The following is a 49,685-nucleotide window of genomic DNA, read 5'->3' as shown; positions in this document are numbered from 1 at the left end:
CTCGTCGCCGAACATCTCGACGGTGACGATCATCCCCGGCTCGACGATCCCGTTGTCCTTGGGGGTCTCGCCGACCTTGGCGTTCTCCAGGAGCTGGGTCAGCTGGCGGATGCGGGCCTCCATCTTGCCCTGCTCCTCCTTGGCGGCGTGGTAGCCGCCGTTCTCCTTGAGGTCGCCCTCCTCGCGGGCCGCCTCGATGCGCTTGGCGATCTCTGTGCGGCCCTCGCCGGACAGGTGCGCCAGCTCCGCCGACAGGCGGTCGTAGGCCTCCTGGGTCAGGAAACTCTGGGTCGCTGTCTCGGTCACGTCATGCTCCTTGGTAGTGCGTTGACGCCTAACGAAAGGGTCTGGACCCGTGAGGTCCAGACCCGGTTTGCTACGGCGTGAAGGTCTCAGGGTAACAAAGTCGGGAAGGCCGACGCACGTGGTGGCGGCCTGGCGGGACGGCGCGGCTGGGGACCGTGAACGGTTACCGCCCTCCCGAGGTGGGTGTTCGTCCACCATCCCACTCCTGGCCGGTTCCTGCTGGACTGTGGGTGACCGGATCGTCGGTGGGACCGGCTCCGTGATGCTGCCGGGGTGACCGATCCGGACATCTTCGGGCCGCCGCTCGGCGCCCCACCGGTGCCGCACGACCTCGAGGCACTGATGGCGGTGGTCGCGCAGCAACGAGGCCTCGTCACCCGAGCCCAGTCCCTGAGCGCAGGGCTGAGCGACCGGGCGATCGGCCACCGGTTGCGCACGCAGCGGTGGGTATCGGTCCGGCGCGGCGTCTACCTCACGGTTCCGCTCGGCCGGGAGCAGGCCGGGGCGGGCCGGGAGCAGGCCGGGGGCGGGCCGGGAGCAGGCCGCGGGCGGCGGGTCAGGTGCGGACGCAGTCCTGGACGACGCCGGTGACCGCTCGACTGGTGGTGCGAACGGCCTTCTGCAGGTGGACGACCTGTTCGCCCTCGGGCGGGACCGCGATGTCGGCGGTCCCGACGACGGTGAAGTGGCCGTCCATCGCACGTACCGAGCAGGTGACCGCCAGCCCCGGCGGGCGGGACACGTCGAAGCTGACCAGCACCGAGGTGTCGCTCTCGATCTTGTAGCCGATCGTCGTGGCGGTGATCCGCTGGCCCTCGTTGCGCAGCGTCCACCACCCGATCAGCACCGCGAACACCGCACCCACCACGGCGCCGGTCACCGTCCAGGCACGACGGTGCCGTGTGTCGACAGGGGCCGCGGGCGGCGGTTCGGGCGGTGACATGATGGCTCACCGTAGAACGACGCCGGACGGTAGGACGCGGAGGTACGTGACGGTGGAGCCCCGAGGTCTGCGGCTGCTGTCGGTCCACGCCCACCCCGACGACGAGTCGAGCAAGGGTGCGGCGTCACTGGCGAAGTACGTCCATGAGGGCGAGCAGGTGATGGTCGTGTCGTGCACGGGTGGCGAGCGCGGCGACATCCTCAACCCCCGGCTGAAGGACGACCCGCACATCCTGCGCGACATGGCCCAGGTCCGCCGCGACGAGATGCGGGCCGCGCAGGAGATCCTCGGCATCGAGCACACGTGGCTCGGCTTCGTCGACTCCGGACTGCCCGAGGGCGACCCGCTCCCGCCGCTCCCGGAGGGCTGCTTCGCGGCCGAACCGATCGCGGTGACCACCGAGGCCCTGGTCCGGGTGATCCGCGAGTTCCGGCCGCACGTCCTGGTCACCTACGACGAGACCGGCGGCTACCCCCATCCCGACCACGTCAACTGCCACGTCGTCTCGATGTCCGCGTTCGCCGCGGCCGCGGACCCCACCGCATACCCGCACGCCGGCGAGCCCTGGCAGCCGCTGAAGCTCTACTACCTCGCGACGACCACCCGGGAGCGCATCCAGCGGCTCTACGACCTCATGACCGAGGCGGGTATCGAGTCCGACTACGGCGACTGGCTCAAGGACTGGAAGCGGCCGGACCGCGATGTGACGACCAGGGTCGAGTGCGCCGAGTACTTCGACCTGCGCGACCGCGCCCTGCTGGCCCACGCCACGCAGGTGGACCCGGACGGCGGCTGGTTCCACGCGCCGCGGGACCTGGTACGCGAGGGGTGGCCGACCGAGGAGTACGAGCTGGTCGTCTCGTATGCGCCGGTGCAGCTCCCCGAGGACGACCTGTTCGCGGGACTGGGGTCGGTCCGGGAGGCCGACGCGCTGGCGGTCAAGTCCGGTGTGGAGCCGGTCCGCGACGTCCGACCGGACCCAGCGGGCGCGCTGGAGCGGCTGGCCAGCACCTCCGGCCACGTGGTCTCACCGGCCTGATGGACACCCCCTCGACGTCGATCGGTCCCGGGCTGGGCGCGTTCATCGCGTTCTTCGTCCTGGCGGTCGTGCTGTGGCTGCTCATGCGCAACATGAACGGGCGGATGCGCCGCATGGCCTACAAGGAGCAGCAGCGGGTGGCCGACCTCGAGGCCCGGGAGGCCGAGCGCGAGGCGGCCGAACGGCCTCAACGGCCTCAGGACGAGCCCGTGGTCGAGCCCGAGCCCGAGCCGGCTCAGGACGCGGACAGGGCCGATCCCGCGCCGTAGACCGCGAGCGAGACTGCGACGTAGTGCGCGACGAAGGCCAGCACCGTGAAGGCGTGGAAGATCTCGTGGAACCCGAACCAGCGCGGCGACGGGTTCGGCCGCTTGGTGCCGTAGACGACGGCGCCGAGCGTGTAGAGGACGCCGCCGACCGCGATGAGGGTGACCACGGCCGGGCCGCCGAAGTGCAGCAGCGGACCGAAGTAGAAGACGGCGACCCAGCCGAGTGCCACGTAGATCGGCGTGTAGAGCCACCGTGGGGCGCCCACCCAGAACACCCGGAACAGCACGCCGCCCAGCGCTCCGCTCCAGACGATCAGCAACAGCGTGCGGGCCTGGTCCGGGGGGAGCAGGGACAGCGCGAAGGGCGTGTAGCTGCCGGCGATGATGAGGAAGATGTTGGAGTGGTCCAGGCGCTTGAGGATCCCGGACATCCGGGCCGACCAGTGGCCCCGGTGGTAGACCGCCGAGGTGCCGAACAGCAGCGCCGCAGTGACGGTGAAGACGATGGCGCCGACCTTGGGAGCGCCGTCGGGGGCCAGCACGCTCAGCACGATGCCAGCCGCGAGCGCGAGGGGGAAGATGCCGGCGTGCAGCCAGCCCCGGAGGCGGGGTTTGACCGCGGCCACGAGGTCCCGGGCGGCGTCGCCGACCGCGTCCGCCGTCGACTCCGGCGTGGAGTCCCCAGGGGTCTCTGACGAGGCTGAGGAGGCGGGCGGCTGACGCATACCGAGGAGTCTAACTTACGGAACCGTAGGTTACGCACCCGTAGGTTGTGAGGGCGGCCACACCGGCGCCACCCGCGTGACCGCCACATCGCGAGGGCCGGGGGTACCGTGGGCTGCGTGCCATTGACCGACGTGCTCTACGGAGCCTATGAGCGTCGGCTGGCCAAGCAGATCCGGCCGGAGGACGTGCCCCGGCACATCGGGGTCATGCTCGACGGCAACCGTCGCTGGGCCCGCGAGAACGGGTTCGAGACCGTCGACGGTCACCAGGCCGGCGCCGACAAGATCAAGCACCTCCTGCGGTGGTGCGAGGAGGCCGGGGTCGAGGTCGTCACCCTGTGGCTGCTCTCGACCGACAACCTCGGGCGCAGCAAGAAGGAGATCGTTCCGCTCCTGAAGATCATCGAGACGGCGGTCGCCGACCTCGCCATCGAGGGCCGCTGGCGGCTGCACCCCATCGGGGCGCTCGACCTGCTCCCGGCGGAGACCGCGCAGTCGCTCAAGGCGTCCGCGGAGGCGACCCGGGGGATCGACGGGCTGCACGTCAACGTGGCCGTGGGGTACGGCGGCCGACGCGAGATCGCCGACGCCGTGCGGTCGCTGATCCTCGAGCACGCCGCCCACGGCACCCCGGTGGACCAGATCGCCGACTCCATCTCGGTCGAGGAGATCGAGCAGCACCTCTACACCAAGGGCCAGCCCGACCCGGACCTCGTGATCCGCACCTCGGGCGAGCAGCGTCTCGGCGGGTTCCTGCTGTGGCAGAGCGCCAAGTCGGAGTTCTACTTCTGCGAGGCGTACTGGCCGGACTTCCGGCACGTCGACTTCCTCCGCGCGCTCCGCTCGTACGCGGACCGGGAGCGTCGCTTCGGCCACTGAGGCCTCGACCGGAGTTCGCCGCATACGCCCGGTGTTTCCGGCAGGTGAACTTGTCGGACACCCCGGGCGACACGCGCCCCGAAGTCGGTCGCTACCCCGGGTCGGGACGTACCGTCAGTCCTGACGCCGGGCGTCATCCGGGCCCGGTCGACCGATCGCGAGCAGGTCGCGCTCACCACGGCGCGCCGTGAGGAGCCGCACGTGACCTCCAGCCACAAAACCTTCGTCCTCGACACCTCGGTCCTCCTCTCGGACCCCAAGGCGATGCTCCGGTTCAAGGAGCACGAGGTCGTGCTCCCGGTGGTCGTGGTCACCGAGCTGGAGGGCAAGCGGCACCATCCGGAGCTCGGCTACTTCGCCCGCCAGGCCCTGCGGCTGCTCGACGACCTGCGGATCCAGGAGGGCCGGCTCGACCGCCCGGTGCCGGTCGGCCAGGACGGGGGGACCCTCCGGGTCGAGCTGAACCACACCGACCCGCAGATCCTGCCGGCCGGGTTCCGCCTGGGGGACAACGACACCCGCATCCTGTCGGTCGCCAAGAACCTGTCCGCCGAGGGCTTCGACGTCACCGTCGTCAGCAAGGACCTGCCGATGCGGGTCAAGGCGTCCGCGGTCGGCCTGGACGCCGAGGAGTACCGCGCCGAGCTCGCCGTCGACTCGGGCTGGACCGGGATGACCGAGCTCGACGTCACCGTCGAGGAGATGGACCGGCTCTACGAGGTCGGCCGCGTCGAGCACCCGGCGGCCGCCGAGCTGCCGTGCCACACCGGACTCGTCCTGCTGTCACCGCGCGGCAGCGGCCTCGGCCGGGTCGGCGCCGACAAGCAGATCCGGCTGGTCCGCGGCGACCGTGACGCGTTCGGCCTGCACGGTCGGTCCGCCGAGCAGCGGATCGCCCTCGACCTGCTCCTCGACCCCGACGTCGGGATCGTCAGCCTCGGCGGCCGGGCCGGTACCGGAAAGTCCGCGCTGGCCCTGTGTGCCGGGCTGGAGGCGGTCATGGAGCGACGCCAGCACCGCAAGGTCGTCGTCTTCCGGCCGCTGTATGCGGTCGGCGGCCAGGAGCTCGGGTACCTCCCAGGCACTGAGGCCGAGAAGATGGGCCCCTGGGGTCAAGCGGTGTTCGACACGCTCGGCGCGCTGGTCTCGACCGAGGTCGTGGAGGAGGTCCTCGACCGCGGGATGCTCGAGGTGCTCCCGCTTACGCACATCCGCGGCCGGTCGCTGCACGACGCGTTCGTCGTCGTCGACGAGGCCCAGTCGCTGGAGCGCAACGTCCTGCTCACCGTCCTGTCCCGCATCGGCCAGAACTCCAAGGTGGTCCTCACCCACGACGTCGCCCAGCGCGACAACCTGCGGGTGGGCCGGCACGACGGCGTGGCGGCGGTCATCGAGGCCATGAAGGGCCACCCCCTGTTCGCCCACATCACCCTGACCCGCAGCGAGCGCAGCCCGATCGCCGCGCTGGTCACCGACCTGCTGGAGGGCCTCGACCCGTAGCGGGACGACGCGTCGGGTGCGGGTGGGAACGGTCGGAATCCCGGCCGTTCCCACCCGCACCCGCACCCGCGCACGGCCGCCGCCCGATTTGGCGGCACCCGTCCGGTCTGGCACGGTGGAACCGAAAGGTCTCAGTTCGGTAACGCCAGGACGGCAGAAGAGGTCAGTGCATGTCGCGGTACGCGGGTCGTCACCGTGACGTCGACCCCTCGGCCGGCGCGGTGCCCGAGGTGCCGACCGCGCCCACGACGCTCGAGCTGGGCCACGCCTCGCCGACGGTCGGCTCGCCGGCAGCGCGGTCCCGGCGCTCAGGGGTGGCCCGGGCCACCGGAGCGGTCGTCGCCCTGTCGCTGCTGCCTATCGGTGCCGTCGACGTGGTGACCACCAGGGCCGCCGACGGCGCCATCGCGCTCGTCGGCGCACCGCCCACGACTCTCCCGCCGCAGGCCGCGCTCGAGGCGGTGTCCTACCGGGCCGACACCGGTGACCTCTCCACCCACCGGGCAGAGGTTCGCGACGCCCGCGCCGAGGCCGACGTCGCCGCCAAGGCTGCCGCCGATGCCGCCGCCGCCAAGGCCGCTGCCGACGCCGCCGAGGCCGAGCGACAGGCCGCCGCCGACCAGGCGGCCCGAGACGCCCAGCGGCAGTCGGTCGCCGCCACCGCGAAGCAGGACCCCAAGGCCGCCGCGCGCGCCATGCTGGCCGAGTTCGGCTTCGCCGACAGCCAGTTCTCCTGCCTCAGCTCGCTGTGGACCCGGGAGAGCAACTGGGCCTACACGGCGACGAACCCGTCCGGCGCATACGGGATCCCGCAGTCCCTGCCCGCCTCGAAGATGGCGAGCGCCGGAGGGGACTACCGCACCAACCCGGTGACCCAGATCAGGTGGGGTCTCGGCTACATCAAGCAGACCTACGGCACGCCCTGCGGCGCGTGGGCGCACTCGCAGTCGACCGGCTGGTACTGAGCGCCTGACGTCCCAGCGGCTCAGAGCTTGCGAAGCCGGACCTTCTCCACGCTGTGGTCCCGGCCCTTGACGAGGACGAGCGTGGCGCGGTACCGCGTCGGGAGGATGTTCTCGACGAGGTTCGGGCCGTTGATCTCCCGCCAGATCCGGGCGGCCGTGGCCTCGGCCTGCTCGTCGGTGAGCACCGCATACCGGTGGAAGTACGAGTCCGGGTCGGCGAACGCGGTCTCCCGCAGGCGGAGGAACCGCTCGACGTACCAGTGCTCCACGTCCTCGGTCTCGGCGTCGACGTAGACCGTGAAGTCGAAGTAGTCGTTGACCGCGACCCCGACGCTGCCGTCGAAGCGGGCGCTCGGAGGTTGTAGAACGTTGAGTCCCTCGACGATGAGCACGTCGGGGCTCCGGACGACGATGCGCTCGTCGCTCACGATGTCGTAGGTGAGGTGCGAGTAGACCGGTGCCGAGACCTCGGGAACACCCGACTTGATCTCGGCGACGAACCGCATCAGGGCCCGGCGGTCGTACGACTCAGGGAACCCCTTGCGCGCCATGATGTTCCGGCGTTCGAGCTCGGCGTTCGGGAAGAGGAACCCGTCCGTGGTGACCAGCTGGACGCGTGGGGTGTCCGGCCAGTGGGAGAGCAGCTCGCGCAGGATGCGAGAGGTCGTCGACTTGCCCACTGCGACCGACCCCGCGACACCGATGACGAAGGGAGTCCGCGGCGGCTGCTCACCGAGGAACTCGCTGGTGACGTCGTGCAGGCTGCTGATCGCCCCGACGTAGTAGTTGAGCAGTCGGGAGATGGGCAGGTAGACGTCCTCGATCTCCTTCATGTCCAGCGGGTCACCGAGGCCTCGTAGTCGGGCGACGTCGTCCGCGGTGAGGCTCATCGGGTGGTTCTCGCGCAGCCGCGACCACGTCTCGCGGTCCAGCTCGATGTAGGGCGAGAGGACGCCGCCGCGTTCGAGCACCTGGTGCCCGACCTGCTGACCGAGCCAGTCGGCGCTGGTGTCCTGCGTCACGGCGCTCATTGTGGCGTACCCGGGTCTCAGGACGGAGCCCGTCGCCCCCGTTAGGCTCGCCACCATGTGCGGCATCGTGGGCTACGTCGGCCCGAACGTCGACGGCCAGGCTCTCGACGTGGTCATGGAGGGCCTCGCCCGGCTCGAGTACCGCGGGTACGACTCTGCCGGCGTCGCCCTGGTCGACGGCGACCACGTCGCCACGCAGAAGCGGGCCGGCAAGCTCGGGAACCTGCGTGAGGCGCTCGTCACCCACCCGTTGCCCCCGTCGAGCACCGGCATCGGGCATACCCGCTGGGCCACCCACGGCGGACCGACCGACAACAACGCGCACCCGCACCGTGGGGGCTCCGACGGCAAGCTGGCCCTGATCCACAACGGGATCATCGAGAACTTCCACGGCCTCAAGGCCAAGCTCGTCGACGACGGCGTGCAGTTCACGTCGGAGACCGACACCGAGGTGGCGGCCCACCTGGTGGCGAGGGCGTTCGACGAGACCCAGGACCTCACCGAGGCGATGCGCCTGGCCGTCCAGGACCTCGACGGCGCCTTCACGTTGCTCGCGATCCACGCGGACACCCCGGGCGTCGTGGTCGGGGCGCGCCGCAACAGCCCGCTGGTCGTCGGGCTCGGCGACGGCGAGAACTTCCTCGGCTCCGACGTCGCGGCGTTCATCGGCCACACCCGCGACGCCCTGGAGCTCGGCCAGGACCAGATCGCGACGATCACCCCCGACTCGGTGAGCGTGATCGGGTTCGACGGCGCGCCCGTCGAGGGCAAGCCCTTCTACGTCGACTGGGACGCCGCTGCCGCCGAGAAGGGCGGCTACCCGAACTTCATGACCAAGGAGATCCAGGAGCAGCCGCACGCGGTCGCGGACACCCTCCTCGGGCGGACGGACCAGTCCGGCCGCCTGGTCCTCGACGAGCTGCGGATCTCCGAGACCGCCCTGCGCAACGTCGACAAGATTGTCGTCGTCGCGTGCGGGACCGCTTCCTATGCGGGGATGATCGCGAAGTACGCCATCGAGCACTGGACCCGGATCCCGTGCGAGGTCGAGCTGGCGCACGAGTTCCGCTACCGCGACCCGGTGATCGACGGCCGGACGCTGGTCGTCTCGATCAGCCAGTCCGGCGAGACGATGGACACGCTGATGGCGGTCAAGCACGCCCGCGAGCTCGGCGCCCTCACCATCTCGATCTGCAACACCCACGGCGCGACCATCCCGCGTGAGTCCGACGCGGTGCTCTACACCCACGCCGGGCCGGAGATCGCCGTCGCGTCGACCAAGGCGTTCCTCGCCCAGATCACGGCGACCTACCTCCTCGGGCTCTACCTGGCTCAGCTGCGCGGCGGCGAGGTCGGGGCGGCGGCGGCGGCCGGGGTCATGGCCGAGCTGCAGGGGGTCCCGGCGAAGATCCAGACGGTGCTCGACTCGATGGACCGGGTCCGCGAGGTCGCCCGGTTCATGGCCGACACCCGGGCGGTGCTGTTCCTCGGCCGGCACGTGGGATACCCCGTGGCTCTGGAGGGCGCGCTCAAGCTCAAGGAGCTTGCCTACATCCACGCGGAGGGGTTCGCGGCGGGCGAGCTCAAGCACGGGCCGATCGCCCTCATCGAGCCCGGGCAGCCGGTCTTCGTCGTCGTCCCGTCGCCGTCCACGGCGAACGGGCTGCACGGCAAGGTCGTCTCCAACATCCAGGAGATCCGGGCCCGCGGCGCGCGGACCATCGTCGTCGCCGAGGAGGGCGACGAGGACGTGGTCCCGTTCGCCGACGAGATCATCCGCGTGCCGGCGGTCTCGACCCTGCTCGCGCCGCTGCTCACGGTCGTGCCGCTCCAGGTGTTCGCCTGCGAGCTGGCGTCGGCGAAGGGCCTGGACGTCGACCAGCCACGCAACCTCGCGAAGTCGGTCACGGTGGAATGAGCGGCGCCGAGTGATCATCGGCGTCGGCATCGACGTGGTGGACATCGAGCGGTTCGGGCTGACGCTCGAGCGGACGCCGGCCCTGCGAGAGCGGCTGTTCACCGAGACCGAGCGCGGGCTCGGGCTCGCGTCGCTGGCCGCCCGGTTCGCCGCCAAGGAGGCGCTGGCCAAGTCGCTCGGCGCGCCCGTGGGGCTGCGCTGGCTCGACGCCACCGTGGTCCAGGACTCCTCCGGGCGACCGTCGCTGCGGGTGTCCGGCACCGTCGAGGCGCGGGCCGACGACCTCGGCGTCTCGTCGTTCCACCTGTCCCTGTCGCACGACGCCGGGATCGCGTCGGCGGTCGTCGTGGCGGAAGGCTAGGGACGTGATCGAGGCCTACGCCGTTGCCGACGTCCGCGCTGCCGAGGAGGCCGCCATGGCCGGGCTGCCCGAGGGCGAGCTGATGGCGCGCGCCGCGCAGGGCTTGGCCGCCGTGGTCGCCGCCCGCCTCGAGGAACGGCAGGGGATGCGGGTCGTCGGCCTGGTGGGGTCCGGCAACAACGGCGGCGACGCCCTGTATGCGTTGGCCGACCTCGCCGAGCGCGGTTTTGCGGTCGCAGCGGTGCACACGGCGACGGCCCACGCGGGTGGGCTCGCGGCGGCGCTGGAGGCCGGCGTGGCGCTGCTCCCTGCCGACCCGGAGGCGGACGGTGCCGAGCGACGCGGGTTGCTCGCCGAGGCCGACGTCGTGGTCGACGGGCTGCTGGGGATCGGCGGCCGCCCGGGGCTCTCCGAGGAGGCCGCCGGATGGGTCGACGAGATCCCCGAGGACGCCTGGGTCATTGCCGTTGACCTTCCGAGTGGGGCCGACCCCGCGGGCGAGGTGGTCCTTGGCGACGCCGTGTTCGCTGACGAGACGGTCACCTTCGGCGTCGCCAAACCGGTCCACCTCCTGCCCGCGACGGAGCCGGCCGTGGGTCGGCTGACCGTGATCGACATCGGCCTCGACCTGGCCCGCCCCGACGCTTCCCCGCTTCCGGACAGCCGTAGTTCTCGGTTTCGAGGCGCCGGCGCGGCCGAAACCGAGAACACCGCGCGTCCGGAAGGGGGAGAAGCCGCATACCGGCCGGTCGTGGAGCGGCTGACCTTCGACGACGTTCGGCGGCTCTGGCCGGTGCCCGGCGCCAGCTCGGACAAGTACTCACGGGGCGTGGTCGGCGTCGTCGCGGGCACGCCGACCTACCCGGGCGCGGCCGTGCTGAGCGTGCTCGGCGCCCTCGGGGCCGGGCCGGGGATGGTGCGCTACCTCGGGCCGCCGGAGGTCCAGGCGCTCGTCCACGCCGCGGCGCCGGAGGCGGTCACCGCTGAGGGTCGGGTGCAGGCGTGGGTATGCGGGTCGGGCTTCGACCCGACCAGCCGGGCCAAGGGGGTGGCCGAGCAGAAGCACCACGTGCAGGAGGCGCTGGCCTCCGACCTGCCCGTCGTGGTGGACGCGGGCGCGCTGGAGCTGCTCGACCACCGCTCGGCGCCCACCCTCCTCACCCCTCACGCCGGGGAGCTGGCCCGGCTGCTGTCCCGGCTCCGCGGCGAGGAGGTCACCCGCGCAGAGGTCACGAGTGCCCCGCTGGCCCACGCTCGCGAGGCCGCCGAGCGGACCGGCTGCACCGTGCTGCTCAAGGGGTCGCACACCCTTGTGGTCAGCGCCGACCCGTCGCGCCCGGTGCGCAGTCAGGCCGACGCGCCCGCGTGGGTGGGCACGGCCGGCGCGGGCGACGTGCTCGGCGGCCTCCTCGGCACCCTCCTCGCGGCGGGCCTCGACCCCCTCGACGCCGGCGCCCTCGGCGCGCTCGTCCACGGGGTCGCGGCGGACCGGACCAACCCGGGCGGGCCGGTGCGGATCAGCGAGGTGGCCCGGCGCATACCGGAGACCGTCGCGGCGCTGCTGCGCCGGTCGGGTGGAGGGTGGGGCGAGCGCTAGTGCGCTCGGATCTACCTCCACCGGAAACAGGGGTCCCGCCTGACACACTGACCCCGTGAACCTGCCCGTGGGTGCGCCCGGCGCCGCGGTCGTCGACCTCGACGCCATCACGGCCAACGTTCGCGCGCTCCACGAGCGGTCGGCGACGGCGGAGCTGATGGCCGTGGTCAAGGCCGACGGCTACGGGCACGGGCTCCTCCCGGCGGCTCGGGCCGCTCAGGCCGGTGGCGCCACCTGGCTGGGTACCGCCCAGCAGCCCGAGGCGGTCGCGCTGCGCGACGCGGGGGTCGCGGGTCGGATCTTCACCTGGCTGCACGTCCCGGGCAACGACTTCGGCGCCGCCCTGACCCGCGACATCGACGTCGGGGCGTCCGCCCCGTGGGCGCTCGACGACATCGTCACCGCCGCCCGAGCCACCGGCCGGACCGCCCGGGTCCACCTCAAGGCCGACACCGGCCTCGGACGCAACGGCGCCTACGGGCAGGACTTCCTCGACCTCGTCGCCGCGGCCCGCCTCCACGAGGCCGAGGGCGCCGTCCGGGTCGTCGGGGTGTGGTCGCACTTCGCCTACGCCGACGAACCCGACCACCCGACCGTCCGCCGGCAGCGCGAGGTCTTCGAGGAGGCGGTCCGGGCCGTCGAGGCGGCCGGCTGCGAGCTCGAGGTCCGGCACCTGGCGAACTCCGCCGCCACCCTCACCAACGCGTCCGTCCACTACGACCTGGTCCGCCCCGGCATCGCCGTCTACGGACTGACCCCGGTCCCGCAGCTCGGCGGCCCCGAGGCCTACGGGCTGACCCCGGCCATGACCGTCGTCGCGCGGCTGTCCCTGGTGAAGCGCGTCCCGGCCGGCCAGGGGGTGTCGTACGGCCACGCCTACCTCACCCCGCGGGAGACGGTGCTCGGGTTGGTACCCCTCGGGTATGCCGACGGCATCCCCCGCAACGCCACGAACGTCGGCCCGGTGTCGGTGCAGGGCGTCCCGAACGTTGTCGCCGGCCGGGTGTGCATGGACCAGTTCGTGGTCGACCTGGGCCCCGACTCGACGGCGCGGGAGGGCGACGAGGTGGTGCTGTTCGGGGCCGACCCCGAGGGACCGTCCGCGCAGGGGTGGGCAGACGCGACAGGGACCATCAGCTATGAGATCGTGACGCGGATCGGGCCACGGGTGCCCAGGGTGTACGTCGGAGGGCACGCGTGAGCTCGAGCTCGAGCAGGAACGGCCTCATCGGCCTGGGCATCGGCCTCGGTGTCGCCGGCGCCGCTGCGGCCGCGGGCTTTGTGGCCGACCGCACGCACCGGCGCCGCCAGGACGCCCTCGAGACCGGCGCAAGTCTGGTGGAGGTGCCCAGCCGCGAGCTGGTCGTCGAAGCGACCGACGGGGTCGCCCTGCACGTCGAGATCGACGAGCCGAAGTCCGGGGACGGGATCGACGAGCTCGGTCTGCCGCGACCGACCGTCGTCATGTCGCACGGCTACTGCCTGACGTCGGAGTGCTGGGTCTTCCAGCGGCGCTACCTGCGCTGGGCGGGGTACCGCGTCGTCGTCTGGGACCAGCGCGGTCACGGCCGGTCGGGACGCGGCGGGCCGTCGTCCTACACCATCGCCCAGCTCGGCGAGGACCTGAACTCCGTCATCGAAGCCGCCGCACCGGACGGGCCGTTGGCGTTGGTCGGCCACTCGATGGGCGGCATGACGACGATGGCCCTCGGCGCCACGGACCCGGACCTCGTCCGCGAGCGGGTGGTCGCCTTCGGTGCCATCTCGACGTCGGCCGGCGGTATGCCGCTCGCGTCGGGCGGGCTGGCGGCGTCCGCCGGTCGGCTGCTGCTGGAGCGGCTCGGCCCCCAGGTCGCCGGCGTGTTCGAGCACCGTCCCGATCTGCTCAAGGGCCTCCTCTCGGCGAACTCGGACCTCGCCGAGTTCCTCGTGGAGCGGTACTCCTTCGCGTCGCCGGTACCCCGCAGCGTGGTCCTGCTGGCGTCGAAGATGCTCCTCGGCACCAACCTCACGGTGATGTCGTCCTTCACACCGGCATTCGACGACTACGACCAGACCGGCGGACTGGTCGCCTTCGACGGCTGCGAGACGCTCGTCTTCAACGGCGAGCACGACATCCTCACGCCGCCGGAGCACAGTGCCGCGATCGTCCGCGCCCTCCCCGGCGCCCAGCACGTCATCGTCCGCGACGCCGGGCACGTCATCATGCTCGAGCACCCGGACCTGCTCAACCAGCAGCTCCACGCGCTGATGGACCGCGCCGCCAAGCGCGAGGACGAGCACATGCCGGCCGACCTCGTCCCGCGGGTCCGCCAGGTCGTCACCGACGTCGACAAGAAGCGCCGGATCGAGCGCGGACTGGTGCGGATGGACACCGCCGCCGACAGCATGAGCGGCAACCAGAACCAGCCTGCTGCGAGGAGCCGGCCCACGCAGGAGCGACGCCGCGAGGCGTCGTGAGGCGTGACGGCCTGCCGTCGCGGGTGACCCTGGCCTCCTCTGAGGACACCCACGCGTTCGGTATGCGGCTCGGTCGGCTGCTGCGGGCTGGTGACCTCGTCGTCCTCACCGGCGGCCTCGGAGCGGGGAAGACGACGCTGACGCAGGGGATCGGTGCCGGGCTGGGGGTGCGCGGTCCGGTCACCTCGCCGACGTTCGTCATCGCTCGCGTCCACCCGTCGACCGTGGGCGGCCCGGCGCTGGTGCACGTCGACGCATACCGGCTCGGCGGGGCTCTCGAGCTCGACGACCTCGACCTCGACACCGACGTGGCCGACAGCGTCACCGTCGTGGAGTGGGGGCACGGCGTCGCCGAGCGGTTGGCCGACGCCTACCTCGAGGTCGTGCTGACGGCCGGCGCCGACGAGACCCGGACGCTGAGCCTGACCGGGTTCGGTGACCGCTGGTTGGCCGACCTCTCCACTTCCGGACCGTCGTAGCTGCCGGTTTCGGCGGCGCCACGCGCCCGGAACCGGCAACAACGGGCGTCCGGAAGGTGGGTAGCCTGCGCGGGTGCTGCTGCTCGCCATCGACACGTCGACGACGGCGATCACCGTGGCGGTCCACGACAGGTCACGGACGCTCGCCGAGGCGACCACCCTCGACGCCCGAGGCCACGCGGAGCATCTCGCGCCGGGCATCACCCGGGTCCTCGACGAGGCCGGCGCGGCCCCGGCCGACCTGACCGACGTGGTCTGCGGCCTCGGACCGGGTCCGTTCACCGGTCTGCGGGTCGGCATCGTCACCGCCCGGACGCTCGCGCTGGCGACCGGCGCCCGACTCCACGGGGTCTGCAGCCTGGACGCCCTCGCCTACCAAACGGGTCTCCACTCTGAGCTGCTGGTCGCCACCGACGCGCGCCGCAAGGAGGTCTACTGGGCGAGGTACGCGCCGGGGGCCGGCGGCGTACCCATGCGGGTGGACGGCCCGCACGTCACGAAGCCCGCGGACCTGCCGGCCGACGTGGCCGGCCTACCGGCTGTCGGTCGCGGGCCCCTGCTCTACCCGGACGCCTTCGGGTCGCCGCTCGACGGACCGCTCGACGTCTCCGCGGCGGCCCTCGCGGACCTCGTCGCCCGGCGCCTCGCGGCCGGCGACCGGCTCGACGAGCACGAGCCTTTCTACCTGCGCCGCCCGGACGCCGCTCCGTCGGTCTCGACGAAGTCGGCCCTCGGATGAGCACCCTCCGCGAGGTGACCTGGCGTGACATCCCGCAGCTGGCGGTGCTCGAGACCGAGCTGTTCGCCGACGACGCGTGGACCGTCGAGACCTGGTGGGGCGAGCTCGCGGGCCGGCCGCGACGCGCATACCTGCTCCTCGAGGGGGACGAGGGAGTCCAGGGGTATGCGGGTCTGGACCACGGCGGGGACGTCGCCGACGTCATGACGGTGGCCGTCGTCCCGGCCCGGCGGGGGCGCGGGCTGGGTGACGTGCTGCTCGGTGAGCTGGTCCGGCTTGCGGCGGACGACGGGGCCGGGTCGGTGATGCTCGAGGTGCGCGCCGACAACGTGGCGGCGCGGCGGCTCTACGAACGGCACGGCTTCGAGGAGGTGTCGGTGCGCCGTCGGTACTACCGGCAGCCCGGAGGGCCCGACGTCGACGCCGTCGTCATGCGCCGCCGGCTGGCGGAGGCGCCATGACGCCCGACGAGCCCCTCGTCCTCGGCATCGAGACGTCCTGCGACGAGACCGGTGTCGGGATCGTGCGCGGTTCCACCCTGCTGGTGGACGCCGTGGCGAGCAGCGTGGACGAGCACGCCCGGTTCGGCGGGGTGGTGCCGGAGGTGGCCAGCCGCGCGCACCTCGAGGCGATGGTCCCGACCATCGAGCGCGCGTGCCGCGAGTCCGGGGTCCGGCTGGCCGACCTCGACGCGATCGCCGTCACGGCGGGACCCGGTCTCGCCGGGGCGCTGCTGGTCGGCGTGGCCGCGGCCAAGGCGCTGGCCGTCGGCCTCGGGACGCCCCTCTACGGCGTGAACCACCTCGCGTCGCACGTGGCCGTCGACGTCGTCGAGCACGGCCCGCTTCCCGAACCGTGTCTCGCACTTCTGGTCAGCGGCGGCCACTCCTCGCTGCTGCTCGTCCCCGACGTGACCGCCGACGTGCGGCCGCTGGGGGCGACCATCGACGACGCCGCGGGGGAGGCGTTCGACAAGGTGGCGCGGGTGCTGGGGCTGCCCTTCCCCGGCGGGCCCTACATCGACCGCGCGGCGCGCGAGGGCAACCAGGTGGCGATCGACTTCCCCCGTGGACTGACCGGGGGGAGAGATATGGAGCGCCATCGGTTCGACTTCTCGTTCTCCGGGCTCAAGACCGCGGTGTCGCGGTGGGTCCAGCTGCGCGAGCAGGCCGGCGAGCCGGTTCCGGTCGCGGACGTGGCGGCGAGCTTCCAGGAGGCGGTCGTCGACGTACTGACCCGGAAGGCGGTCGCCGCGTGCCGGTCCGAAGGGGTCGACGACCTCCTCATCGGCGGTGGCGTGGCGGCGAACTCACGGCTACGGGCCCTCGCGCAGGAGCGCTGCGACGATGCCGGGATCCGGCTGCGGGTCCCCCGGCCGGGCCTGTGCACCGACAACGGGGCCATGGTGGCCGCGCTCGGCGCGCAGATGGTCGCCCGCGGCATGACCGCGTCGGCGCTGGACCTGCCGGCGGACTCCTCGATGCCGGTGACCCTCGTCCGCGCCTAGCCCACCGAGACGGCCCAGATCCGGCACTGAACTCAGTTGTTTGTCGGTTGTGGCCGGCTCAGCCAGCGGAACCGGGGAACTTCTGAGTTCGGATGATAGGTACCTTGACGGGTACGTAACGAACGGGGTACACAAGGGCGTGGAGATCTGGGAGGCGCTCGCCGACCCGACCCGTCGCGAGATCGTGCGGCGGCTCGCGACCGCCGAGGCCACCGCCGGTTCGCTGGCCCTCGCCTTTCACATCGCCCGTCCGGGCGTGAGCCGGCACCTGCGCGTCCTGCGCGAGGCCCAGGTCGTCGACGTCCGCCAGGACGCCCAGCGCCGGATCTACTCGCTGCGTCCCGACGTGCTCGACGAGGTCGAGCAGTGGTGCGCCGACGTCCGCCGGTTCTGGTCCCACCGGCTCGACGCCCTGGACACCGAGATCGCCCGCGGCCAGCGGACCGCCCGACCGAAGGAGACGTCATGACCCCCGACCCCCTGCTGGGAACCATCACCCGAACCGGCGGCGACGCCGAGGTGGCCTTCGACCGCGTCTACGCTACCGACGCCGCCGACCTCTGGGAGACGCTGACCGACCCCGAGCGCCTCGCGCGCTGGTTCGCACGGGTCGACGGGGACCTGAGCGAGGGCGGCCGGTTCACCATCCACTTCGACGACGATGACGTCCCGGACTGCCGGGTCACCTCCTGCGACGCACCGCGCGGGTACCGCTGGGAGTGGTCGCACTCCACGCATACCTCGCTGGTCACCGTCGCCGTCGAGACGGCCGGCGAGGGCGCCCGGCTGCGCCTCACGCATACCCGGCTCTCGTCGAGCAGCGCGGCGGGCTACGCCGCCGGCTGGGACGTCTACCTGCGCCGGCTGGACGAGCTCGTCGCCGGACGCGAGGTCCAGGACACCTGGTCCGAGGACTGGGGCAGCGCCCACGAGGGGTATGCGGCCCAGCTCGGCTAGTAGGGTGGCCTAGCAGGCGGCCAGACCCCGCCTCACCTTGAGCTCGAGGACCCGCCTGGCGGCCGCGTCGACCTGGGCGGCGAACGCGGGGTCCGCCTTCGCCCGGTCACGCAGCGCGCCGACCATCGTCGGGACGGTGAGGGGTATGCCGGTGAGGACGATGTCGCCGCCCGCCTCGACGAACCGGGTGGCTCGGTCGGCAGTAGGGACGGTCGCGACGGCGAGCGCCCCGCCGAGGTCGTCGGAGATGACGACGCCGTCGTAGCCGAGCTTCTCGCGCAGGAGGCCGGTGACGACCGGCCGCGAGAACGCCGCCCGGTTGGCCGGGTCGAGCTTCGGGTAGAGCGCCGAGGACACCATGACCAGGTCGGCGCCGGCCCGGATGCCGGCCCGGAACGGCTCGAGGTAGGCGTCGTCGGCCGTGGTCGTCGCGTCGGTGGTGCCGTTCGGCGTGAGGTCGGTGTTGCCGGTCACCCGGCCGAGCCCGGGGAAATGCTTGAGCGTCGCGCTGACCCCGCCGTTCTGGTAGCCGCCCACGGCGGCGACCACGGCCCTCGTGACGGCGGCGGGGTCGCTGCCGTACTCGCGCTGGTATGCGCCGATCGGTGCGTTGCGCGGGGCGAACGACGCCGCGACCGTGTCAGCGACGGGGGCGAGGTCGACGTTCACGCCGACCGCCTTGAGCTCGCCCGCCACGGTGGTGGCGGTGAGTCCCGCGGTCCCCGCCCGCCCCTGGCTCAGGGCCGACGGCGTGGCGGTGAAGCCGGAACCGCGCAGGTGCCGGACCTGGCCGCCCTCCTGGTCGGCGGCGACGAGCAGGCCCACGCCGCCGGCGGCTGCGGAGCCGACCGGGCGCCAGTGAGCGGTCGCCGCACTGACCGCTGGGGCCCCGTCCCAGGTGCCCAGCAGGACGATCCCGCCGACGTGCTGGTCCCGCAGGACCGGGTCGAGGGCCGCGACGCTGGTCCCGTACTGCGCGCCGACCATCACCAGCTGGCCGACCCGCTGCTCGAGGCTCAGCGACGCCAGCAGCCGCTGTCCGCAGCCGGTCGAGGGGGTCGCCGTCGATGTCGGGCTGGCGGTCGGGCTGGCGGTCGGGCCGGCGGTCGGGCCGGCGGTCGAGGTGGTGCTGGACGAGGTGGTCGGCGGGGGTGTTGACGTCGTGGCGGTCGTGCCACCGCCGTCCGGTCCCTCCGCCGCGCACGCCGCCAGCGTCCCGAGCGCCAGCAGGGTCGCGGCGGCGACGACGGGACGGTGGGACACGGTGCGACGGTACCGCCGGCCAATAGGCTCCCCGCCATGCCTCGCCCGGTGGTCCTCGACGTCGACACAGGGGTCGACGACGCCTGCGCATTGCTCCTCGCTGCCCGTCACCCCGAGCTCGACCTGCTCGCCGTCTCCTGCGTCGGCGGCAACGCGCCGCTGGATCTCGTCGTCGCCAACACGCTCACCGTGCTGGAGGCGGCCGGTCGTGACGACGTCCCCGTGGCGGCCGGTAGTGCTCGGCCCCTGCTGGAGGCCGCCCGCGACGCGCGCCACGTCCACGGCGAGGACGGCCTCGGCGATCTCGACTGGCCGAGGTCGGCCCGCCGCCCGGATCCCCGGCCGGCCGTCGAGCTGCTGCGCGACGTCATCCGGGAGGCGCCCGAGCCGGTCACCCTGGTCACGCTCGCTCCGCTCACCAACATCGCCCTGCTGCTGCGCACCTACCCGGACGTCGCCGCAGGACTGCGCGACATCGTCGTCATGGGCGGGGCGGCGAATGTCGGCAACGCCACGGCGTCGGCCGAGTTCAACGTCTTCCACGACCCGGAGGCCGCGGCGATCGTCCTCGATGCGGCCGCCGACCTGTGCCTGGGCGTGACCCTCTACGGGCTGGACGTCTTCTACCAGCCCACGGTCACCGGCGCCCAGGCCAGCCGGCTCGCGGCCGCGGAGGACCGGGCTGCCCGGCTCGCGGGACTCCTCATCGGGTTCCAGTGCGAGCGGTTCGGCGACCCGGCCACCATCGGCGACGCCGGCGCGGTGTGCGCGGTCCTCGACCCCGAGGCCCTGCGGACCGAGCGCCTGCCGGTCCGCGTCGAGCTCGGCGGGTCGTGGTCGCGCGGTCGTACCGTCGTCGACCGGCGCCACTGGGCCGGCGATATGAGCCACGACCCGCACGGGCGCTCGCCGGTGGAGGTCGACGTCGCCCTCGACGTCGACGGACCCCGGTATGCGGCGCTGTGGCTCGACACGATGGGCGCGGCGTGAGGGACGAGCGGTTCGGCGTCGTAGCGGCCGTCGCAGCGCCCCGCACAGCGGCTGGTCGGTCGCGATCACGACCAGACACCCGCTACGGCGCCCGCTTCGGCGGCGCCCGGGACAGGTCCGGCCGCTGATGGGACGCGTGGTCGTCGTCGGGTCGCTCTACCTCCAGATCCGCGCCGATGTCGAGGACATCCCCCGGGCCGGCGACGTTGCGACCTCCCTGCGCACCCGCCGCGCGGTGGGCGGGCGCGGGGTCGCTCAGTCGCTGGCCGCGCAGCGCCATGGCGTGCCGGTCGTCCTGGTTGCCGCCGTCGGGGACGACGAGGCGGGCCGTTGGTGTGCGGGCAATCTCGCCCTGGAGGGGATCGAGGCCCGCCTCCAGGCCGTCGGCTACGAGCCGACCGGAAACCTCGTCGTCATGTCCGAGGGCGGCGACCAGCCGGACGCCACGCTGCTGATCCCCGGAGCCAACTCGGCCCTCGACGGCCATCAGGCCCTCGCCGACACCGACCCCGACGACGTGGTCCTCATCCAGCTCGACGTGCCACCGGCCGTCGTCGCCGACGTGCTCCGCGAGGCCGACCGCCGACAGCTCCGCGTCGTCGTCAACGCCTCCCCGTACGCCACGGTCGACCCCGGGGCGGCCGCGCTGGCCGACCCGTTCGTCGTGGGGGAGCGGGACGCGGCGATGCTGGCCGATGTCGGCGTGATGCCGCGGTCGCTGTGCGTGACGTTCGGGCGGGCCGGCGCCGTGTGGGACGGGCTGCGCATGGACAGCGGCGACCTGGGCTCGCCCGCGCTCGCGGCGGGCGGAACGGAGGCGTTCTGCGGGACGCTCGCCGCCGCCCTCGCGGCCGGGTGCGACCGCCCCGAGGCGCTCCGGGCCGCGGTGGCCGCGGCCGGCAACGTCGAGGACGACTGAGGCGTCGACCCGCGCGGTCGCGCGGTTCGCGGGCGAGATGCCGTTCCTGGTGTGGGGCCTCGGAACGTCGGTCGACCTGCAGCTCCTGGTGGGGCTGCCGGTAGTCATGGCCTCGGAACGCCGTCGAGATGCAGCCCCTGGTGGGGCCGCCGGTGGTCGGGGCCTCGGAACGCCGTCGAGATGCGGATGTTCGCGGATTGCGGCCCTGGGCCGACCGCGCCGACTCCACCCCGGACCTCTAGGCCGGGTCCACCATCACCGCAACGGTCTGGCCGGCCACCCGGGTGAGCACCACCGTCGCCTCCGACGAACCGTTCAGCCGCAGCTGTCGGCGTACCGCCTCCGGCTCCAGCGAGACCCCGCGCTTCTTGATCGTGAGCCGCCCGACCCCCCTCGAGCGCAGCCAGCCCCGGACCGCCTTGACATTCCACGGCATCGCCTCCGCCACCGTGTAGCGGTGCGCCCAGGGCACGTCCAACGGAGCGGCGGCCGAGACGTACCCGACGGCGTCGTCCAGCTCCGCGCCCCCCACGAGCCGCGCCAGCGCGCCAGTCAGGCCGGCGCGGATCACCGCCCGGTCGGGTTCGTAGAGGTAGCCACCCAGGGCGGCCAGAGACGCCACCGGCGGCTCGGCACCGGAGGCGTCCGCCTCAGTGAGCGTCACGGCGTCCGAACCCGGCCGCAGGACGGTCGCCGTACGCCCGACCGCCTCCACCAGCGGCCCCCACCAGACCGCGCACTCGACGACGTCACCGCGCCACGACACCCACTGGGCCTCGGCGCCCTCCGGCCGCGCAGCGTGCGGGAACGCCGGTGCCAGCTTCGCCCCGGTGGCCGGCACCTGCGCCGCATACCCCTGCACCTCGCGCCACGTCGGCGAGATCCGGTCGAGCGAGACCACCCGCCGGGCCCGACCGCGGGCGTCGGCCGGCCCGTCGAGGCGGCGGGCCGGGTCGAGCCAGACACCGGTATGCGTGGCCTCCTCGCCCGTCGGCAGCACCACGTCCTCCGCTCGGCCGTGCACCACCTGCGCGGCGGGCCAGTGCCGCAGGTTCACACCGGCAACCGTCGCCGTCACGGCGTCGGCGTCGACCGCCCGGACGGCGAGGTCGAGCCCAGCGAAGGCCATCGCGTCGGCGCCGATGCCGCAACCGAGGTCGTGGACCAGGCGTACCTCGGCCCGCAGGTAACGCGCCGCGTGGCGCGCAGCCACCGCGAACCGGGTCGCCTGCTCTAGACCGTCGACGGTGAAGAGCATGGCGTCGGCGAACGACCCGAACTTGTCCTGTGCCCGGGCTCGCAGCCGGGACTGGAGCAACGCAGCAGAGACCAGCTCCGGCGCATACCCGGCCTGGCGCAGGCGGGTCTGGAGGCCCAGCTCGGCGCCCGCGTCGTACGCCGGGAGCGACGCCAGGAGGTCCCACCCCTCGATGTCGACGAGGAGGGCGAGCGCCGCGAGGTCCACGCCGCATCCTCGCAGGCTGGCACTCGACTTGACCGAGTGCTAACCACCTACCTAGATTTGGGGGGTTGGCACTCTCACCCCGAGAGTGCTGATCCGCTCGGCGGGTCGACCCCCGCGACGGCGAGCCCCGAGCAGCCCAGACATTCATCTCGACAATCCCGAAGGGGAGGTCAACCATCGTGTCGGTTTCCATCAAGCCGCTCGAAGACCGCATCGTGGTCAAGTCGCTCGAAGCCGAGCAGACCACCGCGTCCGGCCTCGTCATCCCGGACACCGCGAAGGAGAAGCCCCAGGAGGGCGAGGTCCTCGCGGTCGGCCCGGGCCGCATCGACGACAAGGGCAACCGCGTCCCGCTCGACATCAGCGTCGGCGACCGCGTGATCTACAGCAAGTACGGCGGCACCGAGATCAAGCACAAGGGCGACGAGTTCCTCATCCTCAGCGCCCGCGACGTGCTCGCGGTCGTCGCCTGATGCCCAAGACGCTGGAGTTCGACGACGCCGCACGCAAGGCGCTGGAGCGTGGCGTCGACGCCCTCGCCAACGCAGTCAAGGTGACGCTCGGCCCCAAGGGTCGCAACGTCGTCATCGACAAGAAGTGGGGCGCGCCGACGATCACCAACGACGGCGTCACCATCGCCAAGGAGATCGAGCTCGAGGACTCCTACGAGAACCTCGGTGCTCAGCTCGCCAAGGAGGTCGCGACCAAGACCAACGACGTCGCGGGTGACGGGACGACGACCGCCACGGTCCTCGCCCAGGCGATGGTCAAGGAAGGCCTGCGCAACGTGGCCGCGGGTGCCGCTCCGGCGGCGCTGAAGCGGGGCATGGACAAGGCGGTCGAGGCGGTCAACGACCGGCTGCTCGAGAACGCCCGCGAGGTCGACGGCAACGACGAGGTCGCCTCCGTGGCCACCCTGTCCGCGCAGGACGAGAGCATCGGCGCCACCATCGCCGAGGCGTTCGACAAGGTCGGCAAGGACGGGGTCATCTCCGTCGAGGAGTCCTCGACCGCGGCGACCGAGCTCGAGTTCACCGAGGGTATGCAGTTCGACAAGGGCTACATCTCGGCGTACTTCGTCACCGACCCGGAGCGCATGGAGGCCGTCCTCGAGGACGCCTACGTGCTCATCCACCAGAGCAAGATCAGCTCGATCCAGGATCTGCTCCCGGTGCTGGAGAAGGTCGTCCAGACCGGCAAGCCGCTGCTGATCGTGGCCGAGGACGTCGACGGCGAGGCGCTCTCCACGCTCGTCGTCAACAAGATCCGCGGCACGTTCAACGTCGTCGCGGTCAAGGCGCCGGGCTTCGGTGACCGCCGCAAGGCGATGCTGCAGGACCTGGCGATCCTCACCGGCGGCCAGGTCGTCGCCGAGGAGGTCGGCCTCAAGCTCGACCAGGTCGGGCTCGACCTCATGGGCAGCGCTCGTCGGATCGTCGTGACCAAGGACAACACCACGGTCATCGACGGCGGCGGCGACAGCGACGAGGTCACCGGTCGGGTCGCGCAGATCAAGGCCGAGATCGACCGCACCGACTCCGACTGGGACCGCGAGAAGCTCCAGGAGCGCCTCGCGAAGCTGGCCGGCGGCGTCTGCGTCATCAAGGTCGGCGCGCACACCGAGGTGGAGCTCAAGGAGAAGAAGCACCGCATCGAGGACGCCATCTCGGCGACCCGCGCGGCCATCGAGGAGGGCATCGTCGCCGGTGGCGGCTCGGCTCTCATCCATGCCGCGTCGGCCATCGACGACCTCGGCCTGACCGGCGACGAGGGCACGGGTGCCTCGATCGTCCGCAAGGCGCTCCACGAGCCGTTGCGGTGGATCGCGGAGAACGCGGGCGCGCAGGGCTACGTCGTCACTGCCAAGGTGACCGAGCTCGGCGTGGGCCACGGGTTCAACGCGGCCACGGGAGAGTACGGCGACCTGGTCAAGGCCGGCGTCATCGACCCGGTCAAGGTGACCCGTTCGGCGCTGCGCAACGCCGCGTCGATCGCCTCGATGATCCTCACGACCGACACGCTGGTCGTGGAGAAGAAGGAGGACGAGGAGCCCACCTCGGCCGGTCACGGCCACGGGCACGGTCACTGACCTCGTCTGAAGGCGCGAACGACAGCGGGCCGCTCCCTTCTGGGGGCGGCCCGCTGTCGTCGGTCCCGGGGTATGCGGGTCAGGCGGCGGGCATCGGCGAGCCGGTCGCATACGCGGCCTCGCGCTCGTCCTCGGTCATGCCGCCCCAGACTCCGTACGGCTCGCGGACCTGCAGCGCATGAGCGCGGCACTGGACCAGCACCGGACACGTCTCGCATACCTGCTTGGCCGCAGAGTCCCGGTTGCGCCGGGCCGGGCCGCGCTCGCCCTCCGGATGGAAGAACACGTCGGGGCTCTCGCGTCGACACAGACCCTGCAGCTGCCAGTCCCACAGGTCGGCCACCGGCCCCGGCAGCCTGGAGATCTCCGCCATCTCGCCTCCTGGTCGTGAAGGGGTTCCGGCGTCCCGACTCGCCGCGAACCTTGGGTTGGGGCCCCGTCGGCAGGCTCGCGGCCCCTGAGGAACCCGCGACAAGGTCGTATCGGCAGTCCTCTACCCACTGGAGCGAGGATTAACGCGTCACGGAACGGTTACGTTTGCCCGAGTTGCCCCACCGACGGGAGGTGTGCCACAGCGCCCGCGCGGGTGTCGGTGACCGGGTATCGTTCGAGCGCTACGCGAAGAATCAGGAACTGGCTTGGGGGTGCGGTGAGCGCTGCTGCGTCATGGGCTGGGCGGGGAGCGTTCCCCCGTGGGCCCTCAGCCGATGTGCCTGATGACGACGCCCGCCGAGCCACGTTGTCCACGGGTCGGGACGGGCCCGTAACGACTGAGGCCCATGGCGCGATGGAACCGGTGGATGCGCAACCCACGTTGCGCGACCTCGCTGCCGTGGCCCGACGCGACGGTGGCGACGCGGCCGAGGCTCTCCTGGGACGCGTGCGGCAGCTGGCCCTGCGGTACGCACGGGCGAGGCTCGGACGTTTCGGAGCCGAGGACGTTGCCCAGGACGTTGCGCAGGAGGTGTGTATGGCGGTCCTCACCGGCCTACGCACCTACGACGACCGCGGCCTGCCGTTCGAGGCGTTCGTCTACTCGATCGCCGCACACAAGGTGGCCGACGCGCAGCGTCTGCTGATCCGCGGCCCCGAGGCCGTCGCCGACCTGCCCGATGGCGTCGAGGTGACCGCCGGGCCCGAGCAGCTGGCGCTGATCCGCGACGAGGCGAGCCGGGCGATGGCCCTCATCCGCACCCTGCCGTCGCAGCAGCAGGAGATCCTCACCCTGCGCGTCGCCGTGGGGATGTCCACGGAGGAGACGGCCGCGGCCCTGGGCATGACGGCGGGCGCGATCCGGGTCGCCCAGCACCGGGCCCTGACCACCTTGCGCAAACAGCTGACGGCCGGCCTGGATGGGGTGGCGTCATGAAGCCGACCCCGCTGAGCTCCGTGCTGGCCGACGACCTGTTCCTCGACCGGGTCGGCGCCCGCCTCGACACCGACGGCGAGCTGGGCTCGATGCTGCTCGCCGTCGCGCACCATGCCGACACCCCCATCCCCAGGCCGATCGTGGGCCGTCGGGTACGCCGCCATCGCGGCCTGACCGTGCTCGCCGCCCTCGGTGTCGCCGTCTCCGGTGCCACGGTCGCCGCGGCTGTCGAGCTGGGGCCGGTCCCGCCGGACCAGGCGTCCGGCCTCCCGCACTCGCGCTCACTCCTGCCGCAAGGGTTGCCGGCCCTCGTCATGCCCTTCCTCAACGGCACGCCGTTCCAGGGTCGCCTCCTCGTTCCCAACGGCAGCCTCCCGACCGTGCCCACATCGGGCAGCGCCAGGGCCGCCGGACTTCCCGGGGCGGTTCCGTCGATCGAGGTCGGCGTCCCGGTCGCGGCCGCGACGGCGATCCAGGAGGCCCAGCTCGACCGTCAGGATCAGCAGGAGGCCCGCCAGACCCAGGCCAAGGGCTCGACGGCCGGAGGCCAGGGCGCTCAGGGCGCTCAGGGCGCTGAGGGCACTCAGGGCACTCAGGCTGCCTCCGGCGGTGAGCCGGACGATCAGTCCGATCAGGGCGGGAAGACCGCCGCCGCTCCTGCGGCACCCAAGCCGCCGAAGCCGGAGCAGAACCCCCCGACGAACCAGGCCAACCAGGGCACGGTGCCGCAGGCCAACCCGGGCAACGGCGCGGCGAACGGGCACGCGAACGGGATCGTCAAGGGGAACGGCAACGCCAACGGCCGCGCCGCGACCGGCTCGACGGCTTCGACGGGATCCACCATGTCGACCGGCGGCACCGGGTCGACCGGCGGCACCATGTCGACGGGGTCGGTCCCGGGTGACCCGGCGGGTTCGGGCGCGCCGACCCAGGGCAAGGCCAAGGGCAAGAGCGGCGACACGACGTCCGCCGGTAGCGGGTCGACGAAGAGCGCGAACGGTGAGGCCCCTCCTCACCCCGCCGGCACCACCACCGACAGTACGGCGACCACCACCGACGCCCCAGGATCGGGCGGCCAGTAGCCCTCGGCGGAGGTGCCCCGGCCGAGGTCCTCGAGAGGTCCGGTCAGTGACCCGCCGGTCGGCCCGGCCGCGTCGGGATCCGCGTCACGGCGCCCGTAGACTGGGACGATGAGCTTGGGTTTCCCCGACCCCTCCGAGCAGTCCGCCGACCTTCTCGCCCCGTTGGGTCTCACCTACGACGACGTGCTCCTCCTGCCCGGAGAGACCGACGTCATCCCGAGCGAGGTCGACACGACCACCCGGCTGACCCGCGAGATCAGCCTGCGCGTCCCGCTCGTCTCGAGCGCCATGGACACCGTCACCGAGTCCCGGATGGCCATCGCCATGGCCCGCCAGGGCGGCATCGGCGTCCTGCACCGGAACCTCTCGATCGAGGACCAGGCCTACCAGGTCGATCTCGTCAAGCGGACCCAGACCGGGATGATCTCCAACCCGGTCACCATCAGCGCGGACGCCACCCTAGAGGACCTCGACGAGAAGTGCGGCCAGTACCGCGTCTCGGGCCTGCCCGTCGTCGACACCGACAACCGGCTGCTCGGCATCATCACCAACCGCGACCTGCGCTTCACCCCCGTCGCGGAGTGGGCCACGACCAAGGTCGACGAGGTGATGACCCCGATGCCCCTGGTCACCGCGCCGGTCGGGATCAGCCGCGACGACGCGACGGCCCTGCTGCGGCAGCACAAGCGCGAGCGGCTGCCGATCGTCGACCCCGACGGACGGCTCGCGGGGCTCATCACGGTCAAGGACTTCGTCAAGTCGGAGCAGTTCCCGCATGCGAGCAACGACGACCACGGCCGGCTCCTCGTCGCGGCCGCGGTCGGCTACTTCGGCGACGCCTGGCAGCGGGCGTCGCTCCTGGTCGAGGCCGGGGTTGACGTCCTGGTACCTGACGTCGCCAACGGTCACGCGCGGCTCATGCTCGACATGATCCGCCAGATCAAGTCCGATCCCGCCACCCGCCACGTGCAGGTGCTGGCCGGCAACATCGCCACCCGCCAGGGCGCCCAGGCCCTCGTCGATGCCGGCGCCGACGGGGTCAAGGTGGGCGTCGGACCCGGCTCGATCTGCACCACCCGTGTGGTCGCCGGCGTGGGCGTGCCGCAGGTCACGGCGATCCACGAGGCGGCCCAGGCGGCCCGCCCCGCCGGCGTCCCGGTCGTCGGGGACGGTGGGCTCCAGTACTCCGGTGACATCGCCAAGGCCCTGGTGGCCGGCGCCGACACCGTGATGATCGGGTCCCTGCTGGCCGGGTGCGAGGAGTCGCCGGGCGAGCTGGTCCTCGTCAACGGAAAGCAGTTCAAGGCCTACCGCGGCATGGGGTCCCTGGGGGCGATGGCCTCCCGGGGCAAGAAGTCGTTCTCCCGCGACCGCTACTTCCAAGCCGACGTCGACAGCGACGACAAGATCGTCCCGGAGGGCATCGAGGGCCAGGTCCCCTACCGCGGACCCGTCTCGGCCGTCGCCCACCAGCTGATCGGCGGCCTCCACCAGTCGATGTTCTACGTCGGCGCCCGCACCGTCCCCGAGCTCAAGACCCGCGGCCGGTTCGTCCGCATCACCTCGGCGGGCCTCAAGGAGAGCCACCCGCACGACATCCAGTCGATCGTCGAGGCCCCGAACTACTCGGCCCGGTGACCCGCCGGCCCGCCCTCACGGAGCAGGCCCTCGCCCTCTTCGCCGTGTCGGCGGACGATCTCGACGGCGTCCAGACCGCAGCCCGAGCGGTATGCGACGACGCCCACCTGGCCGAGTGGGTCGACCGCACGGCCACGGACCTGCGGGCGGCGATGGGCGAGCCGTCCCCTCCGCCCGCCCTGACGCCCCGGCCCGAAGGCGACCCGGCGGTCCTCGCCTACCTGCCCGTCGTCGCCTTCGCCGAGGCGCTGCCGGCCACGCTGGCCTGGGCCGACCACGTCGGGCTCGCGCCGAACCTCATGGCCGCCACCATGCGCGACGTCGGCCGGATGCTGCGGCGCAACCGGGTGTGGTTCGGGAACGCCGGCCTCGGTGACGAGCTGGCCGGGTGGCTGCCGCGGCACCTGGTGGGGTCGATCCTCGAGATCGGGCGGCTCCAGCACGAGCGGTGCATGCCCGGGATGCGCACGTCGGCCTGGTTCCTCGCCGAGGGCGCGGACTGGTCGCCGGGGGAGCCGGGCGTCAACCTCCACATCCCCGAGTCGGGGCCGCTCGACCCCGGCGCCGTGCGCGAGTCGCTGCGGGCGGGGCGGACGGTGATGCGCCGCCGGTTCCCCGACCAGCGGCTTCGGGTGCGCTACTGCATCTCGTGGCTGTTGGACCCGCAGCTGCTCGAGTACCTGCCCGAGACGTCGAACATCGCGCAGTTCCAGCGGCTGTTCCGCGTCGGACCGGCGAAGGACGACGACGGCGACTCCTCGGTGCGCAAGTTCGTCTTCGGCAACCCGGCCGGGCCGGTCGAGTCGCTGCCGCAGCGCTCGTCACTGGAGCGGGCCGCCGTCGCGCACTGGAGGGCCGGCCGACACTGGCGGGTGCACGTTGGCCGGGTGGCCTGAGCCGTCGTGCCCACGCCGTTCAGCGAGGTGGTCGCGTCGGCGCACTGGCGCGCCCAGGCGCAGAGCTGGATTCGCGAGCGGGTGACGACGTCCGGTGGGCGGGTCGTCGGCGAGATCACCCAGCCACGCATCCGGCCGTGGTCCACGCAGCTGGTCGTCCCCACCGACGGCGGGCGCCTCTGGTTCAAGGCGAACTGCCCGGCGCTGGCCTTCGAGCCCGCCGTCCACGCGGCGCTCGCCCGGCTGGATCCGGCCGAGGTCGACGAGCCGTTCGCCGTCGACGCCGGACGTGGCTGGGTCGTCACGCGCGACCGCGGCGTCACCCTCGGTGACAGTCACGAGGCGACGCTCGCCGACTGGCAGGCCGTCGTCCGGGTGGCCGCTCGTCTGCAGCGCCGGCTCTCCGACCACGGACCCGAGCTTCTCGCTGCCGGGCTGCCGGACTGCGCGCCGCATACCGTTGCCGCCCGCTTCGCGGAGCTGGTCGATGGCCTTTCCGGGCTCCCCGCGGGGCACCCGTCGCACCTCGACGCGGCTCTGCGGCAACGGCTCCGGGACGCATCCGGCCTCGTCGAGGACGCCGTCCGAACCCTGCTCGCAGGGCCGATGCCGACGTCGCTCCAGCACGGCGACCTGCACCCCGGCAACGTGTTCGGGGTCGACCGGGGCCTTCGGCTCTTCGACTTCGGGGACGCGCAGTGGGCGCACCCGCTGGAGAGTCTCGCCGTCCCGTGGGGATGGGTCCACCGGCGCACTGCGCTGCCGTGGCCGGCGATCGTCGAGGCGTACGCGTCGGTGTGGGCCGACGTGATCGACGCCGTGGAGCTGGAGCGGCTGCTGTCCGCCGCCTTCGTGACCCAGCCGGTGAACCGCGCGCTGACCTGGTGGGGAGCGGTCGCCGACGCGTCCGCTGAGGAGCTGGTCGACTGGGGCGACCGATCGCGGTTCTTTCTCGAGCTCGCCCTCGAACCGCTCCCCTGACCACCCCTCACCCGGTTCGTGCTCTGGACCGCAGGGAAAACCGCCTCGGAACACCACGAACCCGGGCCGCGTTGGGGGCCGCCCGCCTCCGGGTAGGCTCGCGCGGTGCGTCAGCGAGGGGTAACGACACGATGACCGAGATCGAGATCGGCCGGGGCAAGCGGGGCCGCCGCGCCTACTCCTTCGACGACATCGCCGTCGTGCCGTCGCGTCGCACGCGCGATCCCGAGGAGGTCTCGGTCGCCTGGCAGATCGACGCCTACCACTTCACCATCCCGGTGATCGCGGCGCCGATGGACTCGGTGATGTCGCCGCAGACCGCCATCGCCCTGGGCAAGCTCGGTGGCCTGCCGGTCCTCGACCTCGAGGGGCTGTGGACCCGCTACGAGGACCCGGAGCCGTTCCTCGAGGAGATCGTCCGCCTCGAACCGGTCAAGGCGACCGCGCGGATGCAGGAGATCTACGCCGAGGACATCAAGCCCGAGCTCATCGCGGAGCGGCTGCGCGAGATCCGGCAGGCGGGCGTCACGGTCGCCGCTGCGCTCAGCCCGCAGCGGACGCAGCAGCACTGGAAGACCGTCGTCGACGCGGGCTGCGACCTGTTCGTCATCCGCGGGACGACGGTCAGCGCCGAGCACGTGTCCGGTCGGGCCGAACCACTCAACCTCAAGCGGTTCATCTACGAGCTGGACATCCCGGTCATCGTCGGCGGCGCAGCCTCCTACACCGCGGCGCTGCACCTCATGCGCACCGGTGCCGCCGGGGTGCTGGTCGGCTTCGGCGGCGGCGCGGCACACACGACCCGGCTCACCTTGGGAATCCACGCCCCGATGGCCTCGGCCATCGCCGACGTGGCTGCGGCCCGCCGCGACTATCTCGACGAGTCGGGCGGCCGCTACGTGCACGTCATCGCCGACGGCGGCGTCGGTACGTCGGGCGACATCGTCAAGGCGATCGCCTGCGGGGCCGACGCGGTCATGCTCGGCGCCGCGCTGGCCCGGGCCAGCGACGCCCCGGGCAGCGGGTACCACTGGGGCCCCGAGGCCCATCACAGCCAGCTGCCGCGCGGCGAGCGCGTCGAGGTCGGCGCGACCGCCCCGCTCCAGGAGATCCTCTTCGGCCCGGGCCGGGTGGCCGACGGGACGACGAACCTCGTCGGAGCCCTGCGCCGAGCCATGGCGACGACCGGGTACTCGGACGTCAAGGAGTTCCAACGGGTCGAGGTCGTGGTCTCGCCCTACATGCACGGCTAGCTTGTCTGGAGCGGTCGCGCTTCTCTCAGTGACCGGCCGGTGACGTCCGCGGCTCGTCGCGCCACGACCGCCACAGCGCCGCGTAGGCACCGCCGGCCTCGATCAGCTCGTCGTGGGTCCCGAGCTCGGTGACGACGCCCTCGTCGACCACGGCCACCCGGTCGGCGTCGTGCGCCGTGTGCAGACGGTGCGCGATGGCGACGACCGTACGTCCCGAGACGACCGCGGCCAAGGACCGCTCCAGGTGCCGCGCTGCGCGTGGGTCCAGCAGCGAGGTGGCCTCGTCGAGCACGAGGGTATGCGGGTCGGCCAGCACCAGCCGGGCCAGCGCGAGCTGCTGCGCCTGGGGGGTGGTCAGCACGTGCCCCCCGCTGCCGACGAGCGTCTCCAGCCCGCGCGGCAGCCCCAGCGCCCACACCCGCGCGTCGACCGCCTCGAGGGCGGCGAGCAGGGTGTCCTGCGTCGCACCGGGCCGGGCGAGCAGCAGGTTGTCCTCGAGGGTGCCGACGAACACGTGGTGCTCCTGCGTGACCAGGGCGACCTCGCCGCGCAGTTGGTCGAGCTCGAGGTCGACCAGCCGCACGCCGCCGACGTCGACCCGGCCGGCCCGCGGGCCGTCGATGCCGGCCATCAGCCGCCCGAGCGTCGACTTGCCCGCCCCGGACGGACCGACGATGGCCAGCCGCTCCCCGGGCACCAGGTCGAGGGAGACGCCGTTGAGCACGTCGCGACCGGACCGGTACGCATACCGGACGTCCTCGACCTCGAGCCGGCCGTCGCGCGGTGTCTCCCCGCTCGCCTTCCGGTCCGGGGGCACGTCGGCGATCCCGATGACCCGGGCGAGCGAGGTGGCGCCCACCTGAATCTCGTCGAGCCACATGAGGAGCTCGTCGAGGGGCATGGCGAGCGCCGTGACGTAGAGCGCGACCGTCGTGACGGTGCCGACGGTCGTCTGGCCCTGCGCCACCAGCCAACCGCCCCAGAGCAGCGTGACGGCGACGGGGAACAGGTAGGCGATCTCGACCTGGGGGAACCACCACATCCGCAGGCGCAGGGTGTACATCTCCGCGTCGTAGGCGTCGCTGATGGCGTGGTCGATCCGGGCCCGCCGCCGATGGCCCAGGCGCAGCGCGTCCACGGTGCGGGCGCCGTCGACCGACTCGGTGACGACGCCGTTCATCACCGCGTAGGTGGCCCGTTCGCGCAGGTAGCCGGCCGGCGCGTACCGGAGGTACCACCGCGTCGAGAGCCACAGCAGCGGGAACCCGACGACGATGGCCAGGGCCACCATCCAGCCGGTGAGGAACGCCGCGATGCAGGTGATCACCACGGTGACGACGGCCACGAAGATCGACGGGATCCCGAACCGGGCGACGTGCGACAGCGCCTCGACGTCGTTGGTCGTGCGCGAGACGAGGTCGCCGGTACCGGCGCGTTCGACCGTCGACAGCGGCAGCGAGACGACGCGGTCCATGAACTGCTCGCGCAGCTCGGCGAAGAGGTCCTCGCCCATCCGGAACGACGACCGGCGCGCGAACCATGTCAGCACCGTCTGGGCGACCACCGCGACGGCCAGGCCGACGCCGAGGCGGTCGACCGTCGCGACGTCGCCCTGCTGGGTGACCGTGTCGACGAGCAGGCCGACGATCCGCGGGGCGGCCAGCGCGGCCACCGCCGCGAGCGCGTGCAGGCTGACGACGAGGACCAGCTGGCGGCGGTGCCGCAGCAGCATGCCCTTGGTATGCATACGCACGGAGGACATCTCGGCGACGGGCAGCGTGGCCCGCGTCGGCGGTGTCATGAGGAACGCCATCAGTCCTCCCCTCGGATCACGACGGCCCGGTAGGCCGGGTTGGTGTGGAGCAGCTCGTGGTGCGTACCGCGCGCCGTGACGATCCCGCCCTGCAGGAACAGCACGCGGTCGGCCTGGTCGAGCAGCAGCGGGCTGGCGGTCATGACGGCGGTGGTCAGCCCCTCGCGGGCCGCGGCCAGGCGGCCCGCGATGCGCACCTCGGTATGCGCGTCGACCGCGCTCGTGGGCTCGACGAGGACCAGCGTCTCGGCCCCGGTGAGCAGGGCCCGGGTCAGCGTGAGACGCTGCCGCTGGCCTCCCGAGAACGAGCGCCCGCGCTCCTCGACCTCGCTGTCGAGGCCGTCGGCCAGCGCCTCGAGGACGTCCTCGCCGCTGGCGACGGAGAGCGTACGCAGGATCGTGGCGTCGTCGAAGCGGCCCCACGGGTCGAGCTCGTCGCGCAGGGTGCCGGTGAACAGCCGCGGGTCGGACTCGCTGACGACGACCCGGCGGCGGACGGTCTCGACCGGGAGGTCGAGGAGGGAGGTCGACCCGAGGCGAACGCCGGCGGCGTCCTGCCCGAACCGGCCCAGCCGGTCCGCGAGCGCCGCCGAGTCCTCCGGGCGCGCCGACACGACGGCGGTGAGCAGCCCGGGCTCGATGACGACGCCGCTGCGCTCGTCGACGAGCGGAACGCCGGGGGCCGGTTCGGCGGCGTGCCGGGACGGGTCCGGGTGGTCGCGGTGGTCGGGTTGCACGGCGAGCACCCGGATCAGCTTCCGGGCGCCGATGTGGGCCCGGCTGAACCGGTCGACGAACTCGGTCGCCGTGCGCAGGGGCAGCACGAGGAACGCGGAGTACCCGTAGAACGCGACGAGCTCGCCGACGCTGATGTCGCCCTGGAGCGCGTAGCGCGCCCCGAGCCAGGTCACCACGAGGACGAAAGAGCCGGGCAGCAGGACCTGGGCGGCGTCGAGGGCCGCCTGCACGCCGGCCACCCGGTACCCGACCTGGCGGACCTGCTGCGACTGACCCGCATACCGGCGCAGGAAGGTCTGCTCGCCGCCGATGCCGCGCAGTACCCGTAGCCCGGCGACGGTGTCGGCACCGAGGCCGATCAGCCGGCCGGACTCCTCGCGCTGGTGGGCCTGGCGCTTCTGGAGCGGCCGGACGATGAAGGCGAGGAGGGCGACGAGCACCGGCACGCCGACGAGGACGACGAGACCGAGGGTGCGTGACGTGCTGAGCAGGATGACCGCCACGACGACGTAGCTGACGATCGCGCCGACCATCCGGGCGAAGACGTCGTAGAGGCCGCCGAGGCGCATCGCGTCGGAGGCGACGACCGCGACCACGTCGCCGGTGGGCGTCTGGCGGGTCATGGCCTCGCCGACGTCGGCGCTGTGCCAGCCGACCAGCTGGATGGAACGGAACGCCGCGCGCAGCCAGTTCGTGACGGCGAACCAGTGCCGTCCAGCGCCGGCCAGGGCGCTGACCACGCCCAGCCCCACGAGGACGCCGCACCAGAGGAGCAGCTGCTCGGCCTGGCCCTCGACGATGCCCTGGTCGATGGCTCGGCTCATCGCGGCGGGGAAGAGGGCCTGGGTGACCATCCACACGACGCCGAAGAACGTGGCCACCGTGAGCGTGCGCCATTGACCCCGCCCCACCCAGCCCAGGAAGCTCAGCGGGCTGCGCAGGTCCGGGGTGCCCGGATGCTCGTACGGAAGGCGCACAAGGATTTACCGTACGCGCGAGAACTGACGGCTCCCACCGGTTTTCGCTCGAGGCAGTCTGCGCGGCCACCGGACTGCTGCTCGACGCTCGGACGGCTAGCCGGGCACTCGCGCGTCCTCTTCTACGCTGGTCGTCATGGCGAGCGAGACCACGGCCGGCTTCGGTGTCGAGAACGTGCGCGGCGTGCCGCACGGCAGCCGAGGGGCGGTCGTCGCCGTCGGTGCCGTCTTCGCGATCAACGGCCTGGCCATCGGGGCATGGGCCGGCGTTCTTCCCGCCCTGCGCACCCGCCTCGGGATCGACGCGGGGACGCTCGCGGTGCTCCTCTTCATCGTCGGGGTGGCCGCCGTCGTCTCGATGCAGGTCGGCGGCCGGATGGCCGACCGGGTGGGCGCTCGCCGGGTCACGCTGACCGCCCTGCCGCTGATGATCGCGGGGGCGGCCGTCCTGGCGTTCGCCGGCTCGTTCCCGCTGGCCGTCGTGGCCGGCGTCCTCCTGGGCCTGGGGAACGGCGCGACCGACGTGGCGATGAACGCGCTCGGGGTCGCGGTCGAGAAGGCCCGGCCGATGCCGGTGATGAGCCGGTTCCACGCCTTCTGGAGCATCGGCTCCTTCGGGGGCGCCGCGGTGGTGTTCCTCTGTGCCTGGCTGGTCGGTGACGACAACGGTTCGGTGATCCTCCCGGCCATGCTCGCCATCGTCGTGCTGGCCGTCGTGGGCCTGCTCGTGACGGTCCGCTGGATCCCCGAGACCGAGCCGGTCTCGCATACCGTCGACGGCCGGAAGGAGCCGATCCCGCCGATCGCGTGGCTGCTGGGCGCGATGGCCGTGTGCTTCGGGCTCATGGAGGGGACGGCCTACGACTGGTCCGGAGTCCACATGGCCGACGTGGCCGGCGTCGATGCGGGCACCGCGTCGATCGCCGTGGTCACGGTGACCCTGTTCATGGTCGCCATGCGGCTGGCGGGGGACTGGGCCGTGGCGCGGTTCGGGCACCGACCGGTCGTGTGGTTCGGGGCGGTCGCCGCGGCGATCGGGTATGCGATCACGGTGTTCGCGACGCCGTTGCCGGTGCTGCTACTGGGCTGGGCCTTCGTCGGGTTCGGCGTGGCGATGATCGCACCACAGGTGTACGCGACGTCGGGATACCTCGGGGGCGGGCGGATGCTCGCGGTGGTGGTGACCTTCGGCTACGCGGCGTTCCTCAGCGGTCCCGCGGTCCTGGGGTGGTTGGTGCACACGTACGGCGTGCAGAAGGCGATGCTGCTGCCGTTCGCGCTGTCGTTCGTGCTCGTGGTCATCACGCGGTGGATGCCGGCGATCGAGCGGGGGACGTCCGACTCGGTCAGCGAGTGAGCGCCCGGCTCCTACGGGGCCGCACGGACCAGCGGGCGGACGCCGTCGTTGCGCGTCGCCGCCGCCCACGCGGCGGCCACGTCGTCGAGCGGGTGGATGTGATGGTCCACCACGAGCGCACCGGACGCCGTCAGCCGCAGCACCTCCCCGAGCGCCACCGCCCGTTGGGCCGACGTGATGGCGTTGTTGGTGTACCCCAGCACGCTCGCCGATCGGCCCCGCAGCACCGCCGACGACAGTTCGGCGACGTCGCCGCCGAGGCCGCCGAGGTTGACCAGTCGGCCGCCCGGAGCCAGGGCGTGGCACGCGGCCAACGCCGACGGCCCGAACACCGGGTCGACGACGACGTCCACCGCTCCGCCCGCGGCCGACACGAACCGCCGGCCGAGAGCCGCCGGGTCCGCCGTCTCGTCCTCCACCACCCGCACGACCTCGTCCGCCCCCGCCCTCGCCGCCCGCGCCTCTGCGGCCGCCGACCGGCATACCGCGACGACCCGAGCCGCCCCGAGCGACCGGGCGGCCGCGACCGCCGCCTGCCCCACCGTCCCGCCGGCGCCGAGCACCAGCACCCGCTCGCCCGGTTGCAGACCCGCGCGCCAGGTCAGGCACATCCACGCCGCGATCCCGGACGTCCCGATCGCCGCGGCGTCCTCGTCGGCCACTTCGCCGGACAGCGGCACCACGTCGTCGGCGGCTACCGCACACGTCTCGGCCAGGCTGCCGTCACCGGGCGCCATTCCGGCCGAGGTCGCGAACCAGACCCGCGTCCCCGCCTCCAGCGACGGCGACCGCACCACTCGGCCGACCCCCTGGACGCCCGGCACGTACGGCAGCGCCGGCTCCCCGAAGTACGACGTCCCACTCGCGCACAGCAGGTCCAGCGGCACGACCGGCGCGACCGTCACCGCCACGAGGGTCGAGCCCTCCGCCGTCGGACGCGTGCCGACGACCGGCGCCGACGCGTACGCCTCGATCAGGGCCGCGCGCACGTCAGGTGGAGATGTCGGGGTACGGGAGGGTGAGGTGTGTCATCGCGGCGCCGTAGGCCAGCTGGTACTCCAGTGGTCCGTGGTCGCGCTCGAACAACGCGATGAACAGCGTGAGCGTGAGGAACGGGTGGGCGCCCATCCCGAACAGCGTCACGTGGTCCTGCTCCACCAGCGCCTGGCGCTCGTCGTCGGTGAACGCCAGCCAGGTGCTCGCCTCGCCGGTGTGCGCCCCGAGCAGCCGGTTGGCCATCGTCTCCTCCCACCAGACGACGGTCCCGGCGGGGTCCTCGCGGTAGCGCTCCACGAGCTCCGGGTCGCGGTCGACGGTGAAGAGGAACTTGTCGAGCAGGTACTTGCTCATGCCGGCGCCCCCTCCGAGGACTTCGGGTACCAGGTGAAGTACGCCTCCATGGTGTGGAACAGGTCGAGCGAGTCGACGTGGTCCGCCGCCACCCCGTCGCCGGCCGCCCCCATCATCAGCATGAAATCCATGAACCCATGCGTGGCGTTGCCCGGCGCGTGCAGGCTGTCCAGCGTCACCTCACGCAGGCACCCCTCGACGTCGCCGGTGGCGATCCACTCGACCGCCTTCCGGTCGAAGTCGGGATCCGGCCCGTGCGGTCCGAACTGGCGCGGGCCACCCAGCTCGAGCGACAGGTGACCGGTCCCGACGATCGCCACCCGCAGGTCCGACGGCCAGCTCTCGACCAGCCGCCGCAGCGTTCGGCCCAGCTCGACGAACCGCTCGGGCCGCGGCATCGGCGGCGCGAAGATGTTGGTGTAGACCGGCACGATCGGCAGGTCCGCCTTCGGCCGCAGCGTGATGATCGGGCAGGTGATGCTGTGATCGATCCGCAGCTCGTTGCTGAACGCCAGGTCGAACCCTGCGTCGATCCCGTCACGCAGCACGTGCGCCGACAGGTCCTCCTGCCCGTGCAGCGTCATCCTCGGCAGCCCGAACTCGCGCTCCTCGTTGTAGAAGTTCGCGTCGTAGAACGGCGCCTTGCCGACGAGGAACTGCGGCATGTTGTCCAGCCACAGCTGGTGGAAGTGGTCGCTGCCGACCATGAGCAGCACGTCGGGCCGCGCCCGCGTCAGGGTCTCCCGGAACCGCTCGATCTTCTCGACCCACTCGTCCGCGAACGGCGGGCGGTCGGCCCCCGTCGACGTGCTCGCGCGGTAGTAGAACGGGTGGTGCGTCGAGGCGATGACGGCGGCGACCGTGGCCATTCGGTTCTCCTCCAACGGTTTTCGAAGGTATGCGGGTCAGGTCTGGTCCGGCGGCACGTAGTAGGCGCCGCGGTCGACGGCGAGGTAGACGTCCATACCGACGGGGCGCCGACGCTCCTCGGCGAGCTGTCCGAGCAGCCCGGCCGCCCGCGCGAGGAGGGCGAACCCGCGCAGCAGCTCGACCGGCAGGCCGAGGTCGGCGAGGGCGGCACCGCATACCCCTGCGCCGTTGAGCGGCAGCCGGCGGCCGAGCACCCGCTCGTGGACCCGGCCGACCGCCTGGAACAGCCGCAGGTGCGGTCCGCGCAGCCCCTCCTCCTCGGCGATTCGCAGGAGGACCGGCGTGCGGGGGTCCTCGACCTTGTGGACCGGGTGGCCGAGGCCGGGGACGAACCGCCCGGCCTCACGGGTCCGGGTCACCGCGGCCAGCGCCAGCGCGTCCCACCCGGCGACGTCGTTCGGGAGGTCGCCCTCGACGTCGACGATCACGGCGTCCAGGAACTGGCCGCAGTCCTCGGTGACCCCGAGGAACCGGGAGCCGCCACCGAGCAGGCCGGCGGCCAGAGCTCCCTGAAGGGAGTCCGGCGCCGAGAGGTAGGTCAGCCGGGCGGCGATCGCCGTGGGGGTGAACCCGTGGTCGGCCAGCGCGACGAGGACCGCCTCGAAGACCCGGACCTCCGACGGCGTGGGCCGGCGTAGCGCCACCAGCCAGAAGGCCAGCTCGCCGAACCCGACGTGGCCCATGAGGTCGGCGGTGAGGTCCTGGCCGAGCAGCCGGATCTGGTCGGCATCGGAGGTGCCGAGCGAGGTGGGCACCCGCAGCGGTTCGGTCATACGGAGGGCTCCTCACCCAGCCAGCGGCGGATCTCGGCACCGTGCTCGTCGAGGGCCGGCGGCGGGAGCCGGTACGTGGGCGGGGTCTCGGACAGCGTGATCGGGTTGCGCACGCTGCGGACCGACGCGCCGGACGGCCCGACATCGACGACCGGGTCGAGCCCGATGCCCTCCGCGAACGCGACCCCTTGGTCGACGGTGTTGATCGGCCCGCACGCGATCCCGGCGGCGGTGATGTCGCGGAACCATTCCATGGTGGTCCGGGTCGACAGCCGCTCGACGAGGAGCGGCCGCAGCTCGTCGCGCCGCGCGGTGCGGTCGGGGTTCTTCGCGAACCGCGGGTCGTCGGCGAGCTCCGGCACGCCGAGCACGTCGACGAGCTTTCCGAACTGCTGGTCGTTGCCCGCCGTGACGACCAGCTCGCCGTCGGAGCAGGGGAGCGGTTCGTAGGGGAACAGGCTCGGGTGGCTGTTGCCCATCCGGTAGGGCACGACGCCCGCGGCGACGTAGGCGCTGGTGTGGTTGACCATCCCCGACAACGCCGACGACAGCAGGTTGACCTCGACGTGCTGGCCGCGGCCGGTCTCCTCGCGACGGTGCAGCGCGGCCAGGAGCCCGATGGTCGCATGCATCCCGGCCATGACGTCGAACACCGAGATGCCGGCGCGGTAGGGCTCGCCGTCGGCGGGTCCGGTGAGGCTCATCAGGCCGGAGATCGCCTGGACGATGAGGTCGTAGCCGGGCAGCGTGCGACCCTGCTCGCCGCTGCCGAAGCCGCTGATCGACGCATACAGGACGCGGGGGTTCGCCGCGGCGACGGAGTCGTAGTCGAGGCCGTACTTCGCGAGGCCGCCGGGACGGAAGTTCTCGATGACGATGTCGGCGCGCCGGGCCAGCTCGCGGGCGAGGGCCGCGTCGGTCTCGTCGGCGAAGTCGAGGGCGACCGACCGCTTGTTGCGGTTGATGCCGAGGAAGTAGGTCGAGACGCCGTCGTGGACCGGTGGGACCCAGGACCGGGTGTCGTCGCCACGCGGGCCCTCGACCTTGACCACCTCGGCGCCGAGATCGGCGAGCAGCATGGTGGCGTATGGGCCGGCGAGGATGCGCGAGAAGTCCGCGACGAGTAGCCCGTCGAGGGGTCCCGCGGCGGCGTCGCTCACGTACGCGTCTCCTCAGCACGAGTCGGTATGCGGACAGTCGTCCGTCATCGGTGCTCAGAGTCGCAAGCCAGACCTAGGAACGTCAAGGGGAGCCTTGACACGAGTGTCCGTAGTGCGGACGATCGTCCGCAGACGTCACACCCCGGACGTCATCGACTCGAGGAGGAGCCATGGAGGGACCTGGCCAGCCCAGCCCGTCCGCCGTCGTGTTCCGGCACGGCACCGTCCTGACCATGGACGACACCCACCGGGTGCTGACCGACGCCGACGTCCTCGTCGTGGGCGACCGGATCGCCGAGGTCGGCACGGGTCTTACGGCCCCCGACGGCGCGCTGGAGGTCGACGCGTCGGGCGGCATCGTCATGCCCGGCATGATCGACACGCACCGGCACATGTGGCAGACCGCCATGCGCGGCTACGGCGCGGACTGGACGCTCACCCAGTACTTCGTCTGGTACTACCTCGAGCACGGCCGGCGGTTCCGTCCGGAGGACATCCGCGCGGGGAACCTGCTCGGCGCGCTGGAGGCGCTCGACGCCGGCGTCACGACGACCGTCGACTGGTCGCACGGGCTCCAGAGCGTGGACCATGCCGAGGCGGCGGTCGACGCGCTGCGGAGCGTGCCGGGCCGGTTCGTGCTGGCGTACGGCAACATCCAGGCGGGGCCGTGGGAGTGGACGGCGCAGCCCGAGGTGCAGCGGTTCCTCACCGGGCTCCGCGACGCGGGCGACGACCGGCTCGGCGTGCAGCTGGCCTTCGACGTGACCGGCGACCCGGCGTTTCCCGAGAAGGCGGCGTTCGAGGTCGCCCGCGAGCTCGGGCTCCCGGTGACCACGCACGCCGGGGTGTGGGGCGCGACGAACGACGACGGGATCCGGCTCATGCACGAGCACGGGTTCATGACACCGGAGACGACCTACGTCCACGCCGCGACCCTCGACAAGGACTCCTACCTGCGGATCGCCGCGACGGGCGGGTCGGTGTCGGTGTCGACCGAGTCGGAGCAGAGCGCCGGTCAGGGGTACCCGCCCACCTGGCAGGTGCGCCGCTACGACATCCCGGTCTCCCTGTCCATGGACACCAGCGTGTGGTGGAGCGGCGACCTGTTCTCGGCGATGCGGACGACGCTCGGCGCGGACCGGTCGCGGGAGCACCTCGAGGCCCACGTCGAGGGCGACACCGTGACCCACGTGCACCTGCGCGCTGAGCACGTCGTCGACTGGGCGACGCGAGGTGGGGCTCGGGCCCTCGGCCGGGACGACCTCGGGCGACTCACGCCGGGCGCGAAGGCCGACGTCGTGCTGCTGAAGAACGACGAGTCGCCGGTGTCCTTTCCCCTGCTGAACCCCTACGGACATGTGGCGTTCCAGGCGCAGCGGGGCGACGTGCATACCGTGCTCGTCGACGGGGTGGTCGTGAAGCGGGACGGGAAGCTGGTTGGCGCGGACCTCGCCGCCGCGCGCTCCGCGATCGGGTCCACCATCGACTACCTGCGCGGCGACATGGGCGAGGAGACGTGGCAGCAGGGGATGAACCCCGACCTGCCGTCGGACGACGACGTCCTCGACAACCCGTACACCTACACGGAGTACAAGTCGTCGGCGACCAGAGAGGCCCGCGAGTCGCTGTTCGGGGACTCGTCGGCCGGCTAGCGATACTGGGACCCATGGCCGGACGAGGAAGCGGACCGGACTTCGTCGAGGCGCTCGCCCGTGGCCTCGACATCCTCACCTGCTTCGACGCGCGACGTCCGACGATGACCCTCAGCGAGGTGGCGGTCGCCGCCGACCTGGCCCGGCCCACTGCCCGGCGGCTCCTGCTCACCCTCGCCGAGCTGGGCTACGTGCGGGTGGAGGACGGCGCGTATGCGCTGACGCCCCGGGTTCTCGGGCTCGGCACGGCATACACCTCCTCGCTCGGCCTGTGGGCGATGGCCAGGCCGCACCTCGAAGCGCTGGTGCACCAGACGGGGGAGTCCTCGTCGATGGCCCAGCTCGACGGGTCGGACATCGTCTACGTCGCCCGGGTCGCGGTGCCGAAGATCATCGCGCTGCGGGTCGACATCGGGACCCGGTTCCCCGCCGAGCGGACCTCGCAGGGGAAGGTGCTGCTCGCGGCGCTGCCCGAGTCCGAGGTCGCGCGCGTCGTGGCCGAGCCGTCGCGGTCCGGTTTGCCCCCGGCACCGGAGCGGCCCCTGCGGGACCTGCAGCGGGAGCTGACCCGGGTCCGCGCCCAGGGATGGGCGCTGGCCGACGAGGAGCTGGCCCCTGGCGTCCGCTCGGTGGCGGCACCGGTGCGGGACGGTTCCGGGCTGGTCCGGGCGGCCATGAACGTCACCGTTCACGCGGCGGAGACGTCCACCGAGCATCTGCTGCAGGTCCACCTGCCACGCCTGCTCGAGACGGCCAGCCGGATCAGTGGCGACTGGGCCGCCTGGGGCGCTCGCCCGCAGGTCGAGCTGGTCCCCGGCGCCTGACCGGCCGCAACAACCGACGACACCGTCGATGGTTGCGGCGTCCTGAGCCTGAGGCTGCAACGACCGACAGCGCTGTCGGTTGTCGCGGGGCACCGCTGAGCCGGTCAGCCGGACGCCGCCGCGCGCCGCAGGGCCGCGACGGTCTGCTCGACGTCGGCCTCGTCCGTGGTCCAGTTGCTCACCGAGATCCGCAGCACGCCTCGGTCACGCCATCGGGAGCCGGAGATCCAGGTGCTGCCGTCCGCGATCAGCCGCGCACCGACCTCCGTCGTCCGGGCGTCGTCCTCGAAGGCGAAGCACACCTGCGTGTAGACGACGTCGTTGAGCACCTCCGCACCTGGAACCGACCTCACGCCCTCGGCCAGCGCGGCCGCCCGGGCGGTCAACCGCTCGACGAGGTCCCGAACCCCGGACCGCCCGAGCGAGCGCAGCGCGGCCCACACCGGGACCCCACGCGCCCGCCGAGACATCTCGGGAACGCGCTCGTACGGGTTGCCCGGTCCCTCGGGGTCGGCCGCCGCGAGGTAGTGCGTGTGGACCGCGAACGAGTCCCGCACGGCCGCCCGGTCGCGGACGGCGGCGATCCCGCAGTCGTACGTCACGTTGAGGGTCTTGTGCGCGTCGGTCGCCCACGAGTCGGCGTCCGCCATCCCCGCCACCAACGACGCCAGACGCGGAGACGCCGCCGCCCAGAGCCCGAACGCCCCGTCGACGTGCACCCACGCGTCGCGCGCGTGCGCCATCGGCACGAGCTCGACGAACGGGTCGAACGCGCCCGAGTGGAGGTTTCCCGCCTGCAGGACGACGATCACCGCCTCCCCGTCCGGGACGGAGTCGAGGGCCGCCGCGAGCGCGTCGACCCGCATACGTCCCTCGTCGTCCGCCGCGACGAGGGTCGGGGCGCCGAACCCCAGGTACCGCAGCGCGAGGTCCACGCTGTCGTGCCGCTCGACACCGGCGAGCACGTGGACCGGCGGTGCGCCGTTGAGCCCACGGTGCTCCACGTCCCACCCGACGCCCGCCAGCACGGCGTGCCGCGCGGCCGCCAGCCCGACGAAGTTGGCCGTCGTCGCCCCGGTGGTGAACGAGACCGCTGCGTCCGCCGGGAGGGCCAGCAGGTCGAGGAACCAGGTACCGGCGGTCTCCTCCAGGGCGACCACGCCCGGCGTCGGCGAACGCATCCCGGCGTTCTGGTCCCACGCGCTGACCAGCCAGTCCGCCGCGAGCGCCGCCGGCAACGTGCCACCCATGACCCACCCGAAGAACCGGCCCGACTGGATCGCCATCAGCCCCGGCTCGGCTCCGCGGGCCATCTGCTCGACGACCTCCCTCGGCGCCGTCGGCCCGTCCGGCAGCGGACCGCCGACCGCGTCGAGCACCGACTCCACCGACTCAGCCGGCGGGACCGGACGCATCTCCAGCGACGCGAGCCAGTCGAGCGCCAGCTCGTGCGCCCGGGCCAGGGGTTCCTCGTATGCGTCTCGTCCTGCTCCCACCATCGAACGGTAGCGGGGTCAGAAGATCGAGTAGGCGCCCTTGGCCAGGAAGAAACCCTTCTTGCCCGCGGTGTTGATGCAGGTCACGCCGATGCTCTCGCTGACGCACTGGAACGGTGACCCCTGGTCCTGCGCGATCGCGCCGTACTGGAGCACCTGGGCGCCCGGCTGGATCATCGTGTCGCTGTTGCAGATCGGCTTCGGGGTGTCCCCGCTCCACTCGATGCGGCCGACGTCCTTGGCTCCGCCGCCGCTCGTGTCGCAGGTGCCGGCCGGCGGGGTCACCCGGCCGTCGCGCACCTCGCAACCGGCGGGCACCGCTCCTGAGGCCGCGATCGAACAGTAGATGTTGCCGGTCGGGCTGGTGAACTGCGGCTTGGCGCCGGCGTCGACCTTCCCGGCCGCGAAGTGCTGCATCGCCTGCTCGTACGTCTTCGGCGGCTGCAGCGCCGGGGTCGTGGTCGTCGTCGTCGTCGGAGTCTTGGCCGAGGTCGACCCGGACGACGGCGTGACGGTGATGGTCGTGGTGAGCGGTGTGACGGGCTCGCCGCCGCCGCAGGCACTGACGACGAGCGGGACCGCGGCGAGCGCGAGGGCGCCGACCGCGGCGCGCAGTCGGCGCTGGGGGGTCGTCGTCGAGGGCAGCACGGCGGGCATCACGGGGCACAAGGGTGCCACAACGACGCTCCACGCCCGCCTCGCGAACCCCGGTCGTCCGCGGACGCGCGCGGCGCATACTGCCTCGTCATTTAGCCTGGGACCGTGCTGAGGACGATGCTCAAGCCGCGCTGGCTGGGGCTCCTCGGGGCGCTCGTCGTGCTCCTCGTGGCGTTCACCTTCCTCGGTCTCTGGCAGCTGAGCGTGGCGCGCGACGACGCGCAGCGCGAGGCCATCGCCGCCGCGCCGCTGCAGCCGCCGGTCGCCCTCGGGTCCGTGATGGTGCCGCACTCCCCCTTCCCCGGGGACGCGTCGGGGCGGCCGGTGACGATGACCGGGAGCTACGACGCCGCCGGCCAGGTGCTCGTGGCCGACCGCCGGTTGGACGGGGTCGCCGGGTACTGGGTGCTGACCCCGTTCGTCGTGGACGCCACCGGCGTGTCCGGCTCGGCCCGGATCGCCGTCCTGCGGGGCTTCGTGACCGACGGGACCGGCGGGGGTCCGGCTCCGTCTCCGGCCGGCCGGGTCACGGTGGCCGGCACCCTGGCGCCGGGGGAGTCGCCGGCCTCGTCCAGCGCCGCCCTTCCGCCCGGACAGCTCGGGTCGGTCGACCTCGCCCGGCTGGTCAACCTGTGGCCGGGTGACCTCTACAACGCCTTCGTGTTCGCGACCGCCGAGTCGCCGGACTCGAGCCCGGGGGTGCAGCGCGTGCCTCCGCCGCCGGTCCCCACCGGGCTGACCTGGCGCAACGCCGCGTACGCCCTCCAGTGGTGGGTCTTCGGTCTGTTCGCCGCCTACATGTGGTGGAGGATGGTCCGGGACGACCATCGCCGCGACCAGGCTGCGGCCACCACGACCGACACCGACGCAAGCCCCGCGGGAGCGACCACGTGAGCACCTACCCCACGACCATGGCCAAGCCGGCCCAGATCCGCACAGCCCTGCGCCTCTACCGGGTCATGGCGATCATCGCCGGCATCGCCCTGTTCGTCCTCATCGCTGCGATGTTCGTCAAGTACGGCCCCCCGCAGAACCCGAGCTTCTCGGCCGTCTGGAGCCCCATCCACGGGTTGATCTACCTCGTGTACGCGGCGTCGATCGCGAACCTGGGGCTCAAGTCGGCCTGGGGCCTCAAGCGGATCGTGCTCAACCTGCTCACCGGGTTCGTCCCGATCCTGCCGTTCGTCGCGGAGGCGCGCGTGACGCGGTCGACCGAGGCGTTGCTGTCGCGGGCCTACCTCACCGGAGACGGCTCCGCCGACGGTTAGCCGGGGTCCTCGCGAAGCATCGGAGCGAAGCGGAGAGCTTCGTGGGGTGGCTAGGCTGAGCGCGTGGACGATGAGCTCCAGGCCCGCCCGGTTCTCGTCGTCGACTACGGCGCCCAGTACGCGCAGCTCATCGCGCGTCGCGTTCGTGAGGCCAAGGTCTACAGCGAGGTCGTCCCCCACACCGTGCCGGTCTCGGCACTCCTGGAGCGCAACCCGGCCGCGGTGATCCTCTCCGGCGGACCGTCCAGCGTGTATGCGCCGGGCGCGCCGGCCCTCGACGGCACACTGCTCTCGGCCGGGGTCCCGGTCTTCGGGATGTGCTACGGGTTCCAGGCGATGGCCCAGGCGCTCGGCGGGACGGTGGCCCACACGGGGACCGGGGAGTACGGGCATACTCCGGCTTCGGTGTCCGACCTGGCGTCGACGCTGTTCGACGGGCAACCCCCGGAGCAGTCGGTGTGGATGTCGCACGGCGACTCGGTGACCGGGGTGCCGGCGGGAATGCGGGTGACCGCCTCCACGTCCGGCGCGCCGGTGGCGGCGTTCGAGGACGACGAGCGGCGGCTCTACGGCGTGCAGTGGCATCCCGAGGTGATGCACTCGGAGTTCGGCCAGCGGGTGCTGGAGAACTTCCTGTGGCGCGGCGCGGGCCTGTCGGCCGACTGGACGCCGTCCAACGTCGTCGAGTCGCTGGTCGAGCGGGTGCGTGAGCAGGTCGGTAACGCGCGGGTCCTGTGTGCGCTGTCCGGCGGCGTGGACTCGTCGGTGGCGGCCGCGCTGGTGCAGCGGGCGGTCGGCGACCAGCTGACCTGCGTGTTCGTGGACCACGGGCTGTTGCGCGAGGGGGAGTCCGAGCAGGTCGAGAAGGACTTCGTCGCGGCGACCGGGGTGAACCTCGTCGTCGTCGACGCCCGGGAGCAGTTCCTGTCGGCGCTGGCTGGGGTGGCGGACCCCGAGGAGAAGCGCAAGATCATCGGGGCGCAGTTCATCCGGGTGTTCGAGCAGGCGGCGCGCGACGTCGTGGGGTCGGCGTCGTCCGAGGGGCACCCGGTGGAGTTCCTCGTCCAGGGCACGCTCTACCCCGACGTGGTCGAGTCCGGCGGCGGGGAGGGCGCGGCCAACATCAAGTCGCACCACAACGTCGGCGGGCTGCCCGAGGACCTCCAGTTCACCCTGGTGGAGCCGCTGCGCTCGTTGTTCAAGGACGAGGTGCGCGCCGTCGGGCTGGAGCTCGGCGTCCCCGAGGTCATCGTGTGGCGGCAGCCGTTCCCGGGTCCGGGGCTGGGGATCCGGATCGTCGGCGAGGTGACGGCCGAACGGCTCGACGTGCTCCGTCGGGCGGACGCCATCGCGCGGGCCGAGCTGACGGCGGCCGGCCTGGACCGGTCCATCTGGCAGTGCCCGGTCGTCCTGCTGGCCGACATCCGGTCGGTGGGCGTCCAGGGCGACGGCCGCACCTACGGCCACCCGATCGTGCTGCGCCCGGTCTCGTCGGAGGACGCGATGACCGCCGACTGGACGCGGGTCCCGTACGACGTGCTGGCGCGGATCTCGACGCGGATCACCAACGAGGTGCGCGAGGTCAACCGGGTGGTGCTGGACATCACGAGCAAGCCGCCCGGCACCATCGAGTGGGAGTGACTCTCCACACCCGTCACCCACCCGTCACTCCCGCCCCATCGCTCCACGGTTGAGCCCCGATTCCACGGGATCCCGTTGGGCGCACGCTCGCTGGTGGCGTCGGCGGCGGTCCACACGCTGTGCACATCTCGTCCCACCATCCACAGCAGGCGTGCCGGGCCATCCGGCCAGGGCGGAGTCCCGCGACGCTCGTGGCCATGAACGAGCTGCTGCGCCTGCGTCTCCTGGCGAACTCCGGCGTGGTGCACACGGCCGAGCTCGCCGCCGCGGGTTACGACCGACACGCCACCCGGGCGCTGGTGAAGAGTGGAGAGCTCGTCCGCGTGCGAGCGGGCTCGTTCGTCGGCGGTGACACCCTCCGCGCCGGCCACGCCGCGGGGCGCCATGTGCTCACGTGTCGGTCCATCGCGCGCCGGCTGCACGGCTACGCGGTGACGGACCTGTCCGCGGTGGCCTGCCGGGACCTCCCGGTGCTCGCGGCGGACATCGGCCTCGTCCACCTCGCCCAGGTCGGCTCGGGGCGGGCTCGCCGGTCGGGCGTCGTCCGGGTCCACCCGCCGGTGGAGGCCTCCGAGGTGCTCCCGCACCAGGGCGTGCTCGTCGTCATCCCCGAGGTCGCCGCGCTCCGGGCCGCGGAGCGGTCGATGCGGGCCGGGCTCACTGCCGCCGACGCCTGCGTCCGTAGGCGGCTGACCACGCCCGCCCGACTCCTCGCCCTCGCCGAGTCCCACCACCTCGGCTTTGCTGCCCACCGCGTCGCCGGACTCGCGACCGGACTGTCAGAGTCTCCCAGTGAGTCCTGGACCCGGTTGGTCCTGGACGGTCTCGGCGTCGTGCCGAGCAGCAGGTGGTGATTCGTGACCACGACGGCCGGTTCGTCGCCCGCGTCGACGTCCTGCTGCCCGGCCTGCGCATCGTCGTCGAGGTCGACGGCGCGGTGAAGTACGCGCGTTTCGACGGCCGGAACGCGCTGATGCGCGTGAAGCGCCGAGAAGACGCCCTCCGTGCTCTGGGCTATCGCGTCGTCCGCCTCACCTGGTCGGACCTGCGCCGCCCGGAGCGGGTGCTGGCGGCGCTCGATCTCGGCATCCGCACCAGCGCATGAGGAGCGCCAGCGGACAACGGACGTCAGGCCTCGGCGAGGGCCTTGACAGCGGCCAGGCGACGGTCCCAGGTGTCCGCGAGCGACGACAGCCACGTCGCCGTCTCCGCCAGGGCTTCGGTCCGGACGGCGAACCGCACCCGCCGGCCGAAGTGAACGCGCTGCACGAGGCCCGCCTCCTCGAGCACCCGTAGCTGCTTCTCGACCGCCTGGCGGGTGATCTCGAGCAGCGCCGCCATCTCCGCCGCGGAGCCGCCGCCCTGGGCCACGGCGTCGAGCAGCCGTTGCCGGGTCGGGTCGCCGAGGGCGGCGAAGACCTCGACCGGC

51 protein-coding genes and 1 pseudogene are annotated in these 49,685 nt (G+C 72.6%); 35 read left to right on the top strand and 17 right to left on the bottom strand.

Annotated features, from left to right (window positions below; translation table 11 throughout):
- A pseudogene (locus tag VIG79_RS07080) lies at positions 1-306 on the bottom strand (transcription elongation factor GreA); the annotation flags it as partial.
- A gap of 273 nt (positions 307-579) precedes the next feature.
- On the opposite strand from VIG79_RS07080, the gene VIG79_RS07075 reads away from it, so the two are divergent.
- A complete protein-coding gene (locus tag VIG79_RS07075; protein ID WP_331883921.1) occupies positions 580-897 on the top strand; it encodes a type IV toxin-antitoxin system AbiEi family antitoxin domain-containing protein in 318 nt (105 codons plus the stop codon).
- On the opposite strand, the gene VIG79_RS07070 is transcribed toward VIG79_RS07075, so the two are convergent.
- Positions 863-1,249, bottom strand: coding sequence for a DUF4307 domain-containing protein (locus tag VIG79_RS07070; protein WP_331883919.1), 387 nt, complete (start codon positions 1,247-1,249; stop codon positions 863-865). The two genes, VIG79_RS07075 and VIG79_RS07070, sit on opposite strands and share 35 nt — an antisense overlap.
- A gap of 46 nt (positions 1,250-1,295) precedes the next feature.
- On the opposite strand from VIG79_RS07070, the gene mca reads away from it, so the two are divergent.
- Together mca and VIG79_RS07060 are read left to right on the top strand one after the other, a co-directional pair.
- Positions 1,296-2,288, top strand: a complete 993-nt coding sequence (mca, locus tag VIG79_RS07065; protein WP_331883917.1) for a mycothiol conjugate amidase Mca — start codon at positions 1,296-1,298, stop codon at positions 2,286-2,288.
- Positions 2,288-2,557 carry a hypothetical protein gene (locus tag VIG79_RS07060; protein WP_331883915.1) on the top strand — a complete coding sequence of 90 codons (270 nt, stop codon included), beginning with the start codon at positions 2,288-2,290 and terminating at the stop codon, positions 2,555-2,557. Before mca ends, VIG79_RS07060 begins: the two co-directional genes overlap by 1 nt.
- Here the strand turns inward: VIG79_RS07060 and trhA are convergent.
- Positions 2,524-3,282 carry a PAQR family membrane homeostasis protein TrhA gene (gene trhA / locus VIG79_RS07055; protein ID WP_331883913.1) on the bottom strand — a complete coding sequence of 253 codons (759 nt, stop codon included), beginning with the start codon at positions 3,280-3,282 and terminating at the stop codon, positions 2,524-2,526. The genes VIG79_RS07060 and trhA overlap by 34 nt on opposite strands.
- A gap of 117 nt (positions 3,283-3,399) precedes the next feature.
- On the opposite strand from trhA, the gene VIG79_RS07050 reads away from it, so the two are divergent.
- From VIG79_RS07050 to VIG79_RS07040, 3 genes are all read left to right on the top strand, one after another.
- A complete protein-coding gene (locus VIG79_RS07050; RefSeq protein WP_331883910.1) occupies positions 3,400-4,161 on the top strand; it encodes an isoprenyl transferase in 762 nt (253 codons plus the stop codon).
- A gap of 264 nt (positions 4,162-4,425) precedes the next feature.
- Positions 4,426-5,661 carry a PhoH family protein gene (locus tag VIG79_RS07045; RefSeq protein ID WP_331883927.1) on the top strand — a complete coding sequence of 412 codons (1,236 nt, stop codon included), beginning with the start codon at positions 4,426-4,428 and terminating at the stop codon, positions 5,659-5,661.
- 170 nt (positions 5,662-5,831) lie between these two features.
- On the top strand, positions 5,832-6,626 hold the full coding sequence (locus VIG79_RS07040; protein WP_331883908.1) for a transglycosylase SLT domain-containing protein: 795 nt from the start codon (positions 5,832-5,834) through the stop codon (positions 6,624-6,626).
- 20 nt (positions 6,627-6,646) lie between these two features.
- Here the strand turns inward: VIG79_RS07040 and coaA are convergent, their stop codons facing one another.
- Entirely contained in the window at positions 6,647-7,657 is a 1,011-nt protein-coding gene (gene coaA / locus VIG79_RS07035; protein ID WP_414672597.1) for a type I pantothenate kinase, read from the bottom strand.
- 55 nt (positions 7,658-7,712) lie between these two features.
- On the opposite strand from coaA, the gene glmS reads away from it, so the two are divergent.
- The 11 genes from glmS to VIG79_RS06980 all read left to right on the top strand — a co-directional run bounded on the left by glmS (position 7,713) and on the right by VIG79_RS06980 (position 17,675).
- Positions 7,713-9,575, top strand: coding sequence for a glutamine--fructose-6-phosphate transaminase (isomerizing) (gene glmS / locus VIG79_RS07030; protein WP_331883905.1), 1,863 nt, complete (start codon positions 7,713-7,715; stop codon positions 9,573-9,575).
- A gap of 10 nt (positions 9,576-9,585) precedes the next feature.
- Complete coding sequence (locus VIG79_RS07025) at positions 9,586-9,936, top strand: holo-ACP synthase (protein WP_331883903.1); 351 nt, start codon at positions 9,586-9,588, stop codon at positions 9,934-9,936.
- Positions 9,937-9,940: 4 nt separating this feature from the next.
- Positions 9,941-11,533, top strand: a complete 1,593-nt coding sequence (locus VIG79_RS07020; RefSeq protein WP_331883901.1) for a bifunctional ADP-dependent NAD(P)H-hydrate dehydratase/NAD(P)H-hydrate epimerase — start codon at positions 9,941-9,943, stop codon at positions 11,531-11,533.
- Between the two features lie 55 nt (positions 11,534-11,588).
- Positions 11,589-12,734 (top strand): alanine racemase, encoded by a 1,146-nt coding sequence (gene alr, locus VIG79_RS07015; protein WP_331883899.1) that lies wholly within the window; start codon positions 11,589-11,591, stop codon positions 12,732-12,734.
- The gene (locus VIG79_RS07010) at positions 12,731-13,993 is read left to right on the top strand and encodes an alpha/beta hydrolase (protein ID WP_331883897.1); all 1,263 of its coding nucleotides are present in this window, start codon (positions 12,731-12,733) and stop codon (positions 13,991-13,993) included. Before alr ends, VIG79_RS07010 begins: the two co-directional genes overlap by 4 nt.
- On the top strand, positions 13,990-14,472 hold the full coding sequence (gene tsaE, locus VIG79_RS07005) for a tRNA (adenosine(37)-N6)-threonylcarbamoyltransferase complex ATPase subunit type 1 TsaE (protein ID WP_331883894.1): 483 nt from the start codon (positions 13,990-13,992) through the stop codon (positions 14,470-14,472). The genes VIG79_RS07010 and tsaE overlap by 4 nt, the downstream gene beginning before the upstream one ends.
- A 73-nt stretch (positions 14,473-14,545) precedes the next feature.
- A complete protein-coding gene (gene tsaB / locus VIG79_RS07000) occupies positions 14,546-15,211 on the top strand; it encodes a tRNA (adenosine(37)-N6)-threonylcarbamoyltransferase complex dimerization subunit type 1 TsaB (protein ID WP_331883891.1) in 666 nt (221 codons plus the stop codon).
- Positions 15,208-15,672: a ribosomal protein S18-alanine N-acetyltransferase gene (rimI, locus tag VIG79_RS06995; protein WP_331883889.1), complete on the top strand. Its 465-nt coding sequence runs from the start codon at positions 15,208-15,210 to the stop codon at positions 15,670-15,672. The genes tsaB and rimI overlap by 4 nt, the downstream gene beginning before the upstream one ends.
- Complete coding sequence (tsaD, locus tag VIG79_RS06990) at positions 15,669-16,718, top strand: tRNA (adenosine(37)-N6)-threonylcarbamoyltransferase complex transferase subunit TsaD (protein WP_331883886.1); 1,050 nt, start codon at positions 15,669-15,671, stop codon at positions 16,716-16,718. The genes rimI and tsaD overlap by 4 nt, the downstream gene beginning before the upstream one ends.
- Positions 16,719-16,857: 139 nt before the next feature.
- Positions 16,858-17,187 carry a metalloregulator ArsR/SmtB family transcription factor gene (locus VIG79_RS06985; RefSeq protein WP_331883883.1) on the top strand — a complete coding sequence of 110 codons (330 nt, stop codon included), beginning with the start codon at positions 16,858-16,860 and terminating at the stop codon, positions 17,185-17,187.
- Entirely contained in the window at positions 17,184-17,675 is a 492-nt protein-coding gene (locus tag VIG79_RS06980; protein ID WP_331883881.1) for an SRPBCC domain-containing protein, read from the top strand. Before VIG79_RS06985 ends, VIG79_RS06980 begins: the two co-directional genes overlap by 4 nt.
- A 9-nt stretch (positions 17,676-17,684) precedes the next feature.
- Here VIG79_RS06980 and VIG79_RS06975 read toward each other — a convergent pair whose 3' ends face one another.
- Positions 17,685-18,938, bottom strand: coding sequence for a glycoside hydrolase family 3 N-terminal domain-containing protein (locus VIG79_RS06975; protein WP_331883879.1), 1,254 nt, complete (start codon positions 18,936-18,938; stop codon positions 17,685-17,687).
- A 36-nt stretch (positions 18,939-18,974) separates the two neighbouring features.
- Here VIG79_RS06975 and VIG79_RS06970 point away from each other — a divergent pair, with 36 nt between their 5' ends.
- Together VIG79_RS06970 and VIG79_RS06965 are read left to right on the top strand one after the other, a co-directional pair.
- Positions 18,975-19,928, top strand: a complete 954-nt coding sequence (locus VIG79_RS06970) for a nucleoside hydrolase (protein WP_331883877.1) — start codon at positions 18,975-18,977, stop codon at positions 19,926-19,928.
- A 127-nt stretch (positions 19,929-20,055) separates the two neighbouring features.
- Positions 20,056-20,847 carry a PfkB family carbohydrate kinase gene (locus VIG79_RS06965; RefSeq protein ID WP_331883875.1) on the top strand — a complete coding sequence of 264 codons (792 nt, stop codon included), beginning with the start codon at positions 20,056-20,058 and terminating at the stop codon, positions 20,845-20,847.
- A gap of 238 nt (positions 20,848-21,085) precedes the next feature.
- On the opposite strand, the gene VIG79_RS06960 is transcribed toward VIG79_RS06965, so the two are convergent.
- The gene (locus VIG79_RS06960) at positions 21,086-22,312 is read right to left on the bottom strand and encodes a class I SAM-dependent methyltransferase (protein ID WP_331883873.1); all 1,227 of its coding nucleotides are present in this window, start codon (positions 22,310-22,312) and stop codon (positions 21,086-21,088) included.
- Between the two features lie 179 nt (positions 22,313-22,491).
- On the opposite strand from VIG79_RS06960, the gene groES reads away from it, so the two are divergent.
- Entirely contained in the window at positions 22,492-22,785 is a 294-nt protein-coding gene (gene groES / locus VIG79_RS06955) for a co-chaperone GroES (protein WP_331883870.1), read from the top strand.
- The gene (gene groL, locus VIG79_RS06950; RefSeq protein WP_331883868.1) at positions 22,785-24,401 is read left to right on the top strand and encodes a chaperonin GroEL; all 1,617 of its coding nucleotides are present in this window, start codon (positions 22,785-22,787) and stop codon (positions 24,399-24,401) included. The genes groES and groL overlap by 1 nt, the downstream gene beginning before the upstream one ends.
- Positions 24,402-24,480: 79 nt before the next feature.
- Here groL and VIG79_RS06945 read toward each other — a convergent pair whose 3' ends face one another.
- Positions 24,481-24,774: a WhiB family transcriptional regulator gene (locus tag VIG79_RS06945; RefSeq protein ID WP_331883866.1), complete on the bottom strand. Its 294-nt coding sequence runs from the start codon at positions 24,772-24,774 to the stop codon at positions 24,481-24,483.
- A 414-nt stretch (positions 24,775-25,188) separates the two neighbouring features.
- On the opposite strand from VIG79_RS06945, the gene shbA reads away from it, so the two are divergent.
- From shbA to VIG79_RS06915, 6 genes are all read left to right on the top strand, one after another.
- Positions 25,189-25,770 (top strand): RNA polymerase sigma factor ShbA, encoded by a 582-nt coding sequence (shbA, locus tag VIG79_RS06940; RefSeq protein ID WP_331883864.1) that lies wholly within the window; start codon positions 25,189-25,191, stop codon positions 25,768-25,770.
- The gene (locus VIG79_RS06935) at positions 25,767-26,852 is read left to right on the top strand and encodes a hypothetical protein (protein WP_331883861.1); all 1,086 of its coding nucleotides are present in this window, start codon (positions 25,767-25,769) and stop codon (positions 26,850-26,852) included. The genes shbA and VIG79_RS06935 overlap by 4 nt, the downstream gene beginning before the upstream one ends.
- Before the next feature lie 108 nt (positions 26,853-26,960).
- Positions 26,961-28,490 carry an IMP dehydrogenase gene (gene guaB / locus VIG79_RS06930; protein ID WP_331883858.1) on the top strand — a complete coding sequence of 510 codons (1,530 nt, stop codon included), beginning with the start codon at positions 26,961-26,963 and terminating at the stop codon, positions 28,488-28,490.
- Positions 28,487-29,386: an acyltransferase domain-containing protein gene (locus VIG79_RS06925; protein ID WP_331883855.1), complete on the top strand. Its 900-nt coding sequence runs from the start codon at positions 28,487-28,489 to the stop codon at positions 29,384-29,386. The genes guaB and VIG79_RS06925 overlap by 4 nt, the downstream gene beginning before the upstream one ends.
- A 6-nt stretch (positions 29,387-29,392) precedes the next feature.
- Entirely contained in the window at positions 29,393-30,367 is a 975-nt protein-coding gene (locus VIG79_RS06920) for an aminoglycoside phosphotransferase family protein (protein WP_331883852.1), read from the top strand.
- A gap of 131 nt (positions 30,368-30,498) precedes the next feature.
- Positions 30,499-31,620 (top strand): GuaB3 family IMP dehydrogenase-related protein, encoded by a 1,122-nt coding sequence (locus tag VIG79_RS06915; RefSeq protein WP_331883850.1) that lies wholly within the window; start codon positions 30,499-30,501, stop codon positions 31,618-31,620.
- 25 nt (positions 31,621-31,645) lie between these two features.
- On the opposite strand, the gene VIG79_RS06910 is transcribed toward VIG79_RS06915, so the two are convergent.
- Both VIG79_RS06910 and VIG79_RS06905 read right to left on the bottom strand, forming a co-directional pair.
- Entirely contained in the window at positions 31,646-33,433 is a 1,788-nt protein-coding gene (locus VIG79_RS06910) for an ABC transporter ATP-binding protein (RefSeq protein ID WP_331883848.1), read from the bottom strand.
- The gene (locus tag VIG79_RS06905) at positions 33,433-35,148 is read right to left on the bottom strand and encodes an ABC transporter ATP-binding protein (protein ID WP_331883845.1); all 1,716 of its coding nucleotides are present in this window, start codon (positions 35,146-35,148) and stop codon (positions 33,433-33,435) included. Before VIG79_RS06905 ends, VIG79_RS06910 begins: the two co-directional genes overlap by 1 nt.
- A 136-nt stretch (positions 35,149-35,284) precedes the next feature.
- Between VIG79_RS06905 and VIG79_RS06900 the strand changes: the two genes are divergently transcribed.
- Positions 35,285-36,505 carry an MFS transporter gene (locus VIG79_RS06900; protein ID WP_331883843.1) on the top strand — a complete coding sequence of 407 codons (1,221 nt, stop codon included), beginning with the start codon at positions 35,285-35,287 and terminating at the stop codon, positions 36,503-36,505.
- An 11-nt stretch (positions 36,506-36,516) separates the two neighbouring features.
- On the opposite strand, the gene VIG79_RS06895 is transcribed toward VIG79_RS06900, so the two are convergent.
- The 5 genes from VIG79_RS06895 to VIG79_RS06875 are packed head-to-tail and all read right to left on the bottom strand — an operon-like array spanning position 36,517 to position 40,718.
- Positions 36,517-37,494 (bottom strand): zinc-binding alcohol dehydrogenase family protein, encoded by a 978-nt coding sequence (locus tag VIG79_RS06895; protein ID WP_331883841.1) that lies wholly within the window; start codon positions 37,492-37,494, stop codon positions 36,517-36,519.
- A gap of 1 nt (position 37,495) precedes the next feature.
- Positions 37,496-37,855 carry a hypothetical protein gene (locus VIG79_RS06890; protein ID WP_331883839.1) on the bottom strand — a complete coding sequence of 120 codons (360 nt, stop codon included), beginning with the start codon at positions 37,853-37,855 and terminating at the stop codon, positions 37,496-37,498.
- Positions 37,852-38,724 (bottom strand): hypothetical protein, encoded by an 873-nt coding sequence (locus VIG79_RS06885; protein ID WP_331883837.1) that lies wholly within the window; start codon positions 38,722-38,724, stop codon positions 37,852-37,854. The genes VIG79_RS06890 and VIG79_RS06885 overlap by 4 nt, the downstream gene beginning before the upstream one ends.
- 36 nt (positions 38,725-38,760) lie before the next feature.
- The gene (locus VIG79_RS06880; RefSeq protein WP_331883835.1) at positions 38,761-39,558 is read right to left on the bottom strand and encodes a citryl-CoA lyase; all 798 of its coding nucleotides are present in this window, start codon (positions 39,556-39,558) and stop codon (positions 38,761-38,763) included.
- Entirely contained in the window at positions 39,555-40,718 is a 1,164-nt protein-coding gene (locus VIG79_RS06875) for a CoA transferase (protein ID WP_331883833.1), read from the bottom strand. The genes VIG79_RS06880 and VIG79_RS06875 overlap by 4 nt, the downstream gene beginning before the upstream one ends.
- 170 nt (positions 40,719-40,888) lie before the next feature.
- Between VIG79_RS06875 and VIG79_RS06870 the strand changes: the two genes are divergently transcribed.
- Positions 40,889-42,370 carry an amidohydrolase family protein gene (locus VIG79_RS06870; RefSeq protein ID WP_331883831.1) on the top strand — a complete coding sequence of 494 codons (1,482 nt, stop codon included), beginning with the start codon at positions 40,889-40,891 and terminating at the stop codon, positions 42,368-42,370.
- A gap of 14 nt (positions 42,371-42,384) precedes the next feature.
- Entirely contained in the window at positions 42,385-43,194 is an 810-nt protein-coding gene (locus VIG79_RS06865; protein ID WP_331883828.1) for an IclR family transcriptional regulator domain-containing protein, read from the top strand.
- A 104-nt stretch (positions 43,195-43,298) separates the two neighbouring features.
- On the opposite strand, the gene VIG79_RS06860 is transcribed toward VIG79_RS06865, so the two are convergent.
- The gene (locus tag VIG79_RS06860; protein WP_414672596.1) at positions 43,299-44,690 is read right to left on the bottom strand and encodes a pyridoxal phosphate-dependent decarboxylase family protein; all 1,392 of its coding nucleotides are present in this window, start codon (positions 44,688-44,690) and stop codon (positions 43,299-43,301) included.
- Positions 44,691-44,708: 18 nt separating this feature from the next.
- Complete coding sequence (locus VIG79_RS06855) at positions 44,709-45,350, bottom strand: hypothetical protein (protein ID WP_331883825.1); 642 nt, start codon at positions 45,348-45,350, stop codon at positions 44,709-44,711.
- Positions 45,351-45,452: 102 nt separating this feature from the next.
- Here VIG79_RS06855 and VIG79_RS06850 point away from each other — a divergent pair, with 102 nt between their 5' ends.
- From VIG79_RS06850 to VIG79_RS06830, 5 genes are all read left to right on the top strand, one after another.
- Positions 45,453-46,241 (top strand): SURF1 family protein, encoded by a 789-nt coding sequence (locus VIG79_RS06850; RefSeq protein ID WP_331883823.1) that lies wholly within the window; start codon positions 45,453-45,455, stop codon positions 46,239-46,241.
- The gene (locus VIG79_RS06845; RefSeq protein WP_331883821.1) at positions 46,238-46,615 is read left to right on the top strand and encodes a DUF3817 domain-containing protein; all 378 of its coding nucleotides are present in this window, start codon (positions 46,238-46,240) and stop codon (positions 46,613-46,615) included. The genes VIG79_RS06850 and VIG79_RS06845 overlap by 4 nt, the downstream gene beginning before the upstream one ends.
- 63 nt (positions 46,616-46,678) lie before the next feature.
- Positions 46,679-48,256: a glutamine-hydrolyzing GMP synthase gene (guaA, locus tag VIG79_RS06840; RefSeq protein WP_331883819.1), complete on the top strand. Its 1,578-nt coding sequence runs from the start codon at positions 46,679-46,681 to the stop codon at positions 48,254-48,256.
- 197 nt (positions 48,257-48,453) lie between these two features.
- Entirely contained in the window at positions 48,454-49,110 is a 657-nt protein-coding gene (locus tag VIG79_RS06835; RefSeq protein WP_331883817.1) for a type IV toxin-antitoxin system AbiEi family antitoxin domain-containing protein, read from the top strand.
- Positions 49,107-49,361, top strand: a complete 255-nt coding sequence (locus VIG79_RS06830; protein ID WP_331883815.1) for a hypothetical protein — start codon at positions 49,107-49,109, stop codon at positions 49,359-49,361. Before VIG79_RS06835 ends, VIG79_RS06830 begins: the two co-directional genes overlap by 4 nt.
- Before the next feature lie 23 nt (positions 49,362-49,384).
- Here the strand turns inward: VIG79_RS06830 and VIG79_RS06825 are convergent.
- The coding region (locus VIG79_RS06825; RefSeq protein WP_331883812.1) for a metalloregulator ArsR/SmtB family transcription factor at positions 49,385-49,685 on the bottom strand (301 nt) is incomplete at its 5' end.

Source organism: Lapillicoccus sp. (assembly GCF_036559105.1).
In the GTDB taxonomy this organism is placed as follows: Bacteria; Actinomycetota; Actinomycetes; order Actinomycetales; family Dermatophilaceae; genus Lapillicoccus.
The sequence above is the reverse complement of the archived record's forward strand: the minus strand, read 5'-3'. Positions and strand labels throughout refer to the sequence as shown.

Bases quoted from the DNA above. Each gene is read 5' to 3' on its own strand.
- VIG79_RS07070 (WP_331883919.1), bottom strand. From the start codon at position 1,249: ATGTCACCGCCCGAACCGCCGCCCGCGGCCCCTGTCGACACACGGCAC.
- VIG79_RS07060 (WP_331883915.1), top strand. From the start codon at position 2,288: ATGGACACCCCCTCGACGTCGATCGGTCCCGGGCTGGGCGCGTTCATC.
- trhA (WP_331883913.1), bottom strand. From the start codon at position 3,282: ATGCGTCAGCCGCCCGCCTCCTCAGCCTCGTCAGAGACCCCTGGGGAC.
- VIG79_RS07045 (WP_331883927.1), top strand. From the start codon at position 4,426: ATGCTCCGGTTCAAGGAGCACGAGGTCGTGCTCCCGGTGGTCGTGGTC.
- VIG79_RS07040 (WP_331883908.1), top strand. From the start codon at position 5,832: ATGTCGCGGTACGCGGGTCGTCACCGTGACGTCGACCCCTCGGCCGGC.
- coaA (WP_414672597.1), bottom strand. From the start codon at position 7,657: ATGAGCGCCGTGACGCAGGACACCAGCGCCGACTGGCTCGGTCAGCAG.
- glmS (WP_331883905.1), top strand. From the start codon at position 7,713: ATGTGCGGCATCGTGGGCTACGTCGGCCCGAACGTCGACGGCCAGGCT.
- rimI (WP_331883889.1), top strand. From the start codon at position 15,208: ATGAGCACCCTCCGCGAGGTGACCTGGCGTGACATCCCGCAGCTGGCG.
- tsaD (WP_331883886.1), top strand. From the start codon at position 15,669: ATGACGCCCGACGAGCCCCTCGTCCTCGGCATCGAGACGTCCTGCGAC.
- VIG79_RS06980 (WP_331883881.1), top strand. From the start codon at position 17,184: ATGACCCCCGACCCCCTGCTGGGAACCATCACCCGAACCGGCGGCGAC.
- VIG79_RS06970 (WP_331883877.1), top strand. From the start codon at position 18,975: ATGCCTCGCCCGGTGGTCCTCGACGTCGACACAGGGGTCGACGACGCC.
- VIG79_RS06965 (WP_331883875.1), top strand. From the start codon at position 20,056: ATGGGACGCGTGGTCGTCGTCGGGTCGCTCTACCTCCAGATCCGCGCC.
- groL (WP_331883868.1), top strand. From the start codon at position 22,785: ATGCCCAAGACGCTGGAGTTCGACGACGCCGCACGCAAGGCGCTGGAG.
- VIG79_RS06945 (WP_331883866.1), bottom strand. From the start codon at position 24,774: ATGGCGGAGATCTCCAGGCTGCCGGGGCCGGTGGCCGACCTGTGGGAC.
- shbA (WP_331883864.1), top strand. From the start codon at position 25,189: ATGGAACCGGTGGATGCGCAACCCACGTTGCGCGACCTCGCTGCCGTG.
- VIG79_RS06935 (WP_331883861.1), top strand. From the start codon at position 25,767: ATGAAGCCGACCCCGCTGAGCTCCGTGCTGGCCGACGACCTGTTCCTC.
- guaB (WP_331883858.1), top strand. From the start codon at position 26,961: ATGAGCTTGGGTTTCCCCGACCCCTCCGAGCAGTCCGCCGACCTTCTC.
- VIG79_RS06915 (WP_331883850.1), top strand. From the start codon at position 30,499: ATGACCGAGATCGAGATCGGCCGGGGCAAGCGGGGCCGCCGCGCCTAC.
- VIG79_RS06910 (WP_331883848.1), bottom strand. From the start codon at position 33,433: ATGGCGTTCCTCATGACACCGCCGACGCGGGCCACGCTGCCCGTCGCC.
- VIG79_RS06900 (WP_331883843.1), top strand. From the start codon at position 35,285: ATGGCGAGCGAGACCACGGCCGGCTTCGGTGTCGAGAACGTGCGCGGC.
- VIG79_RS06890 (WP_331883839.1), bottom strand. From the start codon at position 37,855: ATGAGCAAGTACCTGCTCGACAAGTTCCTCTTCACCGTCGACCGCGAC.
- VIG79_RS06885 (WP_331883837.1), bottom strand. From the start codon at position 38,724: ATGGCCACGGTCGCCGCCGTCATCGCCTCGACGCACCACCCGTTCTAC.
- VIG79_RS06880 (WP_331883835.1), bottom strand. From the start codon at position 39,558: ATGACCGAACCGCTGCGGGTGCCCACCTCGCTCGGCACCTCCGATGCC.
- VIG79_RS06870 (WP_331883831.1), top strand. From the start codon at position 40,889: ATGGAGGGACCTGGCCAGCCCAGCCCGTCCGCCGTCGTGTTCCGGCAC.
- VIG79_RS06865 (WP_331883828.1), top strand. From the start codon at position 42,385: ATGGCCGGACGAGGAAGCGGACCGGACTTCGTCGAGGCGCTCGCCCGT.
- VIG79_RS06835 (WP_331883817.1), top strand. From the start codon at position 48,454: ATGAACGAGCTGCTGCGCCTGCGTCTCCTGGCGAACTCCGGCGTGGTG.